The sequence below is a fragment of the Nocardiopsis nanhaiensis genome (assembly GCF_054778635.1).
In genome coordinates, this window is sequence record NZ_BAAGZJ010000017.1 from 1 (window position 1) to 56,951 (window position 56,951).

Consider the following 56,951-nt stretch of genomic DNA (forward strand, 5'->3'; position numbering starts at 1 on the left):
GCCACGCCACGAAGGTTACCTACGAGCAGGTTCTTAGTGACCCTTTCACCCCACCGCGAACGGCATACCGCCAGGTCAGCGCGCTACCGATACGAAAATCTCCCACCCTTGGGTGAACTCAGGTCTGGGTGTGGCGGGGCGGGCTGCCGGTGACCCGCCCCAGGTGGTCTCAGCCCTTCCACGAAGTTGCCGCCTGCACGGAGTGGGTGGTCAGGTTCTCGGCGTTGGCACCGCAGACCTGATGGCGCTGGGTCTGCACGGTGGCGCTGGCCACCACCACGGCTTGCCGCTTGGCTTCGGCCTCCGATGCGGTACTCAGACCAGCGATGACCGGGCGCACGTGGTGGCATTGGGCACCGTTGACTGTGTGGCACAGGTCCACGATGAATGTGCGTTCGCGGCGGCGCAGAGCCAACGACAGGGGAAGTCGCATGCGGTAGCGGCACTGTTCACAGGTACCGTTCCCAGCCCGTGAGGTGGCGGCAGGGTGATGGTTTCCCAGGTCTCATCCACTACCTGCATGCGCGTGCGGTGCGCACGCGCCCACTGGTCCAACTCGTTGAGCGAACCGACATAACGAGGGGTCATTGTCACCACCGGCCGATCCCCATGGAAACCGCCACACGGACCAGATCCGCCAGTTCTCCCCACTCCCCGAGGTGCTGCGGCTGCTGGCGCTCCCAGTTCTGGTAGGACGGCCGGATAAGCCGGTATCGACGGGAGTCCGCGCCGTCCATCAGGATGGGTGCGGTGGGGGGTGTCAGCGCGATCGGGGCACGTCGGGCCCGGGGCCGAATGGGGTGCGGTGTGCACGTTGGGACCGGGTCGGCCAGAGCAAGTAGGACTGTGAGTCCGGCGCATTGCTGTGCTGCGGACAGGGACGTGGAGGGTCGTGTCCGGCGTCGGTGACGGCCTCCCCGTGGAGGTGCGGTGGGTGTGCTCCGGTTGAGGAATCCGGCGATATGGTCGCTCATGTCAGCGCTCCAAGTCAGCGTTGGCCACGCCCCGGGGGTGCCCGCCAGCACTCGCCGGGGTCTGTCGTAGAACCACTGTTGTTTGCGCCAACTGATTCGGAATCTGCCTACCTGTAGGCCAATTTGTAGGCCACCATGGAGACATGGCTTCCGAGACCTTCCCCCAGATGCTCAAACGGCATCGCAAGGCGCGAGGCTGGTCCCAACAGCGGCTTGCCGAAGCGCTGTGCGAGGTATCCGGCCGAGCCACGGTGACCCGACAAGAGGTCTACCGCTGGGAGCGCGGGCTCCGCGCGCCGAAGTTCTGGCTGCCCTACATCGCGGCAGTGTTCGCCGTGGACCGGGAAGACCTTGAACGCGCGATCGCCAAAGTCGACACGCCGTCACCAACCCTCGCTGAGCTTTTGCCCGGAGAGCGACCCGAAGTGGAGCTATCAGCGAATCAAGGGCGCCACGTTGGCACGGCAGCGGCGGAACGCCTGCACGCCCGTGTCCACGCGCTCAGGCTGGCCGACGACGTCATAGCGGGACAAGACCTGATCGTTCCCGCGTTCCGTGAACTGGACTCCGCCGTGCTGCTCCTGCGCGAGAGCACGCACACAGAAGCCGTAGGCAGGTCTCTGCGAACGGCCGTGGGTGAGTTCGCTCAGATCGCCGGGTGGATTGCTTCCGACGCTGGCCAGCACGACAAAGCAGAGCGGACTTACCGACTTGGACTATCGGCCGCACGTGAGGCGGGGGATGGCACTCTAGCCGGGCAACTTGCCGGTTGCTTGGCGTACCAATGGTCGAACATCGGGCGGGAATCCGACGGTGTGGCACTCGCCGAAGCTGCTCTAACAGAAGCGGGCGCTGAGGCGCCGCCCCGCGCCCGCGCGCTGTTCTGGGATCGGGTGGCATGGGCCCGCACTAAGGCAGGCGATGCACGCGCCACCATGCGCGCGCTCGGTGAGGCAGAGGAAGCCTTTTCCCAGCACGCCGACGAGGACGAACCCACGTGGCTCTACTGGGTGGACGCCGGGGAACTACAGGTCATGGAGGCCCGCGCCTACACCGAGCTTAGGCGCCCACTACGGGCAGTCCCACTGCTCAACGACGTGTTGTCACGCTACGACGCCACGCATACGCGAGAGATGGCGCTCTACCTGTCGTGGTTGGCTGTGGCCTACGCCGACGCCAACGAGCCTGAGCAAGCGGCGAACGTGGCACGGCGGATGCTGGAGATGTCGGCGGACCTTGGCAGCGACCGCACGGATGAGCGGGCACGGGTCGTGCGGGCATCCTTGAAACCGTTTGGAGACGTGCCCGAAGTCCGGGAAATCTTGGACGCGGCGTAGATCAGCAGAGGTCAACAGGGTTTCAGGTTCGCACCTAACAATCACGTCACAAACCGCATATGGACTTCCCCGCTCCGTTCGGCCCCATCGGCGGCTTGACAACTTCATCGAGACTCCTCACCGGCTTCGTTTCGCTCCGGGACGGATCCGGCGCCGTCGCGCACTGTCGTGCCGAGGGGAGCGGACACCATGCCGCCTATCGTTCGGTAGACGTCGAGCGCGGCCGCCCCGATCCGCGGTGAGGGGGCCGGTCCGTCGGGGCCGAGGTCCATCACGCGCGTGAGCTGGTAGTGCAGGAGGGTGGTGCCAGGCTCATTGCGACCATGGTCGCCGCCGCGTCCCGAGCTCGGTCCGACCCCTTCGGGTACCCCTCGGGGTCGTACTCGGTGAAGGAGTCGGCGGTGCCCGCGGTGATGGCGTCGCGAACATCGCCGCTCCCTGTTCGTCGGAGTCCAGGGCGGCACGCGCGGCGTAGGGAAGGACCGGAGCGGCCCGCTCGTACAGCGACCGGAACAGGTCCAGGTCGGGTGCGCCGCCCTCTTGCCGGGCCAGGTCGACCTTGGCGCGTACCAGCGCCAGCACCCGTTCGCTGCACGCCTCACGTAGTCGATGCGGGTGTGGCAAGGAACGACTGCGCGAAGGAGCCGAAGGAAGCGGAAGGGGTCAGCGGCGGCTGCGGGGTTCGGCCTCGGCCAAAGCCTCGGCGAGCTCCTCCAGGAAACCCGGCAGCTCAGGCAGGACCCGGACGTGGTCGTTCCACTCCTGGGCGATCTCGGTGGCCCGCTGCTCGACGGACTTCTCGTCGGCCCGGCGAACCGACCGGAGCAGGGCCCAAGCGGCGACCGCCACCAAGGGACGGGCCGCTCCCCGGCCCCGGAGCTCGAGGTCGCCGACGACCGACCAGAGGCCGTCCCGGCCGGGGGCGGGCGCCACGCGGCCCTCGGCCCGCGCCAGCCTGTGCTCCACCTCCAGCGTCACCGGGGGTTCGGGAGACCCGCCGGCGGCCGCCGCGAACCAGGCGCGCAGGTCCACCCGGGCGGTCACCTGAGCCCTGAGCAGGCTCGAACCGCGCTTGACCAGCGCACTCTCCACCGGGAAACCCAAGTCCGCGTAGGCGGTGACGGTCTGCTCGGCGCGGTCATGGCACACGCTGCCCGTGGTGACCGGGATCTGGCCGTCCTCTGCGCCGTCCCGCATGGCGAAGTCCACCGAACACACCCCCGACTCGTCCCAGGCGGTCACCGTCAGGTCGGTGCCCACCCAGCCCTCGCTGCCCTCCCCGAAGACCGGAGCGCCCTCGGCGTCGACCTCGGTCAGCAGATACCGGCTGCCGGGGGCCAGGTGTTCCCCCGAAAGCAGCCTCAGCGAGAGGGATGCCTCGCGCACCGCGGCCTCGTCCGCCCGGTCCTCAGGAGAGGACAGGTCGGCCAGGCTTTCGTCGCGCTCGCACTCGCGGTCCCGTTCCGCGCGTTCGGCGGCGCTGGGGACCAACCCGAGCCCCTCGGCGCGCCGTTCCAGGCGCTCCCGGTCCCGCTCCTCGGGCAGGAGGAGCTCGCCCGAGTCGTCGAAGCGCGCACTGCGCAGGACCTCCTGTACCGCGGACACTGTGCGGGTGACGTCCCCTCGGTCCACCGGGTCCAGGTCCAGGGTGTGGCTCAGGCGGGGCATGCGCCCTCCGCTTCGGCTCTCGGGTCTTTGTGTGTGGCCAGGCCATTGTGTTCCCTGCGGGCAAGGGCGGACAAGCGCCGATAAGGCACGGGCGGGGCACGTGTGACTGTCGTATGGCTCGGGCATCGTGAGACGCATGACCAGACACATCGTGCTGCTGCGCGGTATCAACGTCGGAAAGCACCGCCGTGTGGCCATGGCCGACTTCCGGTCCCTGTTGAGCGGACTCGGGTACAGCGGTGTCGCCACCTACATCCAGAGCGGTAACGCCGTTCTCACCGCGGACGAGACCGACCCGGAAAAGGTGGCCGGGGCCGTCCGTGAGGCGTTGCACGGCGGACTCGGCCTGGACGTGCCCGTATTGGTACGCACACTGGACCGGTTCCGAGACGTGGTGGCCGCCAACCCCCTCCCGGTCCCCGACCCCGCGGTGTTCTTGGTGCTGTTCTGTTCCGAACCGGTGGACACGGCCGCTCTGGCCGCGACCGACGAGTCCGCCTACCCGCGTGAGCGGATCGCCGTCACCCCGACCGAGGTGTTCACGCACCACGAGGCGAATTCGCGCGAGGCGCGGCTGCCCGCCGTGGTCGCCCGCCACTGCCCGGGGGAGATCACCGCGCGAAACTGGCGGACCGTCCTGCGGCTTCTGGAGATGGCGGAGAGCGCCTGAGCGCCCGGGTGGCGCACAGGCGCTCGGGACTGTCCGAGAGAAGTTATCGGTGAACTGAGTACGGCGGGGCTCCGGGGCCCGAGGCGGGGCCGCCGTCGCCGCGATCACGTGAAGGGTGGTGGTGTCCGTGCCCCAACGGTGGACCGTGATCCTGCGGGACCGGGCGGACACGGCGCGGCCGATCCGGCCGGAGGACTGTCACGGACTACTCAACCGCTGGTGGCCGCAGCCGGCCTCGGAGCACACCGCGGCCAAACGCTGGACGATGAACGGGTGGCCGCGGCCGTTGGGCGACCGGCTCCACCACTGGACGCTCACCTGGCTGGACGACAGTTCCCCGGTGCCCCTGGACCCCGGGGAACTGGTCGGTTCCGTGCAGCGCATCGGTGACCACGTCCTCGAGCCGCTCTCGGTCACACGTACCTTCGACCGCACCTACACCGAGATGCTGACCTCGTCGCGCGGGCCGTCGTCGGTGCGCGCCGCGGAGGTGCGCACCCAGACGCCCGTCGTGACGACCACCCGGGACACCACCGGCGAGCGCATCCCGCACATCTGGCCCAATCCCCGTCGCCTCTTCGGCGCCGTGCACCGCTCCGGCGGCGGGATCGTCGGGGGAAGCGGCGCTGTGGGCGCGGTGGCCCGGTTCGCGCCTCCCGCTCTCGCGGCGCCCTGGCTGGAGGAGGCCCTGTCCGGACTGGGGCAGGTCCGCCGTTCGGCCCTGCCCGGGCAGGACGTGCGCCTGGCCGAACACCACCATGCCGAGAGCCGGACCGTGCTGGGCTGGCGCGGCGGTCTGCGCCTGGAGGTGTTCGGCGCAGGGCACCGCAATACCGACTGCTTCACCACCTTGTTGGAGCTCTTGGAGCTGGCGGGGATCGGCAAGTACACGGCGCAGGGCTTCGGTTCGGTGCGGGTGGACACGGTCACCCGCGGCCGCCTCGCCGCCGAGGTCCCGGCCCCTCGTTCCGGCCGGGCGTCCCACCGCCTGCGCCGTACTCCGCACCGAGTGGGGGACCAGCGGGCGCATGCTGTGGCCGAGGCCGAGGAGTTCGGGGGAACGCTGTTCGACTGACCCCGAGCCTGATCCGCCAAGACCGTGATCCAGCGGCCGTTGCCTGGAGGTAGCGGCCCACAGACCGCCGGTTCCCGCCCGAGGACGGAGGGCGGGGACCGGTGCCCACCCGGTGGCCGGGCGGTCACCGTCGGATCGGCTCCCACCCGGTGGACGGGGTGGGAGCCGATCTTTGTCGTGTGCCCACGTCAGAGCGGGTTCCGGTGGGAGCGGCGACCCGGTGCCGCGCCCCCTCCGCACTCCCGGTGGACGTTGTTCTCTCGCAGGGACCGGGCCAGACCGCGCAGGTGGGGTAGGAGGTCCTCGGGGGCCAGGGCAGCCCCCGTTCGCTTGCTGAAGGAGGGACGCTCCGGCTCTGAACGGGAGAGCCGCTCGTGTCCGTAGGGGGTCGGCATCGTCGTGGACCTTTCTGGGAGCGGAACGGGGAAGGGTCCGTGCACCCAGCTCTCTCGGACAGAGACGCGGTACTGTCCGAGAGAGGTCTGCAGACCCCGAATCCCCTTCGGCGCCCGCGCCGTGCCCGCCGTCCCCGGCCACGAGGAGTCCGTCGCGGTGACCCAGGCCCCCGAGCACCGACCGACCGAGCACACCGCCCCCCGGCCCCCCGCCGCAGGTGTGCTCGTCGGGGTGGACCTTCGGGGCATCCAGGCCTACGTGTACAGCGGGCGGCGCATCCTGGACGCGGTCGGCCGGGCCGCGCTGGTCGCCGAACTCACCGACACCTCAGACCCCGTTTACGGGGTGGCCGACCTCGTGCCCGAGGACTGTGTGGTCCTGCGGGACGCGGGCGGTGCCCTGACCGTCGTCCTGCCCGACCTCGCGGAAGCCAGGCTCTTCACGGCCCGCTACACCCGAAGGCTCCGGGACCGCGCGGGTGACCTCACCCCGGTGGTCGCGTTCGTCACCTACGGCCCGGGGGCCGTGCCTGTCGCCGGGGCGCACCCGGTCCCCGACGTGGACACCGCCCTGGCCGAACTCCCGGTCCGCCTGCGCCGCGCCCGCCGCCACATGTCCGCGCTGCACACGCCCGCGCACGGTTACGGGATCACTGCGGCGTGCTCGGTGAGCGGCGCCCCGGCGGAGTCGGTGGACAGCAGCAGGTCCTTGGACGACCACGCCCGCGTGTACGAACGGGTGGCGGCCGACGTCGCCCGGGCCCGGGGGATCGGCCGCCGCTGGCACCGCTCGCACAGTGACGCCTGGCTGGCGGGGGCGGGCACCGCCAGCGGACCAGTCGAGCTGGCCCTGCCCATGGAGGTGGACCGCCTCGGCCGCGACCACGGGGACGTGAGCCGGGTCGCGGTGGTGCACGTGGACGTCAACGGCCTGGGCGAGATCCTCGGCGAGTACCGGGAAAGGGCCGGTGACCCCGGGGTGCCCGGCTCCGGCGCCCAGGCGCAGCGCGCCCTGTCCACCCGGATCGCCGGGCTCACCGAAGGGCTGGCCCGTGCTTTGGTACGCGCGGTGGCGGCCGCGGTCCGGGTGGAGCCCGGGCGGCGGCCGGTGATTCCGGGGACCGGTGCGGGCGGGGCCGTCACCTTGGACCACGAACCGCCCGGACCCGTCCGGTTACCCGTGCGCCCGATCGTGGTCGCCGGCGACGACCTCACCGTGCTGTGCGACGCCCGTCTGGCCCTGAGCATGGTGCGGTACGCGCTGGACTGGCTGGACACCGACCCCGAGCGGATCGGCGACACCGAAGACCCCCGTGTGGCCCTGCACCGCGCCCTCACCTCCGTCCACGGTGAAGGGGGTCGGACGGTGGTCGGGCCGGACGGTGGCCGGCACACCACGTTCGTGCCCACGGTCGGTGTGGGGATCGCGGTACTGCCGGTGGGCGCACCGCTCTCGCTCGGATACGAGCTGTGCGAGGCCATGTGCCGTCTGGCCAAGGCACAGCGGGTAGCGGACACGGACGCGGACCCGACCGCCGCCGAGGAGCACACCGTGGCCTGGACGGCGCGGTTCGACGGGGTCGACCGGGTCCTGCGCCGCTTGGAACGCGCGCGCCGGGCGGGGCCGCCCCGCACCGCCCTGCCGATGACGGGCACGGCCTTCGCCGGTTTCCTGGACCGCTACCTGTCAGCGGAGGGCGGTCTGCTCGCCGACGGTGACGCCCGCCAGCGCGGCTGGTTGGTCTCGGCCCTGGTACCCCTGCTGGTGTCGGGGGCCGACCCCGGACCCGAACTGGTCCGCCGCGCCCACGTGACCGGGCGCCCCGTGGTCCTGCCCGAGGGCTGGACACCCGGGGAGCTGCTGGACGCGGTCGGAGTGATGGACCTCTTCGTGGACCCGGGCCTGGCCGAGGAACCTGCGCCCCCGTCCCCCCTGCACGGGCCGCACGGGGGTGGGCAGCGGTGAGCACACCGGATCGGATCGTGGTGCGCCTGGCCTCCCCGGCCCTCTTCGTCGGGTCGAGCGAGGACGGTACGGGAGCCGACACGGACGTGGTCACCGACGGGCAGGGGCTGCCCCAGCTGCCCCGGCACCGGCTCGTGGCCCGGCTGCGTGTGGGGGCGATCAGTGCGCTGACGGTCGCGCCCGGCCTATCGGCGGCGGTGGAGCGGGTGTTCGGCCGGGAACGTTCGCACGGCGCCGACCGGATCCTGCGGGTGGGGCACGCGGTCCCGGGTGACCCGGTGCGCGCCGCCGTCGCCCACGCGCTCGCCGGCCGGACCGAACCCGCGCGCTCCACCTTGCGCAGGGCCGTCACCGACGCGCACACGACCCTGGAGTCGGGGGTCGAGATCGGCCCGAACGGGGCACCGGAGCCGGGCCGTCTGCGCACCAACCGGGTGCTCCTGCCCGGACTGACGCTGACCGCGCCCCTCACCTGGTCGGTCCCCCCGGAGGAGGAGCACTGGCGCTGCTTGGCGCGGGCCTGCCTGGCCACCGACCAGATCGGGTTGAAGGCCACCCGCGGCCGGGGCCGGGTGGACGTACGCCTGGCCCGGTCCGACGACCCCGACCCGCACGCCACCACGCTGGACCTGGCCGGTCCGCAGCGGACAAGGACGGAACGCGAGGGCGGTCCGCCGCCATGAGTTCCACCGACCGGGGCGACCCGGGCGCCTTCGCCGTGTGCGCGTACCTGCCCCTGCGCTACGTGCTCACCGACTCCCTGGCCGTACGCACCTCCTTCGACCCCCTGCGCGTGGACTCCGAGACCACGGTGAGCGGGCGCGCCCAGCGCGGCATGCTCGCCGCTGTCCTCCAACGCGGCGGCCTGGAGCGCGAACTGGTCGAGTGGGTGGCGCGCGGCGACCGGGTCCGCTTCGCCCCGGCCCACCCGAGGTTGGAACAGCACGCCTGGGACGGCGTCCAAGTGGTCGCCTACCCCCCGCCCGCGCACCAGTACACCCCCGGCAAGGAGGGCGACACGCTCGTCGACGTCTTCGCCGAAGGCGCCGACGACCCGGGCACCCCCTACCGGGCGGTCCGGGACCCGCTCACACCTGACCGGTCACTGCGCGCCACCGTGCGGTCCACCGCTGAGCGCTACCTCGGGCGGGCGCGGACCGGTGTGCCGGGCCAGGGGGTGCCGTTCTTCACCACGAGCCTGGACCCGGGCCAGGTGTTCGAAGCCCGTTGGCAGCTGCGCGGCCCTGATCACGCCGACCTCCGGGAGCTCGCGGCACGGATCGTCGCCGTCCTGGCCGACGCCGAAGGCACCCTCACGCTCGGATCCGGCGGCACCCGGGCCCACGGCGGGGTCTCGGTGGGCCCGGTGCACCCCGAACGGCTGCTGTCCCCGGACCGGGTGGAGTGGTCGGGGGCGGACCGCTTGCGGAGGGCGGGTGAGACCGTGGACCTGCTGTTGCTCTCCCCGGCACTGGTGGTGGGAGAACAGGGCCAGGCGCGCCCGCACGCCCTCGTGCCGGAGGTCCGGGCACTCCTCGCCCGGTGCCTGCCCCGAACCCCCGTGTCAGTGGAGGCCGCGCACGTCGAACCCGTCCTGCTCGGTGCCTACCACCGGAGCTACCGCGGTCCCATGGCCCAGCGCTGGGCGGCCGCCCCCGGCTCCGTGGTGCGGCTGCGCTCCGGCGTCGACCTCTCCACAGCGCGGATCCGGGAGCTGGAGGCGCACACGCTGGGGGAGCGCGCCGTGGACGGGTACGGCCAGTTCGTCCTGCTCCGCCCGCCACCGCCCCGCCCCGAACCGCTCCCCCCGCTGTCCGAACCCGTGCCCGCCCGGCGGGAGGGCACCGCCACCCTGCCGGACGGCCGCGTGCTCGAGGCCCCCAACCCGTTGCGGCCCGAACGCGACGCGGAACTGGGAGCCCTGTACGACGAACTGCTGTGGAACGCCGCGGCGCAGCCGGTCCGCGACCACGCGCGCGCCCTGGCCTCAGCGGGCACGCTCGCCCCGCTCACTCCCAGCCTCTTGGGGCGGCTGCGCGAGGTGGTGGCCCGTACCGACCGCACCCCCGACCAGGCATTGACCGCGCTCGCACAGACCCTCTCCGGGGCGTCCTCGGGCTCCGGGACGCACAAGGTACTCCGGGAACGGGCCGTGCGCGCGCTGCAGCGGGCGCGGCTCGCCCAGCCCGAGGGGCCGGGGCACACCACGGTCCACCGGTGGCTGGGCGGCCTCTCTGGTGGAGAGGCCGCCGTCACCTGGTGGCGGGCCAATCGCCCCCGGCTCGCCCACGAACCGGCCTACGCCCGGGCCCTGGCCGCCGTCGACCTCGCGTCCCCGGACGGCCTGCCGCCCAGCGAGCGGGAGAGCGGACTCTCGGACCAGGCCGAGAGATGGGAACACCACGCCTCCGCGCGGCTCTGCCTGCTGCTGGTCTCCTCCTGGCTGGCGGAGGCGGCGCGGGTCCTGCGCACCGAGCAGGAACGGCCCCGGGGCGGGGGTGCGGCGCGGTGACCACGGGACCCGTAGACGCGCACGGCCCTCGGCCGGACGCCGTAGTGTGGGAGCTCACGGCCCGGCTGCTCCTGCTCACCGACGCCCACGTGGGCGCCGCACGGGCGACGCCCCGGCACGCCGCGGAGAGCGACGTGGACCTCTCACTCGACCGCGACCCGCGCACCGGCGTGCCCCGGCTGCGTGCCACCACGCTCGCGGGCCTGCTCCGCCACGAACTCGTCGCTCGCACCGCGGACACCGCCGGCGTCGCCACCCTCCTGGGTTCGGACGACGCGCGCGCAGCCACCGGAACGGGCGTCTCGGCCCCGTCACCCAGCGCCCTGGACGTCGACGACGCCCACGCCACCCTGCCGGAGTCCGCCCCGGTCACGGTGCGGGTGGGCACCCGGGTCGACCCCGCTACCGGCGCAGTGCGACCCGGGCGGATGTGGCAGTGGGAGGTCCTGCCCGCCGGGACGGTGTTCACCGCCCACCTGCGGCTGCACGTGGCAGCCCCCGCCGACGAGGCCCGGCTCCTCACCCAGTTCGTCCTGGCGGCACGGGGGTTCGGCGGCGACGGCCCGGGCATCCGGATCGGCGGGAGTTCGGGCCGCGGCCACGGGGCGGTGCGGGCCACCCGCTGGGCCGCGGTCCGCCACGATCTCACCGACGAGCCCGAGTGGTTCGGCTACCATTCCCGTGACTGGGAGAGCCGCTGGCGGGAGGGGCGTGAGGCGTTGGCGGCCTCCGGCGCCACTGACCTGGCCGCCCTCTTGGACACCGGGCTGCGCGAGCACGGACGCACCGCGATCGCCGCCCACCTGGCCGCGAGGGCCCTGAGCGTGGACCGCCGGCAGCGGGCAGAGCTGCACCTGGAACTGAACGTGGCGGAACGCGCCGAACCCGCCCCCGAGACACCACCGCCCTCCGACCCCTCCTCGTTGCGTCCGGGCCTGCTCCTGATCGGGGACGTCCCCGAGGCCGGGCGGCTGGCCGAGGTCGACCGCGCGCACCGGCGGCGGCCGACCGTCTCCGGTAACGATGACGACCAGGTGGAGGTCCGCCCGGTCCTTGGAGACGCCGCGCTGTTCGCGCTTCTCAAGCGGTTGGGCGGCCGACTGGTCCGCGACGCCGCCGAGCACCTGCGGGGAGCGGGTGCGTCGCGGGAAGCCGGGGCGCAGAGGGGTTCCGAGAGGGACGGGGAGTGCGGGCACTGGCGGGCGTGGCACGATCACTGGTGGGGCGCTGACACCGTGCACCGGCCGGGCGCCCCTCCGGTCCCGCCCGTCCCCGCGCGGATCCGCCTGCGTGCCACACCCGTGCTGACCGGCGGGGCGCCCCTGACGACCACCCGCCTGACGGTGGACGCCCTGTTCGGGGACGCCGTGAGCGGCCGCCTGTTCACCAAGGACCTGCACTGCGGGGGGTCGGCCGAGGCCGTCCTGGACATCACCGAACCCGATGACGCGATCCGGGGCCTGCTCGCCTTGGTCGTGCGCGAACTGGCCACCGTTCCGCTCGACACGCTCGGCGCGGGAGCCGGGAGCGGCAACGGCAGGCTCTCCGCCACCGGGGCCGTCTTGGTCACCTACAAGGGAACCGGGGAGGAACCGGAGCGGGTGGACCTCCTGTCCGCCCTGCGCGCTCCGGACGGCGAGGCGGCAAGGACAGTGCGCGGGTGGCTCGCCGCCCTGCACACCCGGCTCACCGAAGCGGACCACGGGCACGGCGTCGAGCCCGAGACGGGGAGTAGCGAGGGATACGCGGCGGAACCCCGGGCAGGCGGGAAAGCCCGGGCAGAGGAGGATCAGACGTGAGTGTCGAGGCCCATGAGCCGCCGGCCCCGGCCGGTGTGACGGTCCGGCCGCTCCCGCCCGAGCGGATCGACGAGGTACTGGCCGACGTGTTCGTCCGGGGCGACCGCTGCCGTGCCCTGGAGGCGGCTGGACCTTCCGGAGTCTCTGGCGGCCCACAGTGGCTGCTGGCCGAACTCGGTGACGGCCGGATCACCGGATCCTGCCCCGACGGCCGGTGGCGCAGATCGGACAGCCCGCCCACCGAACACCTCTCCGCGCCCTCCCTCGACCCCGCGACGGACCGCTGGCGGGTCCTGGAGGTGCTCGTGTTCGGCCCGCATGCGCAGATCCGCCTCGGTGAGGGAGCGGTTTCGGGGTGGCTCAGCGCCGACGCGCCCGGTCCCCTGCCCGCGTGGTTGCGCCCCCGTGACCGGTCTTTCCTGCTCCAGGGGTGGACCGGCACCGCCCACAGCCGCACTCTGGAGGGTGACGTGCCCCTGTCGGTGACCCGAGAGCCTTCGGGGGCCGAGGCGGTACTGCCGGTGGCGTGGGTCGACTTCTCCGGGCGTCCGCGCCCGCTGCCGGAACGGGGGCGTTCCGCTTTGGAGAGCACCGGCACCTGGTTGACCGTTCGGGAGTACTGGGCGGAGGATCCCGTCACGGGCACGGTCGGGGTGGTGTTCCACCGGCTTACGGGATTGTGCGCCGGAGCCAAACCCACCGGGCCGGAGTTCGAGGTGGGTACCGGGGACCGGACCGAGGAGTACTGATGGTGGGCCCGCGGCACGTGGCCGACCGGGTGGGCCCGGGCAGACGTCCCGGCGGTTACCGGGCCATAGCCCCTTACGGCCTGGTCCGGCTGGCCGAGGCCCCGCTGCCCGCCGCCGCTCTGCACTCCGTGCACCACATCGACGACCTGCTCCGCTCGCATGACCGCACCGTCCCCGGTACGCATTCGGGCTGGATCGATCTCACCCTGACCACGCTCACCCCGACCTTCGTCGGCCAGACCCTGGGCCGGGGGCGGGTGTCCGCCTCCACCCGCTTCCCGCACGGCGGCCGGTCACTGCCCGCCGTGCCCGGTTCCACCCTGCGCGGCCTGGTCCGCAACACGCTCCGCATGCTCACCAGCGGGGAGAGCGGCCCGGTGAACACGCCCATGCTGTTCTTCCGAGCCCCGGTGCGTATCGATCCGTACAGCTCCGACAGCTCCCTGTCCACGCGGGCCCGCAAAGTCATGGCGCAACAACACGGCCACTACCGCAAACGCCGCGCGGGCCTGAGCACCAAGCAGGGGTTCCTGTACCGAGCACCCCGGGGCGAGGGGTGGTTCGTCGTCGAGGTCCCCGCCACCGCCCTGGAACCCGAACCCGGCCGGGCCCTCAAGGTGTCCTTCAACGTGCTCCGGAAGAGCCTGCGCACCTGGGACTTCGGGGTCACCGACTTTCCCGACCCGCCTCGGGGCAACACCTACGTCCCCGCCGCCCACGCACAGCACGGCCGTCTGCAGCACCGCTGGGTGTACGCGGTGCACCTGCCCGGGGAGCGCAAGGTCGCCGCCGTCGCGCCCACCGAGGAAGAGGCCCGCGCCCACCTGGCCGACCACACCGGACCTGCCGGAGGCGGTGTGGTCCCGGCCCTGGTGGTCCTGACCGGGGCCGCCGCGGGGAACCGGCGCAACGCCTACCTGTTCCCCCGACCCCGCGACCTGCGCACCGGACGCCTCCCCGTCCCTGACGCCATGGTGGAGCTGTTCGAATCGGCGGAGCAGGTCACCGGCTACCAGCGGGCCGCCTTTCCCGACACTCTGGGGGCCGGGGGCAACGACCCCGAACGGCCGCCCGTCGCCGGGGCCGGAGGGGGAGGACTGCCGAGGAGCAGCCTGGAACCCGTATGGTTCGACGTCGACCTCCCGGGCCGGGTGGTCTCCTTCGGGCGTTCCGGCGGATACCGGATCGCGGTCAGCGACGACAACCCGATCCGCCGCGCCGTCCCGAAGGAGGTGCTCAGCCCGCAGCACGGCGACGCGAACCGATCCGACCGGGCCGGGCGCACCGTGGACGTGTGCCGTGCGCTGTTCGGCGACACCGACGTGTTCGCGGGCGAAGCCGGGGCGCTCAAGGGCAGGGTGTCCTTCGGCAACGCGCTGAGCACCGACCCCGACCCCGACTACCCGGACGGTGCCGCCCTGCGCGTGCGGCTGCTCTCGCCCCAGCGCGGCTGCTTCGCGAACTACCTCGTCCAGGGGCCTGACGCGGCCTCGGGTGACCGCCCCGACATCGTCACATGGTCGCACGAGGGCCGGGTCAGGCTGGGTGGTTACAAGGCCTACCTGCACCGGCACGACGCGCGGCTGGGCAACCCCGTCCGCTACGACGAGCGCGCCCAAGACGACCTAGGCATCGCCGTCCTGCCACCGGACACGGCCGCGGGCCCGCCCCGCGACACCCAGCGCGACATCGTCCCGCTCCGGGACGGCCTCACCCTGCGGTCCCGAATCACCTTCACCAACCTCACCGACGCCGAACTCGGCGCCTTGCTGCGCGCCCTCCTGCTCGCCAACCCGGTCGGCGGCGGCGACCCCACCGACCCCGAGCACGCCCACAAGATCGGGATGGGAAAGTCCCTCGGCATGGGCAGCGTGCACCTGAGCCCCGAGCTCTACCTCGTGGACCGCCATGCCCGCGCCGCCGACCTCTCCCTGCGCCCCGACGCCGGAATCAGCCGAGCCCGCCCCGACCTGGTCCAAACCTTCCTGGACGCCTTCTCCACGGCCCTCGTCGCCCACCGCCTCCCCGGATCCGCCGACCCGGATCGCTGGCCGGAGGTCGACCAAGCCACCGACGTGTGCCTGGCTACCCGCTGGCGCCACCGCCTGCCCTGGACCGATACCGCGGTGATGTCCCTGCGCCAGTTCGCCGAGTACCCGGTCCTGCCCCCGCTCACCGAACGCTTCCGGGACAGCTGAGCGAGCTGAGCGAAAGGACTGGCGGAAGAGGCGCGACAGGCTTGCAAGCCACCTGCGGGTGTTGGAGTTGGGGGCGCGCCTGACAGCCCCCGTGGGTGGGGCTGATGGGTGGGCGCTCAGTGGGTGGGGGTCTGTTGGGTGGGGTTTGCCCGTGGGGGTGTTGGTCTTGTGCGGGTGGTTTCCCCCTTTTCCTGCCGCTTGATGGTGGCCGTCTCCGCTGCGCGCGTCAAGGTCGTCGCCGTCGAAGCGCTGGCGCGCTATCGAAGGGCGCTCCACCTTGACCCGCTTCGCTGCGACGGCGGGTGGGCGGCTATCAGGAAACGGGGGAGGTGTGGTCGGGGAGGCGATGGGCCCCAAGGGGCCCGGAGGGCCGGGCCTCAACGGCACAAGCACGGCCTGGCGGCCGTCAACTGCCCCGGCCTCCGGCCGGGTGCGCCACTCCGCCGGAGCGTTGACGCCTGGGGGTGTCGCGGCCGGTCATGGTGTGCGGCGAACCCCGGCCGGTGTGGGGGCTGGTGTCTGGGGGCGGCCGGTGCCGGGGCGTGGGTGAGGCCCCCTGTTAGAAGCAAAAAGCAGGGGTGAGTGTGCTTCTAGGGCGAGGTCTCACCCCCGGCCTCGGGGGCCGGGAAGGTCGGGGGCCGGGTCGGGTTCTGGCCATGCGGGGATAGAGACCCGGCGCAGGCAGGGGTGATTGTGGTTGGGGGTGGTCGGTTACGGGTTCGGGGGTGGGGCTGGATCCCCATCCGGGTCCCCCTCCTGGTTTCCGGTGCGGCCTCGGTTGCGGCCCGACCACATCCGGCGGTCCTGGCGTACCGACCACCGGTGCTTGACCTGGTTATGGGTCGCACACAACGGCTGGATATTGGCGGCGCTGGTGGTGCCGCCCTGCCAGAACTCCACGATGTGATCGGCCTGAGTCCAGGGCAGGGGCACCTCGCACCCGTACTGCCACGCGCAGCTGGTGTGGCCGTGGAAGGCGGCCGCCCGGATCTTGGGCGGCGCCAACCGGCACGAGCGACCCACGTCCAGGACCTGCCCGCTCTTCTGCTCCACCACCAGGCGGCGGATCCAGCTTTGGCCGATCAATTCGCGCACCACCGAGATGGGCACGACCTGCCCGGTCTCCGTGGTGGCCGGACCAGCGTCCTCGGCTTCCTCGTCCCCGGCCAGGGAGGTGGCGGGCACGGTGATGTTGATCAACGCCGTGGCCGTGGTCGGGGTTTCGCACCCCTGGTGGGACTGGGCGAAGCCCAACGCGGCCATCAGGGCGTCGTAGGTGCGCTCGTACTTGGACAGCCCGTCCTCGGGGTGGAAGGGCACCTGGTAGTTGTCCAACGCGACCTGGATCCGCAGGGCATCGGCGGGCGAGCCCCACATCTGGAGGAGGAACGTGCGGTCGAAGGTGGTGACCAGTTGGGCGCCCCGGGCGGCGTGGGCGGCGGCGTGGTCCTTTTCCACCTTGTTCGGGTTGAGTCGCATGCACAGCTGGTGGGCGAAGTGGGTGATCTGGCCCACCGACATGTTCGGGCGGGACTCCTTGAAGTCCAGGATTCCGCATTCCATTTTCGCGCGGAACAGCTCCGGGTCGGGGTGGTCACCCTTCTCCCTTTTCTCCACCCCGGCATCGGCGCCCTTGATCACCGCGGCGGCCTCACCCACCGACAGAACCCCGGAGTGCAACGCCTCCAGAGTGGGGGCCATTTCCTGACGGAATTCGGCGCGCCCGATCAGGGCCAGGTCGTTGGCCTGCCCAGCAGGAATTCCGAAGGCGTGGCGCAGCCACGCCTCCAGGCTTTTCTGTCCGCCCTGTTCCAGCAGCTGCCCGGTGGCCTCAAGCTGGGCCAGTCGGGCGGCCATGCTGACTTTGATCTGGTCGAGGTGTTCCCACACCCGGGTGGCCTGGTCCAGCACCTCACCCGCCGCGCCCAGGGGCACGTCGCGGTCGAAGAACGCGGTGGTCTCGTCCCGGGCAGCGACCACCGCGGCATCCACCGGGGTGTGCCCGGTGGGGGTGGGTGCTTCAGGAGAGATCGTCATTCTTCCATTGTAAGCGAAACGCCCGAAAATGGGGAGTGTTACCGGCGGTAACTTCGAAACTGATTTCCCCATGGTGGCCCGCAGACACCCTTTTCGGGCGCCCTTTTCTCGCCACCCGGAATGGTCTTTATCTACCCACTCGCCTTGGTGTTTGTCCGCACCTGGAATTCCAGGTCGCTAATAGGGGATGATCTTGCCTCTGTCTCCACTCTCGACGGTCGAGGGTGGAGACAGAGGCAAGATCATCGGGGAAAAGGCACCCGAAAGGGGTTCGCCGCACACATGGACCAGCCGCGACACCGCCAACCGCTCCGCTCCGGCGCAGGGGCAGGAACCGGCCCCCAGGCCGAGGGGTTCGCAGCAGAGCATGACCGGCCGCGACACCCCCAGGCGTCAACGCTCCGGCGGAGTGGCGCACCCGGCCGGAGGCCGGGGCAGTTGACGGCCGCCAGGCCGTGCTTGTGCCGTTGAGGCCCGGCCCTCCGGGCCCCTTGGGGCCCATCGCCTCCCCGACCACACCTCCCCCGTTTCCTGATAGCCGCCCACCCGCCGTCGCAGCGAAGCGGGTCAAGGTGGAGCGCCCTTCGATAGCGCGCCAGCGCTTCGACGGCGACGACCTTGACGCGCGCAGCGGAGACGGCCACCATCAAGCGGCAGGAAAAGGGGGAAACCACCCGCACAAGACCAACACCCCCACGGGCAAACCCCACCCAACAGACCCCCACCCACCCATGCCTGACCCCATCCACCCATACCTGACCCCACCCACCCGTACCTGACCCCACCCACCCAACAAACCCCACACCCCTGTCCGGTCAGTGCACCTAGGCCACGTTTCAACAGGATGCGGCGGGGCCGGGGTCGGGGCGGGGGCGTGCGGCAGGACGCGGTGGGGCACGCGGCCGGGCACGAAGTCCGGACGCGCTCAGTTCTGGTGCTCGACCATCTGGTGCTCGACCACCGGTGTCCGTGTGGATTCCTCGCCCTGCTTGGGCAGCCAGCGCAGGGCGAGCAGCGCGACGGCGAACGACGCGGCGCTCGCGACGGCCGCGGCGACGTGCATCCCGCTCAGGAAGGCTGTTCGGGCGCCCTCGGCCATGGCAGCGGACAACCCTGGGGCGTCCAGCGTCTCGGTCAGGGTTTCCGCCACGTCGGGCCCCTGTAGGCGAAAGACCAGTGCGGCGGCTGACCCGAGGAGGGAGACACCCAGCGCGTTGCCGAGTTCGTTACTGGTCTCGGCGATGGCGCCGGCCGATCCCGCGCGTTCCTTGGGTACGGCAGAGACCGCTGTCTCGGCGACCACGCTGAACGAGATGCCGTAGCCGACGCCCGCGATGACGGTGGAGGCGATGAACCAGGCGACTCCGGCCTCGGTGGTGGCCGGGAGTAGCAGGGCGAGCCCGGTACCGACCAGCAGGTGCGAAGCGGCGAGCGCGGTCCGCTTTCCGAACCGGTGGAAGAACTTGGGCGTCGCGATGCAGGTCACGGTGAGTGTGAGGGCGCCCGGAACCGCCAGCATCGCCGCGGTGAGGACGTCGAGGCCGAGGACTGACTGGAGGTAGATGCCGGTGAGGTAGCTTGCCGCGGACCACACGAAGAGGGACAGCAGCCCGGTGGCGATTGCGAGGGAGAAGACGCGCTCCCGGAACAGGGAGAGGTCGAGCAGGGGGTGTTCGAGCCCGCGCTGCCTGCGGAGGAACCACCACAGGAGGCCGACTCCGACCACCGCCGTGGCGCCTTGGGACCAGGCGAGCCCGTGTCCGGCGGCGTCCTTGACGGTGTGCACGGTCAGCAGCAGGCCTGCGGTCGACAGGACCACGCTCAGCGCGTCCACCCGCCCGGGCCGGACGCCGCGCACCTCCCGCAGGACGAGGGGCGCGAGCACGAGGAAGGCCAGGACGACGGGGATGTTGATCAGGAAGACCGATCCCCAGGCGAACGTGCTCAAGAGCAGTCCTCCCGTGGCCGGGCCGATCGCGATACCCGCGGCGAACGTCGCCGCGAAGAGCCCGATCGCCTGGGCCCGCTGTCTGGGGTCGCGGAAGAGTTCGCTGATCACCGCGAGCCCCGAGGGCAGGAGGGTGGCTCCGCCCAGTCCCATCAGCGCGCGGAAGGCGATGAGTGCCTCCGGGGAGGGTGACAGCGCCGCCCCGACCGACCCCGCGCCGAATACGGTCGCGCCGATCATCATCAGTCTGAGGCGTCCGTAGCGGTCCCCGATGCTGCCGAAGGTGATGAGCAGCGAAGCGACGACGAACCCGTAGATGTCGAGGATCCACAGGGACTGGTCAGCTGTGGGGGAGAGGGCGTCGGTGATGCGGGGCATCGCGAGGAAGAGGATGGAGTTGTCCATCGCGACCAGGAGGACCGGGCCCAGGACGACGGCCAGGCCCAGCCAGGAGCGGCGGCTCGTCCGGTTCCCCGGAGAGCGGGACGTGAGTTGTTCATTCATGGATCCGACAGTGGCCGCCGCTCCGAGAACCAGCCAGAGCCGTGCCGTGGGTATCCCTGACAGGTGCAGGCGCCACCGAGCCGTCCGGACCTACGATCGGGGTATGGAACTCGAGAGCCTCGGTACCTACCTCAGAAGCCGACGGGACCGTGTCACCCCCGACGACGTAGGCCTGCGCGTGTACGGTTCGCCGCGCCGCGTTCCCGGGCTGCGGCGTGAGGAACTGGCCCAGCTCGCGGGGGTCAGCGCCGGGTATTACACGAGGTTGGAGCAGGACCAGGCGGGCACGGCCTCAGTGCAGGTGCTCGACTCCCTGGCCCGTGTGTTGCGGCTCGACGAGGTCGAGGTGGTCCACCTGCACAACCTGGCGGGCCGCCCGCCGGTGGCGCGCCTGGTCCGGCCGCGGCCCGAGGAGCCGCACCCGCGGGTCCTGGCACTGCTGGAATCCCTCGGGGAGGGGGCACCGACGGTCCTGCTGGGCCGCCGAGGCGACATCCTGGCCTGGAACCGCGCCGGGCACGCCCTGACCGCCGAACACTTGGACTTCGACGCGCCGACCGATCCCGAGAACCGTCCGTCGGCGCCTCGGATGTTCTTCCTCGACCCGCTCACCCGCGACCTGCACCGCAACTGGGACGAGCTCGCCGTGGTGCACGTGGCCTACCTTCGCCTGACCGCCGGTCGGCACCCCACCGACGGGCGTCTGGCCGAGCTCATCGGGGAGCTGATCATGCGCAGCCCCGAGTTCGCGGCACTGTGGTCCGAGGTGGACGTGCGCGACTGCACTGTCGGGACCATGCGCCTCCAGCACCCCACCGTGGGCGCGTTGGACGTCGACTACCAGTGCTGGCTCCAGCCCGACAGCCCGGACCACCGGCTCGAGGTCTACACCGCCCGCTCCGTCTCCGACCGCGACGCCTTGCGGCTCCTGCCGATCCACCGCTCCGGGGAGTCGAAGCCGGCGCGTTCCGGCGGCACACACTTCAGCCGCTGATGTTCTCGGCGAGGGCGTCCAGGAGGTCGGCGCGGCGGTCCGGGTCGTTCTGGGCGTCCCGCCAGCGTTCGGGTACCGGTGGACCCTCCTCCAGGAGACGGCACAGGAGCGTGTCGAGTGCGCCGGGTGGATCGGCGTCGAAGGCCGCCCGGTGGGCCTGGGCCCGGGCGGTGAGCTCGTGGGCCAACCAGCTCAGCCACCGTTGTTCACTCTCCTGGAGGACCTCGGTCCGAGGGGCGTCCTCACCGTAGGTGCTGTCGGCACCGGGAGGCTGGGCGGGGACCGGGGTGTAGGGCGCGCTCCGGGACCGGCCTCGGGCGCGTTGCACCAGGGCGAAATGGTCGGGCATGCGCAGGGCCATTCTGCTGAGTACCCCGGTCAGGCGGCGGGCCACGTCCTCGCCGCTCAGGTTGGGCAGCAGCTGGCGCAGGAGCAGTCGGCGGCGCTGGTCGGCGGTGCGGCCGGGGTCGGCGTCACGCCCGGAGGCCAGTTCGGCGAGCTTGCGCAGCAGGTAGTCGCCGGTGGCGGTGGAGACCATCGGTGGTTCCTTGACCGTGGTGAGAGACCGGCCGTGCAGGTCGGCGACGGGCACGGCGCTGCCGTCCTCAGTGAAGGAGACGGACTCACCGGGGTGGATGTCCTCGGGTAGGTCGGCGGCCGGGTTGCCCCATCCCGCGGTGAGTACCAGCAGGGCCAAGGCTTCCTGCTCGATCACGTCGGTGGCGATCCGGGCGACGTCGCGCCTTTGGGCCCAGCGGCGGGGGCGTTCGGAGAAGATGCAGCGGAGCTGGCCGCCCTGGCCGCGGTGCGGGTAGACGTGGCGCAGGTTCTTGTAGGAGCGGTCGCGGCGCACGTCGTCCAAGGCGTCGCGGAGCCGGTGCGCGGCGCCGCGGTCCACGCCCCTGTCGTCGGGCAGGGCGCGGGCCATGCGCATGGCGACGACGCTGTGCGGGTCACCGGCGTGCTCTGGGCACGGGCAGTGTTCGACACACAGCTCGACGTAGTCGCAGAACTGTTCGGAGTGCCCGGCGCAGTCCTGTGCGGTTCCGTCCGCGGAACATGCTCCGCAACCCAGTGCACGCGTGAAGACGTGCAGGAAGGCGGTGGAACGGAACAGCCCCCAGGCGGAGCATTGGTGTTCACTCACGAACTCTTCTCCCCGAGTGATTCGGGGCGGGGACGTTCCCCAGCCCTTCCGGGGAGACGCGCTGACGAGCTGTGAGTCCTTCGGTGACACTCCTGCGTTAACGGGAGGTCATACAACAAAATAGGTCCGTTGGTGCTGAACTGTCAATTGGCGACCATGATCCTGAAAAAGACCGCGAGTGTAATTATTGGATTAAACGGTCATAGGCCACAGGTGTCTCAGAATGAACAGGGGTTTTCGCTCCGAAGAGATCCCCGTGCCCGATCCCGACCCCGCCCCCCGCCCCCTGGCCCCCGGCCTCCGGGGCCGGTGTCCGATCCGGTGTCCGAGAGACTGCGGTGAGGGCCTCGGAACGGGGGGGCGGCGCGGAGGGCCGGACAGCGTGGCCGAGCGCCATGGATCGAGAAGAACGGGAGACCGAGCGGATGCCCGTGGTCAATCTGACGCCGCATGAGGTGAGAATCGTCGACGAGCAGGCGCGCGTGATCCGGAGCTGGCGCAAAGCACCGGATCCGGCCCGGGTCGAGGCGGTGCGCACCCCCCTGAACCCGGTGGAGGGTCTGCCCCTCCTGGCCGAGAGGCGCAGCCGCGCGGTCCTGCCCGAGCCGAGGGAGGGGGTGTGGTACATCGTCTCCTCCGTCGTGAGCTCGGCCCATCCGGAGCGGGACGACCTACTGGTGCCCTCCGATTTCGTGCGGGACGACAGGGGGATGGTCACCGGCTGCCGTTCATTTGTGCTCACGTCACCGAAGGGGCGTCCACCAGCGCGCGAACCGGAGAAAGCACTCACTTGATCCATTCCGGGCGTGGTTGAGTAATCTGGCCCCTGCTCCTGTCGCCCGGAAACGGCCGGAAAACGGCTCGTTCCCACCCGTGTGGGAAAGGAAACCGTGGACGAACCCCGAGTCGCCGTCGTCCTCGTGGGGCAGAACCCCACCCCGGCCCTGCTGGCAGCGCTGACCCTGCCCGTCGACCAGCTCATCCTGGTCTCCAGTGACGGCACCCTGATGGTCGCACGCCGGGTCGCCGACGCTGTCGAACGCCTCGCCCCCCGCCTCTCCGTGCGTGTGCTCAGCGTGGGCCCGGACCCGCACGACCCCCGTCCGGTCACCGCGCTCCTGGATTCCGTCCGCCGCGCGCTCTCCGGGCGGCCCTGGTACCTCGACTACACCGGCGGAACCAAGGTCATGAGCGTGGCCGCCGCCCTGCACCACGAGAACGCGCTTCCGCCCGTGGCCCGCCGCTGGCGCCACTACCTGGACCCCCGCGTCGATGTGCTGCGCACAGCGGACACCACCCGCTCCGGGCGCCCGGTGCACGGCCGAGGCGTGGACTTGCGCACGCTGGCCGCGATCCACGGGGCCCACTGGTTGGACGACCGCGACCCCGAACCCGTCCGAAGGTTCCTCGAAGGCGGTACGGGCGCCCTGGCCGACGCGTTCCCCCGCCTGCCCGAAGGCGAGCGGAACGGGATCGCGGCCGAGGGGCGCGTTCTCGCCCATCTGAGGCGCCTGCTGAGCGGACGGTCCGACACGGAGGTCCTCGGCGCCCGACGCGTCGCCGACCCCTTCCGCCGTGGCGGTTCGATCGCGGACTTCGACGTCCTGGTCCGCTACCGGCACCGCGTGCTCTGCGTGGAGGCCAAGACGCGTGCCGAGGACGTGGTCGCCCGCGCCGGGTGGACCGTGGCCAAGGCCCGCCGGGTCTTCGGCAGCGCCACCCAGGTCCTTTTCGTCTACGCGGGCCCCGTCGTCTCCGAGCTGCGCGAGGAGATCACCTCCTACAACCCGGCGCTGTCGGCCCGCCACGTCCACACGTGGAACCTGGACATCCTGCTGGAGCGGGTGACCTCCTTCGACGAGGTGCGCGACAGGTTCTTCCCGGTCCGGGCCGCCGCGCCCCCACCCGGGCCCCGCGGCGCGGCCGCCACGTCCGAACCCGCAACCCGTGTGCCCGCACGGCCCTCCCGCCACCCGGGCCCGGACGACGGGCCTTTGCTCGTCACACCGCTCGGTGGAAGCAGACTGGGCACGCTCGCAGCCGTGCACGCGCACCGCCCGGCCCGCACCCTCGTGCTGCCCTCCAACCAGAGCCTGCGCGCCAAGGTGCGCGACGCGGTCGCCCGCACGCTGCATGCGGCTGAACACCCGGACGGCCCTCCGGCCGACCCCGACACCCTGCGTTCCGAGGGCTACCGGAACCGGGTCCGGCTGGCCGCCGACCCCGTGGACGGTTACGACGCCGACGCCGTCGCGGCGGTCGCCCTCGAGTGGATCGAGCGGGAGCGCGGGGAAGGCCAGCCGGTGGCCGTCGACATCACCACCGGCACCAAGGCCATGAGTCTGGGACTGGCCAAGGCCGCCCGCCTCAGCGGAGCCTGTGCCACCTACCAGCGGGCCCGCGACCGGTCGGTGGTCTGCCTGAGGCACGGCCGGAGCGAACTCGAGGGACGCGCCAGCATCGACTGGCCGCTGGTGCTGTCCGGTTACGAACCCTTGCCGTCCGAGGGGGCCGCGCCGCCGGATGCCGGGGCCCTGTCGGGTCTGGTCACCGGCCCCGCGCGCGACCAGGTGGACGTGGCACTGCTCGACCTGGCCGCCGACGAGCTCCGCACCGCGGCCACGGGCCGGTGCCGGGTGTGGTGGGACGCCTCCCTGGCCGACCCGGACTCCTTCCTGACCGCGCAGGAGCGGCCCAGTCTGGTGCTGACCTTCGACGACCGCGCGGTGGGCCTGACCGCTCCGGCCCGGAGCCGGAGACGCACCTTCGACGGACCGCTGCGGGACGTACGTCCGGGCGCGTGGGCCCAGAGCGTGTTCGCTGCGACACTGCACCTGAACGTGCGCTGTGATGTGGCCGGTACGGTCCTGGGCCTGACCAGGCCGGGAGGCGACGTGTCGCGCGCGGGGGAACTGGTGGACTGGATTGCCCAGGTCGACGCGGGCGATCGGACCGACCCGGCCGAACACGCTCCCGGCCTCTGCTTCGGTGAACCCCTGCGTCCCCTGGTCTTGGCGGTGGACCCGAACCGCCCCCCGGAGCTGCTGCGTACGGACGCCTCCAAGCTCTGACCCCGGGGCGATCCGTCCGCCCGACCCACACCCCGCCAATCCGCGCCCCGCCCCCGTGCCCCGCACCGGCCGGTGCGCCAAGATGGGGGCGGGGCGCGGCGGCCTGGCCGCGCGGGATCGAAGACGGCGGAATATGCGGTACACGGGCGGTTGGGTCCTGGCAAGCGCGGCGGTGTTCTTCCTCTCCGGCTGCGTTCCGGGGGCGGAGGAACCCGAGCCCCCACCCGTGGACAGCGTCGACTGGACACCCTGCTTCTCCGACTCGGAACTGGACGAAGCGCCCGAATGGGGCGGCGACCCGGACTGGCTGGAGACCCTGGAGTGCGGGACCGTCGCAGTCCCGCTCGACCACGGCGATCCCGAAGGCGCCACCGTCGGGCTGGCCTTGGCCCGGCAGCCCGCCAGCGGCCGCGCGGACGAGCAGATCGGTTCGCTGGTCCTCAATCCGGGCGGACCCGGCGAGCCCGGTGTGGAGATGCTCGACTTCCCCTTCCTGGACGACGACGTGCACGCCGCCTTCGACGTGGTCTCCTTCGACCCGCGCGGGGTCGGCGAGAGCGAGGGCTTCGCCTGCGGCGACTGGTACGCCATGGACGAGGCCCGCCGGGGCGTCGCCGACCCCGAGAACGTCACCGACACCGACCTCGCCGCTCTGGAGGACACCGCCAGGGACTACGCGGACAGCTGCGCGGAAACGGTGGGGGAGGAGTTCCTCGCCAACATGGGCACCGTCAACGTGGTCCGCGACCTCGACCTGGTCCGCGAGGCCCTGGGCGATGAACAGCTCACCTACGCCGGCTTCTCGTACGGCACCCATATCGGCGCCCTGTACGCGGAGATGTTCCCCGAGAACACCCGGGCCCTGGTCCTGGACGGCGCGGTGGAGACCGAACGCCCCAACGTCGAGATCGCCGCGGAGCAGGCCGACGCCTTCCAGGGCACTTGGGACCAGTTCGTCGCCGGTTGCGTACGGCGCGGTGACTGCCTCTTCAGCGGCGAGGACGCGGCGGACGCCGAGATGGGCGGGCTCCTGGATCGGCTCGACGACGACCCGCCCGAAGCCCGGGGCATGCCGGTGGACGGGTCCGCCCTGTTGGGGATGGTCAGCATGGAGCTCTACTACGAGGCGGCCTGGGACGAACTGGCCGACACCCTCGCCGCCTTGGACGAGGATCCGGAGGGTGCGGGGCCCCAGCTGGACCGCCTCTACGACAACACCTTCGGCCAGTACGAGGAACGCGACGCGGACGAGGGCGAGCGGGACCCCGTTCCGGGCTCCGGGGAGTTGGACTCCGAGGCCGCCCTCACCGCCGTGAACTGTGCGGACCGCTCCGACCCGACCGACCCCGAGGTGTACCGGGACACGGCCGAGCGGGTCGCCGGGGAAGCGCCGTTCTTCGGTACTGACCTGGTGTGGGAACAGCTGCCCTGCGCCTACTGGGCCGATACCGAGGAGGCGCCGACCGGGTTCACCGCCCCCGACGCGCCGCCGATCCTCGTGGTGGGCACGGTCGGTGACCCGGCCACCCCCTACGCGTGGGCCGAGGAGCTCAGCGACCAGCTGGCGACCGCGGCCCTGCTCACGTATGAGGGTTCGGGGCACACGGTCTACGGCTACGGCAATCCCTGCGTCGACGAGGCGGTCGACGCCTACCTCCTGGAGGGGGACGTCCCGGAGGCCGGGCACTCCTGCCCGCCGTGGTGACACCCCTGGGAGGCCCGCGGCTGGTAAAGAGCAGAGGAACGCACTGTTTACCCGTGCGCCGGAATGTGCACCACAGCTACACGCATGATCACTCAGAGTATTGAAGCCTCGGTGTTTCCTTGCTGTGAAGGAGGGTGTGCGGGTGCGCTGCACGGGCGGACGGGCTCTCGCTGCCGCGGTTCTGACGGCGGTCATGGTCGCGACCACGGGGCTGGCCCCGGCCGACCAGAAGGACGGCGAACTGCCCTTCTACGGACAGGAGATCGACTGGGAACCCTGCTTCACCGCGGAGGAACTCGCTGGGGCCGACCCCACCGAGGGTGATCCCGACTGGACGTCCCGCCTGGAGTGCGGAACCCTCACCGTGCCCGTGAACCATGGAGACACCGACGGGGAGACCCTCGACCTGGCCGTCATCCGGCACCCGGCCCAGGGCCCCGCCGAGGTCCGCCAGGGCTCCTTGGTGTTCAACTTCGGCGGCCCCGGAGGTCCGGGCGTCGAACCGATGCGCTCCGGTCCGCTGTCCGTCGGCAAGGAGGTGCGCGACTCCTTCGACCTGGTCTCCTTCGACCCGCGCGGCGTCGGAGGGAGCGAGGGGTTCATCTGCCCCGGCTGGCGGTCCATGGAAGGGCCGCTGGCGGACGTCCGAGGCGTCGAGCCGGCGGACGTCACCGACGCCCAGCTGCGCGCCCTGGCGGAGGGCGCCCGCGACCACGCCCGCAGCTGTGTGGAGGAGGTGGGGGAGGAGTTCCTCGCCAACATGGGCACCGTCAACGTGGTCCGCGACCTCGACCTGCTCCGCGACGGGCTGGGGGACGCTGAGCTCAGCTACGTCGGATTCTCGTACGGCACCTACATCGGGGCCCTGTACGCGGAGATGTTCGCCGACCGCACCCGGGCCATGGTCCTCGACGGGGCTGTCCAGGTGGAGCGGGACGCCGTCGCCGACGGGGTGGAACAGGCCGAGGGGGCCCAGACGGCCTGGGAGGTTTTCGTCGGCTACTGCCTGGACGGGGCTCCCGAATGCCCGTTCACCAGCGCCGACGCGGCCACCGCCGAAATGGAGGAGATCCTGGCCGCCCTCGACGCGGAGCCGTTCGCCATCGCGGGGCAGAAGGTTGACCGGGACGCGCTGCTCAGTCTGCTCCGGCAGTCGCTGCAGGGCGAACAGAACTGGCCGAACGACGCGCGCTTGCTTGCCCGGATGGCCGAAGGGGAGTCCGATGACGAGTTCGTCCGGAACTACCTGAAAGGCCCTATCACCAGGGAAGAGGCACGCCCGGGAGCCGAGGAGTCCGCGTTCGCCGCCGTGCAGTGCGCCGACCACGCCAACCCCGACGACCCCGGCGCCTACAGGGACGGTGCCCAGCGGGCCGCGGAGGGCTCCCCGCTCTTCGGCGGCGACGGGGTGTGGCCGTTCCTGCCCTGCGCTTACTGGCCCGACACCGAGATCGCCCCCACCGGGCTGACAGCCCCGATGGCGCCGCCGCTCTTGGTCGTGGGTACCCGGGGCGATCCGGCCACCCCGTACGTGTGGTCCGAGGAGCTGGCCGGTCAGCTCACCTCCGCGACCCTGTTCACCTACGAGGGCGGCGGACATACCGCTTACGCGGGCGGGCGCTCCTGCGTGGACGGCGTGGTGGACGCCTACCTGCTGCGCGGTGAGATCCCCGCGGAGGATGCTTCCTGCCCCAGCGAGCTCTGAGCCGCCGCACCCAGCTCCCTCGCCGGGGTGAGCACACTCCCTCCCAAGGGGGAAGCGGAGCCGTTCCGGACCGGGAAGACTCGGAGGCGAGCGGAGACAGCGGGGGAGAGGACCGGCGATGAGCCAGAGTGAACGGGACGCCACGGGGGACGGCCCGGTAGGCGGTCCCACGGGGACACCACCCGGTTGGCTCGCCCGGTCCGCGGCCGCGGCGGGGCTACTCCTCGGGGCCGGACACCTGGGGGTCACCGGCGGGCCCGTGGTCACGGGGCTACAAGACCCCTCACCAGGCTTCCTGGCCTGGGTGTTCGTGCCGGTGGCCATCGCCCTGGCCTGCACGGTCGCGGCAGTGGAGCTCGGGCGTTCCGGGGCGGGACGGCGCCCCGGGATGCTGTGGGCCTGCGGGGCGGCGGCGGTCCTCATGCTTGTGCTCACCGTCGTCGGGTTCGCGCCGCTGGCCTTCGGCGCGAGCCCGGCGTCCCTCTTCCTCGGGCCCGGCCCCTATGCCCTGCCCGGCGCGGTGCTGTTCACGGCACTCACGGTCAGTGCCCTGCGGACGCGGGGCCGAACGCCTCTTCCGGCGGGTCCAGCCGCGCCCTCTCCCGGCAGCGCCCCGGGGGGCGGTCGAACCCGCGCTTGAACGCGTTGGCGAAAGCGGACTTCGAGGTGTACCCGACCCGCGGGGCGATCGCGCTCAGCGGGGCGTCCGTCTCGCGCAGAAGCCGCGCTGCGGTGGTCATCCGCCACCAGGTCACATAGGCCAGCGGCGGCAGTCCCACCAGCGCGCTGAACCGCCGGGAGAAGGCGGCCCGGGACAGTCCGGCCCGCTCCGCCAGCAGCGCCACCGTCCACGGGCGGACCGGATCGTGGTGCACGGCCTGGATCGCCGCGTACACCGCCGGGTCGCGCATGGCGCCCGCGAAACCGCAACCCACGCCCTCGCCCTCGCCCGTGGAACGCGCCTCTTCCAGGAAAGTGCGCAGGATGTAGACGAGCAGCATGTCCAGCAGGTGCGGGACCAGTGTGTCGCTCCCGGGGCGGTTCGTTCCCAGTTCGCGGCCGAGCAGTCCGACCGCCAGCGGCAGCTCCGACTTCTGCCCCACCCGAGCGGGCAGGTGCACCACGGAGGGGAGCCCGGTGAGCAGGGGATGCGGTCGGGTGGAGCCCACGTGGTAGAAGCCGCCCACCGTGACACAGGCCGGTTCCCCCGCCCCCACGTTCCCGGCGGCGGTCGCGCCGAACCGTTGGAAGGGCGACGCGAACCCGTCCGAACTCTTCAGGTTCGGTATCGGCTCACCCGCTTCGGGCCGCAGGAGATCGCCCCGCTCCCGTAGGAAGTCGACACAGTTCAGGTCGAGAGGCGCAACAGTGGGGTCGCTGGCGAGGGCGTGTGTGCGGCCACGAGGCAGGAAGAGCACGTCACCTGCGCCCAGCTGGACCGGAGCCCGGTCGTCCAGCAGCAGCCAGCACGAACCCTGCAGCACCACCTGGAACCCGGCTCCGCTCGATGCCTCAGCCGCATCCGAGAATCGCATGCCCCAGGGTGCGTACCACTCGACCCGGGCCGAACGGGGCCGGCCGGTGCGCAGGGTCGAGACGACGTCACTGAGAACATCCATACCGCCACAGTATCCAAGCTCACCCGACTCGTGGACTTCCGCGTATACAGCAGAGCCAATGACGCATAGGAAGTCTCGTCAAAGATTCGTACGGTCATCCTTGTACCTGCGTCAAAAGGGGAAAGAACCATGACCGAGTCGCGCATCGGAACCAGCACCGCCCGCAGCACCCCGGCCTCTTGGCGGCCGCGCCTGGCCGCGGTGGCCGCCGCCACGGCCGCCAACATCGTCCTCGCCCTCCTCGCACCGCTGTTCGGCGCGGATCTGGAGGTCGCACCGCCCGGCCAGGACCGGATGCCCCTGTCGTTCGTCGACTTCGCACTCTTCAGCGCCGCGTTCGGCCTGATCGGCTGGGGCGCCCTGGCCGTGGCCGAACGCCTCTTCAGCGCCGGTCGCGGGCGCCTGGTGTGGACCGCCGCGGCGGTGCTCTTCACGGTGGTGTCCTTCGTGCCGTCCCTGAACGCCGGGGCAACGCCCGCGACCGCCGCCGTGCTCGTGTTCTCGCACGTCGTGGTCGCCGCGATCGTCATCCCCGTGTTCTGGCGCAGCTCCCGGGCCGCCTGAGCCCGGGGCCGTGCGCGTATACTCCGGGCATGGCCGACACACACGCAGTGGAGCGGGCCCCCTTCAGGGCCGCCCCCGGGCTGTGCCGGTCTGCTACAGCCGCGACGGCCCCCGCGACCGGACCCTCCAAGGTCACCTGGTCGACCTCCACCCTGCGCGAGGCGCCCGAGACCGGCCTTCGCGCCCTGCACGGCCACGGTTAGCGACCTCACTTCCGACGCGCCGGGGCCCAGGCGCCCCCGTCCGCGTCACACCGTTGTTTCTCCGGCTCCACCCCATGTCCCCACAATCCGGCGGCCTGCGGCACCCCGCGGCCGTACCACCGGTGCCGGTCGTGTTCCACGTCCGCGCCACCTTCGAAGGGACACCCCCTGAAACTGAGCGCGCTGCTCAACGGCCATGACCACCGGGTACTCCGCGGCACCCCCGACATCCCCGTCTCTGCGGCGCCCTGCGTCGACCTCGACCGGGTAGCCCCGGGATCCCTCTACCTCGCCCTTCCCGGACACCGCGCGGGCGGCCTCGACGGTCTGGCCACCGCGTTCTCCCGCGGTGCCGTCGCCGCCGTCGTCGAGGAACCCCTGCCCGAAGGCGCACCGGCCGTGCCACCCGGCGCCTGCGTGGTGCGGGTGGAGGACGCCCGGATCACGGCTGCCCTCGTCTCCGCCCGCCACCACGACGAGCCCGGAAGCTCGATGGACGTGGTCGCGGTCACCGGCACCAACGGCAAGACCTCGGTGTCGTCCATGTACGAATCCCTGCTAAGGATCGCCAACGGCGCGCGGATCGGGGTCATCGGCACCTCCGGTGCCCGGACCGGCGGCGACCAGATCCCCATGCCCAGGACGCTGCTGAGCACGCCCGAGGCCCCGGACCTGCAGTACCTGCTGGCCCGTATGCGCAGTCGGGGAACCCTCAGCGTCGTACTGGAGGCGACCTCCATGGGTCTGCTCGAACACCGCGTCGACGGCGCCCACATCGATGTCGGCATCTTCACCAACCTCACTCAGGACCACCTGGACGACCACGGCACGATGGAGTACTACCGGGAGGCCAAACTGCGGTTGTTCCGGGGTATGTGCGGCCGCGCCGTGGTGAACGCGGACGACGCCGTGGGCGCCGCGATCCCGGAGTTGATGCCCGGATCCGTGACCACGTACTCCGTCGAGCGCCCGGCCGACTACCGAGCAACCGACTTGGCCGTCGACGCCTCGGGCACCCGGTTCGTCCTGCACCACGACGGCCGAAAGTACCCGGCGGCGATCCCCATGCCGGGGCGCTTCTCGGTGTCCAACGCGCTCGCCGCGCTGGCCGCCTGCCACGTGCAGGGGCACCACCTGGAGGGCCTGGTAGCGGCCCTGGAACGCATGCCGCAGATCCCGGGCCGCTTCGAGCACTTCGCCGCTCCGCGCGGGGTCTCGGTGATCGTGGACTACGCCCATTCACCGGACTCGCTCGACCAGGTCCTGAGTACGGTGCGCGGATTCGCCCCCGGCCGGGTGTACACGGTCTTCGGCTGCGGGGGTGACCGCGACACCACCAAGCGCGCCCGGATGGGCGAGATCGCCGGTACCCACTCGGACCGCTGCGTGCTCACCTCCGACAACCCCCGTCACGAGGACCCGGAAGCGATCATGGACCAGGTCGCCCCGGGTATCGAGGCCACCGGAACCCCCTTCTCCCGGATCGGTGACCGGCGCGCCGCCATCGACCGGGCCCTCTCAGTGGCCCGTTCCGGCGACACCGTGGTCATCGCGGGCAAGGGCAGCGAGCCGTACCAGATCGTCGGCGACGAGATGCTGCCCTTCGACGACATGACCACCGTGCGCGCACTGACCGAAGGTCACTGACCGCCCCCTTCGGCGGTCTTCTCGAAACGGGAGGGGAACGGGAAACGGGACTGCAAGAAATCGTGGATCATGTGGTTCACCGCCTCCTGAGCCTCGGGTGGGGTATCGAAGTCGTTGAGGCAGAAGAAGTCCACCTCGTCCGAGGTCTCCAAACCCGCCAGCCGGTCGGCGGCGTCGGCGGCCGCGATGTCCACGTAGCGCAGGTTGTACTCGCCGGGAACGGCGCGCCCGGTGAACAGCGCGTAGTGGTGGTGCATGGTGGCCGCGAAACCCACATCGTCCAGGGACCGGAACCGGGACCGGGTCGTCTGCTCCACTTCCTCGCGGTACCGCTCCTCCAGTTCCTGCGCCACCTGGCGGATCTGCGGGTGGGGCGTGTGCTTGAACTTGTGCGTGATGTGGCGGCCGAAGGCCTCGAGGAACAGGGCGCGCACGTTCTTTCCCGCTGAGTTGGGTGCGGGCTCGCCCTCCACCGGCTTCCCGGTCCCGAACTGGTACGGGGAGAAGGGCACCCGCGCGATGCCGTTGGCGTGGAAAAAGTGGGATGCCTCGACGGGGCGGGCCAGGAACACGTCGTCGTTGAAGTACAGGTAGCGGTCGGTCAGCTCGGGGATGTGGTGCAGCCGGGCGCCGATGGCGTGCGAGTTGAAGGTCGGCAGGGCCTCGGGGTCGAAGATCTCGCGGTGGTCCACCACGCTGATCCCCGGCGCGTCGGTGTCCAACCAGGCGGGGACCTGGTCGTCGGTGACCAGGTGGACGTGGCGCACGAACGGTGCGAACGTCTCCAGGGACCGCAGGGAGTAGCGCAGCTCTTCGCGGTCGGTGAAGCGTGAGGCGTTGCCGGCCAGCGGGTTCGTCTGAGGGGTTTGGCCCTTGTGGCGGGCGCGTTTGGCCGCGTGCTCGGGGTCGTCGCCGTCCACCCACGTGTAGACCACGTCGACGGGGAAGTCCACGTCCTCGGCGAGCTTCCAGGTGAAGGGCTCGTACGTGGGGTGCCGGCGCTCGTTCACCGTCAGGGTGGCGGGCTTGCGCTCCTCGCGGGGCAGCACGTCGGCCACCTTGTTGCGGGTGGGCGCCACCAGGGAATCGGCCAGGACGGCGGGCGGCGTCTGGGTGCGCAGCTTCTTCAGGATCTCGGCCGAGTCCTCGCGCTCCAGGATGGCGGCGCCGTCCCGCCAGAACTGCACGTCGCAGCCGTACTCGAGGCTGGCTAGCACCCGTCCCTCGGGGGAGAGCAGCGGTTCGGCGAACCGGATGATCAGCCCCGACTTGATGGACTCGTCCAGCGCGCCGTCCACGTAGGCGGAGCGGGCGGTGACGACACCGCCGGGGCCGGGCTTGACCGCGTGCAGCGCGCTCTGTGCGTAGAGCTCGCGCATGGCGTCCAGGAACTTCTTGCGTTCGGTGCGGTGCACACCGACCACGTGGCGGAGCGGGGAGCGGCCGCGGACGAGGAAGTAGTCGACCCCGGCGTGTTCCAGCGCGGCGGTGACCAGTTCGAGGTTGTGCGCACTGGCGCCGGCGGCGGTGAAGTGCTCCACGGTCCGGCCCAGGGTCTTGGCCCCGTCCAGGTCGCAGGCGCGTACGGCCGGGTCGCTCTCCATGACCGACGTACGCCGTCGGGCGATCTTCTCCTGTCGGCGTGCCTCAGCGGCCCGGTCGGCGGCCTCTTGGCGTTCGGCTGCCAGCCGTGCCTGGGTCGAGGGGGGAAGGAGCTTTTCGCCAGCTCGTTTGACTCGTGAGGCCAGGGGCACGGGCGGGGACCTTTCTGCATGGCTGGACGGGTGCGTGGCGCCGCCGGAACCCTGGACGCTGGTAGCGGGACACCACTGACGTGACGGGTGATCCTAAGTCCAAGTTGGCACGATTTGGCATAACGAGACTGTTTTGTCGCCTACGTTCGGTCATGGCGTATTGGCCAGGTGTGCATGCGCTGTATGTTCCGAGGACCTCAGGTGTAGTCCACCGTGGCCGGAACCGGACACTCGGGCCGTCCGAGTGCGTGGCGGCGCACCGGTGCTGTATCTATCACTTAGCAGGTCGTTGGGGTGCCCCGCGCCTTGTGGCGCGGTTTGTCGTTCGTGTGGGTTCCTCAACGGACTGCGGCGGTGACCGGTTGCTGCGCGGTCCCCTCGTCTGGCTCTGACCCCCAACACCCCCGAACACGACAGCGCCCCGACCGGAATCCGGCCGGGGCGCCCTCGATCCTGGGGCTACAGCTTCGAGGCCGCGGCCTCGTCCACCCAGAACACCGTCTTCTCCCGGCCGCGCGCACCGGCCACCGGGGCCTCGTCCACGCTGCCGCCAGCCACGCCCAGGCGCACCGCCTCGGCCTTGGACCCGCCCGAGGCCAGCACCCAGACCTGCTCGGCGCTCCGGATCGACGGCAGCGCCAGGCTGATCCTCGTCGGCGGCGGCTTGGGGGAGTCGTGCACCGCGATCGCCGCCGCCTCGTCCTCGTGCACGCCCGGCAGCCCCGGGAACAGCGACGCCACGTGGGCATCCGGGCCCAGGCCCAGCAGGCACACGTCGAACTGCGGGACCGGTCCCTTGCCCCGGGCCGCTACGGACAGCGCCTGCGAGTAGTTGGTCGCCGCCCGCTCCACCTCACTGTGGTCGGTGCCGTCAGAGGACGGCATCGGGTGCACGTTGTCCGCGGGGATGTCGATGTCGTCGATCAGCGCCTCGCAGGCCTGCGTCTCGTTGCGCTCGGCGTCGCCCTCGGGCAGGAAGCGCTCGTCGCCCCACCACAGGTGGACGTGCGACCACTTCATGCCGCTGCCCTTGGCCTCGTCCCGCAAGGCGGCCAGTGTCTGGATACCGACACCGCCACCGGTCAGGACCAGGTGGAACTCGCGATCGGCCGCTTCGGCGCTCACGATCAGCTTCGCCAACCGCGACGCCGCGCTCTGGGCGAGCTGCTTCGCGTCGGTGTTGCGGACGATCTCCGGTTCGCTCATCCTCATGCTCCGCTTCCAGCGAGCAGCGGCCCCAGATGGCGGGCCGCGCTCGCGTAGGTCTCGTCGGCGTCCAGGCGGCGCAGCTCCTCGGCGAGCGCCAGAGCGGCGCCGCGCCGGGCCAGCGCCACCGTCTGGTCCGGCTGCCCGGTCCTCGACAGCGTGGCCACCCGGCCGTCCACCCGGGAGACCGTCACGTCCCCCTGGTCGGTGGTCAGCCGCACCTCGGTCAGGCCGGGGCCGTCCGAGGTGCCGCGTTCCACCGGCACCTCCAGGCGCTCCGACAGCCACGCCGCCAACAGTTCGGCGCTCGGGTAGTCCGGCTCGGCCGTCACCTCGGCCGAGGTCACCCAGCCGCTCGGCTGGTCCATGGCGCTGGCCAGCAGCGATCGCCATGGAGTGAGCCGCGTCCAGGTCAGGTCCGTATCACCCGGACGGTAGTGGGCTACCCGCTCGACCAGGTCTCGTACCGGATCCGGGGCGCGCAAAGCGTCGGTGATCCGCCGCTGGGCCAAGCGGCCCACCGGGTCGGAGGACGGGTCCGCGGGACCCCGGCCCGGCCACCACACCACCACGGGCGCGTCCGGGACCAGCAGCGGCGTCACCACCGAGTCGGGGTGCTCGCCCAGCGGGCCGTACAGGCGCAGCAGCACGGCCTCGCCCGGCCCCGAGGTTCCGGGGCGGCGGATCTCCGCGTCGATGGCCGGTTCGGCCTTCGGGTCGCGGCGGATCAGCGCCACCACCCTGGAAGGGTGCTCGCGGCCCGCCTCGGTGGCGGCGCGGACGGCGTCGTAGTGGTCGGCCTCGTCGGTGACGATGACCAGGGTGAGCACCATGTTCATGGCGCCCCCGCCGACACTGAGCCGCTCGGCCATGAGCGTCTCGGTGATCTGCGAGGTCGTGGTACGCGGCAGGTAGAGCGTCATCTGTTCCTCCCCGCGGGGACTCCGGCGGTCACGGGCGGCGCCACTGGCGGCCGTCCCTTGCGAGTAGCTCGTGGGCGGACTCCGGGCCCCAGGTACCCGAACCGTACTGTTCGGGCTGGCCCGCCTTGGCCCAGTACTCCTCGACCGGGTCCAGGATCCGCCAGGACAGTTCGACCTCCTCCTGGCGCGGGAAGAGCGGCGGGTCGCCGATCAGCACGTCCAGGATGAGCCGCTCATAGGCCTCGGGGCTGGCCTCGGTGAAGGACTGCCCGTACGTGAAGTCCATGCTCACGTCGCGCACCTCCATTGAGGCGCCCGGCACCTTGGACCCGAACCTGAGGGTGACCCCCTCGTCGGGCTGGATGCGCAGCACCAGGGCGTTCTGCCCCAGCTCGCTGATGTCGGAGCGGGCGAACATCTGCTGCGGCGCGGCCTGGAACACCAGCGCCACCTCGGTCACCCGGCGGCCCAGCCGCTTGCCGGTGCGCAGGTAGAACGGCACACCCGACCAGCGCCGGGTACCCACGCCCAGCCGCAGGGCGGCGTAGGTCTCGGTCGCCGAGTCGGCCGGGATGCCGTCCTCGTCCAGGTACCCGGCGACGGCCGCGCCGCCCTGCCACCCGGCCGCGTACTGGCCGCGCGCGGTGCCCTTGGCCAGATCGTCGGGGAGGGAAACCGCGGAAAGGACCTTCTCCTTCTCGGCGCGGATAGCGTCGGCGCTGTAGGAGACGGGCTCCTCCATGGCGACGAGCGCGAGCAGCTGCAGGAGGTGGTTCTGGATGACGTCGCGGGCCGCGCCGATGCCGTCGTAGTAGCCCGCGCGGCCGCCCACACCGATGTCCTCGGCCATGGTGATCTGCACGTGGTCCACGTAGCTGCGGTTCCACAACGGTTCGAACAGCGTGTTGGCGAAGCGCAGCGCCAGGATGTTCTGGACCGTCTCCTTGCCGAGGTAGTGGTCGATGCGGAACACCGACGACGGCGGGAACACGTCGTCCACCACCGCGTTGAGATCCCGGGCGCTCTCCAGGTCGTGCCCGAACGGCTTCTCGATCACCACCCGGCGCCAGGGAGTAGCCTCCCCTGGCCCTTCTCCCTCTTCCGGCTGCGCCAGGCCGCAGCGCTTCAGCTGGGTGACCACCGTCGGGAACAGTTTGGGCGGCAGCGACAGGTAGAACGCGTAGTTGCCGCCGGTGCCGCGGCCGGCGTCCAGTTCGCGCACGGTCCGGGCCAGTTCGTCGAAGGCCGCGTCGTCGTCCAGGTCGCCCTGCACGAACCGCACACCCTCGCTCAGCTGCTTCCACACGTCCTCGCGGAACGGGGTGCGCGCGTACTTGCGCACCGCCTCGTGGGCTTCGGCCGCGAAGTCCTGGTCCTCCCAGTCACGGCGCGCGAACCCGACCAGGCCGAAGCCTGGTGGCAGCATGCCCCGGTTGGCGAGGTCGTAGATGGCGGGCAGGAGCTTCTTGCGGGCCAGGTCACCCGTGACACCGAACAGCACCAGCACGCTGGGCCCGGCGATACGGGGAAGCCTTCGGTCCAGGGCGTTGCGGAGCGGGTTGGGTACCGCTCCCGGCATCACCGGTTCTTTCACTGGTTTCCGCGCTTCCTGTCGAGAGTGGCCGGTGGTTCGGTGGCTGGCAGTACCCGCGTCCGCGCGGATCACGCGCGGACGCGGGTCAGTACTCGAGAACGGGCTTCCGGCTCAGGAGAGTTCGTCGAGCTTCATGGTGAGCTGGCCGAGCAGGCTCTCCCAAGAGTCGACGAACTTGACCACGCCGTCCTCCTCCAGGTGGCGCGTCACGTCGTCCAGGTCCACGCCGACCTCGCCCAGGGCGTCCAGGTCGGCCTGCGCCGCGACGTACTTGGTGCGCACCGTGTCCCCGGTGACCTCGCCGTGGTCGGCGGTGGCGTCCAGGGTGGCCTGCGGCATGGTGTTGACGGTGCCCGGGGCCACCAGCTCGGTGACGTAGCGCGTGTCCGAGTAGGCCGGGTCCTTCACACCGGTGGAGGCCCACAGCGGGCGCTGCGGGGTGGCGCCCTCCGCGGCCAGGGCCTTCCAGCGCTCGGTGGAGAACACCTCCTCGTAGTCCCGGTAGGCCAGGCGCGCGTTGGCGATGGCTGCGCGGCCGAGCAGCTCCTCGGCGCGGGGGCTGCCGACCGCCTTCAGCCGCTTGTCCGTCTCGGCGTCCACGCGGCTGACGAAGAACGACGCCACGGACTGGATGCGGGACAGGTCGTGGCCGTTCTGCCGGGCCAGCTCCAGCCCGGCCTGGAAGGCTTCCATGACCTCGCGGTAGCGCTCCAGCGAGAAGATCAGGGTGACGTTGACGCTGATGCCGTCCCCGAGCACCTTCGTGATCGCGGGCAGGCCCTCGACCGTCGCCGGGATCTTGATCATCAGGTTGGGCCGGTCGACCAGCCACCACAGCGACCGCGCCTCGGCGACGGTGCGCTCGGTCTCCCGGGCCAGCCGCGGGTCGACCTCGAGAGAGACTCGCCCGTCCACGCGGTCGGTGGATTCGTACACCGGGCGCAGGGTGTCCGCGGCCCAGCGGATGTCGTAGGCGGTCAGCAGCCGGACCGCCTCGCCCACCGAGACCCCGCGCACACCGAGCTCGTGGATCTGGAGGTCGTAGGCGTCGCCCTCGGCGAGCGCCTTGTCGAAGATCGACGGGTTCGAGGTGACTCCGGTGACGTGGTGCGTCGACATCAGTTCGGCCAGGTTGCCGGTGCGCAGCCGGTCGCGGCTGATGTCGTCCAGCCAGACGGACTGACCTGCCTCGGACAGGTCCTTCAGGGCGGTGCTCATTTGGTTCTCACGCCTTCCTCGCGGGGCTTGGCAGCCCTTGTCGCACACACGGGACGCGGGCCCGCCGGGGGTCGTCCCGGCGAGCCCGAGCCGTCAGCTTCCGGCCTTGGCCTGGCTGTCGCGGACCGCCGCGACGACGGCCTCGGAGGTGATGCCGAACTTCTCGTAGAGGGTCTGGTAGGGCGCGGAGGCACCGAAGTGCTCCAGGCTCACCGAGACGCCGGCGTCACCGACGTAGGAGCGCCAGCCCATGGCGATACCGGCCTCGACCGACACCCGGGCGCGGACGGAGGACGGCAGCACCTGCTCGCGGTACTCCTCGCTCTGCGCGTCGAACCACTCGACACACGGCATGGAGACCACGCGGGTGGGCGTACCGGCCTGCTCCAGCTCGGTGCGGGCCTCCAGGGCGAGCTGCACCTCGCTGCCGGTGGCGATGATGATCGCCTCGGGGGTGCCGCCGGCGGCCTCGGCCAGCACGTAACCGCCCTGGGCGGCGCCCTCGGCCGCGGCGTACTCCTCGCGGTCCAGGACGGGCACGTTCTGGCGGGTGAGCGCCAGCGCGGAGGGGCCGTCGGCGTTCTCCACGGCCTTGCGCCAGACCACGACGGTCTCGTTGGCGTCGGCCGGACGGATCACGTCCAGGCCGGGGATGGCGCGCAGCGCCCACAGGTGCTCGATCGGCTGGTGGGTCGGGCCGTCCTCACCCAGGCCGATGGAGTCGTGCGTCCACACGTAGGTGACGGGCAGCTTCATCAGCGACGCGAGCCGCACGGCCGGGCGCATGTAGTCGCTGAACACCAGGAACGTGCCGCCGTAGGGGCGGGTGGGGCCGTGCAGCGCGATGCCGTTGAGGATCGAGCCCATGCCGTGCTCGCGGACGCCGAAGTGCAGCACGCGCCCGTACGGGTTGCCCGGGAACATGCTGCTGGCGCGGTCGAACGGCAGAAAGGAGGGCTCGCCCTTGGGAGTGGTGTTGTTGGACCCGGCGAGGTCGGCGGAACCGCCCCACAGCTCCGGCAGGACCGGGGCGACGGCGCTGAGCACCTCACCGCTGGCCTTGCGGGTGGCCATGCCCTTCTCGCTGGCCTCGAAGGACGGCAGGGACTCCTCCCAGCCCTCGGGCAGCTTGCCCGACTGCAGGCGGTCGAAGAGCTCGCCTTGCTCACCGGCGCCCTTGCGCCAGGCGTGTAGGGCCTCGTCCCAGGCGGCGTGCTCCTCGCGGCCCCGGTCGAGTGCCTTGCGGGTGTGCTCGATCACGGCGTCCTCGACGGCGAAGGGCTCGTCGGGCAGGCCGAGGATCTCCTTGGTGGCGGAGATCTCCTCGGCGCCGATCGCAGCACCGTGGATGGCGCCCGTGTTCTGCTTGTTGGGAGCGGGCCAGCCGATAACGGTGCGCAGGCGGATGAAGGTCGGGCGGCCGGTCTCGGCCTTGCCGCGCAGGATCGCCTGGTAGAGGGCGTCGATGTCCTCGACGTACTCGCCGGTGGCGGTCCAGTCAACCTCTTCGACGTGCCAGCCGTAGGCGGCGTAGCGCTTGACGACGTCCTCGCTGTGCGCGATGCGGGTGTCGTCCTCGATGGAGATCTGGTTGTCGTCCCAGATCATGATGAGGTTGCCCAGGTCCTGAGTCCCGGCCAGGGCGCTGGCCTCGTGGCTGACACCCTCCTGGACGTCGCCGTCGGAGCAGAAGGCGAAGACGTGGTGGTCGAAGGGGCTGGCGCCCGGTCCGGCCTCGGGGTTGAACAGGCCGCGCTCGCGGCGGGCGGCCATGGCCATGCCGACGGCATTGCCGAGCCCCTGGCCCAGCGGGCCGGTCGTGGTCTCCACACCGGCGGTGTGGCCGACCTCGGGGTGGCCCGGGGTGAGGCTGTCCCACTGGCGCAGGGCCTTGAGCTCTTCGAGAGGGAGGTCGTAGCCGGCCAGGTAGAGCTGGATGTACAGCGTGAGGCTGGAGTGGCCGACTGACAGCACGAAACGGTCCCGGCCCACCCAGTCGGGCGCGGCGGGGTCGTGCCGCATGACCTTCTGGAAGAGGAGGTAGGCGGCGGGCGCGAGGCTCATCGCGGTGCCGGGGTGTCCGTTACCCGACTTCTCTACCGCGTCCATGGCCAGCGCCCGAACCGTGTTGACGGCGCGGAGGTCGAGGTCCGACCACTCCAGGTTTTTCGGGGTGTGGGCGTTCACGGACTTTGGTCTCCTTCTCGGGCGCCCGCGCACCCGGTTCCGGGGCGGGCGTGGGTTGTGTGTGCAAGGTTGGCGCGGGGCACCCCGGTGGCGACCCGCCGGGTGGGCGGGCCGCGGGGGAGCGCTGGAGGGCGGGGTCGCCTTCGGCTGCGGACCGGGCACGGCCCCGTGTCGCTGAGGGGCCGGGCCGTGACGCTTGGGCCACAGCACCTGGGCCAGGCTTGCCGGAGCGCGGTTCCCATGGTGGGGGACCACGAACGGGGCCGAATCCGAGCCTATCGTCCGCGGCCGGGGATGTCGTTGCCCGACACCTCCCCTTACCGGCGGGTAGCGCGGCAGGTGTGCGGGTTCGTTCCCTCTTCTTGGGCTCCCCTTGGGGCGCGTGGCACGTTGGAAGCACGGCGGGGCCTGTGCGAACCTTTTCCTGCATCCGCGGGGGCGGCGGGTGTCAGGGCCGGAGGTCAGGGGCCACCCGGGCCGGAGGCCATCTCTTCGCAGGGGGGTGGTCACCGGGTCGCGCGAGCAAGTACTACAGTATGTCGTTGACGGGGTTTCCGCTGATCCTGACGCTTTGTCGGTTCGATCGACCCCGCGTGGCGAGCAGTGTCGAAATCCCTAAGAGTTGTCGAGGTATCCGCGTGTCTGCAACCGAGCTGGCCCCCCAGGGGACACGAGAGCGTCCGGACGTGGGGACTCGGCACTGATGGCTCTCACCAACCGCGCCCACAGCGACAAGACCCCCGCGAACGCCCCTGGGGCCCCCCGCAAGGCCTCCGTGGGCGACTACGTCCGCGCCTACGTCGCCCTGTCCAAGCCCCGCGTGATCGAGCTGCTGCTCATCACCACCATTCCGGTGATGTTCGTCGCCGCCGGGGGAGTGCCACCGCTGTGGATCGCGGTCGCCACCCTGCTCTTCGGAACCATGTCGGCCGCCAGCGCGAACGCGATGAACTGCTACATCGACCGCGACATCGACCGTGAGATGCGTCGCACCCGCCAGCGGCCGGGCGCGATGGACCTGGTCACCCCGCGCGGCGCCCTCGTGTACGGCCTGATCCTGGCGATCGGCTCGACCGTCGGCTTCCTCGTGTTCGTCAACGTGCTCTCGGCCGTGCTGTCGGTCTTCGCGATCGCGTTCTACATCTTCGTCTACACGATCCTGCTCAAGCGGCGCACCGCGCAGAACGTCGTGTGGGGCGGTATCGCCGGGTGCATGCCGGTCCTCATCGGTTGGGCGGCCGTGACCAACAGCCTCGACTGGGCGCCGTTCGTGCTCTTCCTGGTCGTGTTCTTCTGGACGCCGCCGCACACCTGGACGCTGGCCATGCGCTACCGCGAGGACTACGCGGCCGCCGGTGTGCCGATGCTGCCCGTGGTCGCCAGCGACCGCCGGGTCCTGCTCGAGTCGGTCCTGTACAGCTGGGCGACCGTGGTGGTCTCCCTCATCTTCTGGCCGGTCGCGGGAACCACCTGGTTCTACGGTGCGGTCGCCCTCATCCTGGGTGCCCTGCTGGTGTTCCAGGCGCACCGGCTGCTCAGCCGTTCGAAGGCGGGGGTGACCGGGGCCAAGCTGAAGACGATGGGCTTCTTCCACCTCTCCAACGCCTACCTGGCGCTGCTGTTCGCGGCCGTCACCATCGACCCGCTGATCGCGCGCCTGGTCGCCTAGGACGAGGCCCCCGAAACGCGCAAGGCGGCGCTCCCGGAGCAGGGAGCGCCGCCGCCGTCGTTCACGGGGTGTGGCGGCCGACCCTGGTGTCAGCCGGCCGCGGAGCGGTGGCGGAAGGCCAGGACGGCGGCCCACACGGTGAGGGACGCCAGGAGCAGCGCCAACGGTACGTGGAGCTGCAACGGGCCGTAGGTGCCGGTGGCGGCCTGGGGGAAACCCGTCACGAAGGCGCCGAGGCTCACGACGAGGAGGGTCTGCTCCGGTGACCGGGTTCCCTTCGTCCGGGCCCTGAGCCACACCATGAGCGCCGCGAGGGCGAGCAGGCCGGTGGCCGCGTGCACCGCGAAGGCCCCGCCGTAGTGCAGCGGCAGGAAGTCCATGTTGTACGTGATCAGCTGCCCGGCCGTGACGAACTCCCACAGGAGCGCCGCCAGGCTTGTCACGGCCCCGATACGCAGCAACTGGCCCCAGAGTCCGGTGCCGTGCTGGGCGGTGAGCTTGTTCTGGTCCATGGTCGGCCTCCCGGGTGGCGAACAGTGGGGTCCGATTCTGCCGTACTCGTGCCGTGCGGGCGGCAGGAAACCGGCGGGGTGCGTGGCGCGGCTGGAGTACGCGCCCGCCGCGCCAGCCCTCCCGGCACCTCCGACGGGACCGTTGACCCGCTACGATCTGTGCTCATGCCCCGTCTCGACAGCAAGGCCATCCTCCAGGGTCGCCGCTCCCGTTACTCGATGACCCTCATCCTGGGCACCACCGTCAGCGTGGTGTGCATGATCGGTATGTTCGTGTACCTGTGGCTGCTGGCGATGGCCGGGGGAGCGGCCGCAGGAATCGACGGTGGGACCGGCTTCCTCGTCAGCGTGACCACCGCGATCATCCCGGTCACCATCCTCATCCCGCTGATCCTCATGCTCGACCGGCTCGAACCGGAACCCGGCTGGGTGCTGTTCTTCGCCTTCGCTTGGGGCGCGGGGGTGGCCGTCGTCGCGTCGTTCGTGCTCAACAGCTGGGGCATGGCCTACTTCGCGGTGCCGCTGTTCGGCGAGGGTGCGGCGGACTTCCTCACCACGTCGGTGGTGGCCCCCGTCGTGGAGGAGAGCGCCAAGGGCCTGGTCCTGCTCATCCTGCTGTGGAGGCGTCGGCACGAGATCGACACCTTCACCGACGGGGTGGTCTACGCGGGGATGGTGGCGACCGGCTTCGCCTTCACGGAGAACATCCTCTACTTCCTCAGCGCCTTCTTCGACGGCACGCTCGTCGCCACCTTCGCCCTCCGCGGGCTCATCGCCCCTTTCGGGCACCCGCTCTACACCGCGATGATCGGCCTCGGCGTGGCGTACGCGGCCATGCGTACCGGCGGGTTCCGTTTCCTGGCGCCGATCGCCGGGTGGGTGGCGGCCGTGCTGCTGCACGCCCTGTGGAACAGCTCGACCTTCTTCGGCTGGACCGGTCTGGGCCTGGCCTACCTGGTGCTGTTCGCGGTGCTCATGGGCATCCTGGGGGTCGCCGCCCGCGACCGCCGAAGCCAGGTAGCGGCGATCGACCGCTACCTCCCGCCCTACATCTCCACGGGACTGGTCACCTTGGCCGACCTCAGCATGCTCAGCTCGATGGCGGGGCGGCGACAGGCGAGGGAATGGGCCGCACGCAACGCCGGCCCGCGGGGCCGCAAGGCGATGAAGGAGTACCAGCTGGCCGCCACGGAGCTCGCCCTCCTGCACCAGAAGCTGGACGCCGGCCTGCCCCGTGAGGACTGGAAGGTCAGGCGGGACTCGTTCCTGGCGCTGATGCACGTGGCCCGGGACACCTTCCTCGGGCGCCTACCGCAGCCGGTGACCCCGGGATGGGCGGAGAACCCGACGGACTCGGGCTTCATGCGCCGTGCCGACTTCGCGCACGTTATCGCTCAGACGCAGGCTCAGCAGGACTACGTTCCCCGTCACGGCCAGCCTCCTCGCCGTTGAGGCTCCCGCCCTCGGGAACCAGCCGAGTGGTGGAGAAGTACAGGCGGACGATCGCGATCCAGGTGAGCCCGGACCCGAGCACGTGCAGCACCACGAGCGTCTCGGGCAGTTCCAACGCGTACTGGGTGTAGCCCAGCACGCCCTGCAGGATGACCAGGACGAGCAGCAGGGAGCTGCTCAAGCGGACCGGTCGGGCCGCCCCGGTGCGGAAGGCGATCACCGCGGCCGTGATGCTCCCTACCAGGCTGAGCCAGGCCAGCACGGCGTGCACCTGGGTGACTGAGGGCAGGTCCAGGTTCCAGCGCGGGGCCGCTGCGTCCCCGCCGTGCGGCCCGGTCCCGGTGACCACGGTCCCGGCGATCAGCAGCAGGAAGCCGACCACCACCAGGCCGATGCTCACCGCGTGCAGCATGGGCCCCACGGAGACCTGGGGCTTGCCCGCGGGCTCCTGGCAGCGCACGTACAGCGCCACGGTGATGAAGACCATGACCATGGACAACAGGAAGTGCGTGGCCACGGCGGCCGGGTGCAGGTTGCTCCAGACGGTGATGCCGCCGACCAGGGCCTGTCCCATGACGCCGAACGGGATGATCGCGGCCATGACGAACAGGTCCCGGCGGCGCGGGACCATGCGGGCGACGGCGACGAGCGTGATCACGCCGACCGCCAGGACCAGGAACGTCAGCGTGCGGTTGCCGAACTCGATGGCGGCGTTGAACGCGGCGTGCCCGGTGTCGATCGGCACGAAGCTGTCGGGGGTGCACTGCGGCCACTCGGAGCATCCCAGGCCCGAGGAGGTGACCCGCACGGTGGCTCCGGTGACGGCGATCCCGGCGTTCACGACGATGTTGCCGAACGCCCAGGCGCGGACCGACTTCACGGTCGGGTTCCAGATGGTGCGGGCGAGCAGGATCAGCGCGAGGACGCCGACGGCGGCGAGGGCGATCTGCCAGCCCCACAGGGGGACACCGAGGAGGACGATGTCGTCCAGGTCCTCCGCCGCGAGCGGGGCGATCGTGTTCGTGGCCGTCGTCGCGGAGGCCGGGGATGCAAGCATACGACACAGCGTAGTACACGGGTCGGCGCTGCCGGACGCGCCCCCGCCGACCGTCGCGACCAGGGGTGACGGGCGGGGTGCGTCCGTGGAGTATGCCCTTGGTCCCGGACGCACTGAGGGCCCCGGAACGCGTTCCGGGGCCCTCAGCGGGGTCGAACGGACCCTTAGTTGTTGAACTGCGCGATGCAGGAGTTCAACAGGTTCAGGTTGAGGTTGATCACCCCGACGGACTGCTGCTGATTGGCGCAGTACTGCCACGCGTCGGTACCGGCGGACGCGGCGCCGGCACCGAACCCGAGCAGGCTGGCGGTGAAGAGCAGGGTCAGGGTGAGCTTGGCGGCGATGCGCATGGATTCCCCTTCGAGTGCGAGTCAGGAACGGGTCCGTTTCCCAGCCGCATGAATAGCCCGCGGAGCGCTGGAGAAAACGCACTCGGTGCGAAGTTTGCCGGATTCGTGGTGGTGTGCTGCCGTTCCAGTGCCTCAGCAGCGCTGACCCGTGGTCTCTAGTTGTCCGGGTCCGCACCCGTATTGGTCTGGTCCCGTCCCCGCCCCTCGTGATCCCGTTCTTCCCGCGCCCGGCGTTCCCGCTCCTCGCGCTTGGCTGCACTGCGTGTCGCGCCCGCGCTCGCGGCGATCACGCAGGCCACCGCCAGCCACTGCCACACGGTCAACAGCTCCCCCAGCAGTACCAGCCCCACCAGGGCCGCGGCCGCGGGCTGGAGGCTCATCAGTACCCCGAACACCCTCGGCGGCATGCGGCGCAGGGCGGTCAGCTCCAGCGTGTAGGGCACCACGGAGGAGAGCACCCCGACAGCCAGGCCGAACAGCAGCAGGCGCCAGTCCAGCAGGGCCGCGCCCCCCTCGGCGATCCCGGCGGGCGCCATCACGACCACGCCCACCACGCTCGCGATGGCCAGCCCGGAGGCCCCGCTGAAGCGCTGCCCCGTGGCCGCGCTCAGCAGGATGTACCCGGCCCAGGCGGTCGCGGCCAGCACCGCGAACAGCACGCCCAGCGGGTCCAGTTCACCGAACTCGATGCCCAGTGCGGCCACGCCGAGCCCGGCCAGGCCCGCCCAGAGCAGGTCGATGCGGCGGCGCGAACCGAGGATCGCGATCACCAGGGGCCCCAGGTACTCGATGGTCACCGCGATGCCCAGCGGGATGCGGGCGAAGGCCTGGTAGATGAAGTAGTTCATCGACGCCAGGGCCACGCCGTAGCCGGCCACCACCATCCAGTCGGTGCGGCTCCGGGCGCGCAGCGCCGGGCGCACCAGCAGGACGAGGAGTACCGCTGAGGTCAGCAGTCGCAGCCACACCACCGCGGCGGGGGGCAGGACGTCGAACAGGTTCTTGGCCACGCCCGCGCCGGTCTGCACGGAGATGATGCTGACCATCACCAGCCAGACCGGGGGAAGCGAACCCAGCGCCGCGCTGGGGGAGAAGGGGCTGGTCGAACCGGTCCGGGAACTCATGTTGAGTCATCCTACGTTTTCGGTCTCCCGGGCCGCCTCCTCGGCTCCGTCTCCGAGCCCCTCTCCATCCGGTGCCGACTCCGCGGCCCGCGGCCGCCACACCAGCGCCAGCAGGAGCAGGATCCAGGCCAGGCACACCACGGCAGGCTGCAACAGGGTCATGACCAGGCCGATCACCGTCAGGTCCCCTTGCCCGGTGAGACTCTGCACACCGATCCACAGGAACGGCAGCGCCGCCCCCAGCAGGTTCACCGCGAGAGCCGTCCACGCCAGGCCAGCCCGCTCCGGCCGTCGCCACAGCAGCAGGGCACCGCCCACCACGAGGAGGAACAGGGGCGGCCCCAAGTAGCGGACAACGATGAACCAGGGCACTCCGAAGGCTTCCATGGGCGAACACCCTACCGAGCGGTCACGGTGAACCCGGGGCCGGACGGACGCGCGGGAAGCACGCGGTGTGAGATGGTGCGGTTCCGATATGACCCCTATCGTCCCGCCCCCGCAGGAGAGCCCCGCCATGTCCCACCGCAGAGCAACGCGAGCCGACGCCTCGGATGGGCACGTGCCCAGGTGGCCGATGGCCGCCGGCGCCCTCGCGCTGGTCCTGGTCGTTGCTCTCGGTGGATACCTCGCGGGAGTGTTCGTCGCCGAGACAGAGGCGGACCCCGACGAGATGTCCGTGGTGTCGGGCATCCTCGTGGAGCCCTCGGGCGCTCCTGACGAGGCCCCAGAGCCCGAGGAGGAAGAGGAAGAAGAGCAGGAGGCCAACCCCGCAGGGCTCGACCCCGACGCGAGTTATGTGATCCAGAACGTGCACGGGGACCGCGTCGCCGACGTCGCGGGCGCCTCCGAGGAGAACGGGGCCCACGTGCACCTGTGGGACCAGCACGACGAGGGGAACCAGCAGTGGCGGTTCGTTCCCCTGGACGACGGCTTCTACGAAGTCGTCGGGGTGGGCAGTGACAAGCTGCTGGAGATCCCCGCCGACGAGGAGGCCCAGCCCGTTGCCGCGATCCTCACCCGGACCGGGGCGCACAACCAGCACTGGACCGTGGCCGAAGCCGGGGACGGAACGGTCAGCCTGGTCAACCGGGCCACCGGGCAGGCCCTCGAAGGGGAGGGCGGCGGCCACGACAACGGCACCATGGTCGCCCAAGCGGAGAACGGGGGCCACGCCCACCAGCAGTGGCGGCTGGTACCCCTGGGCTGATCCGCACCCGCCTGCTAACCTCTCCCGCATGTTCTCCACCCGTGCGTAGACCGGCGCCCCACCGCGGTCGGCCCCCAACGGCCCCGCGGTCCTTTGGCGTCCACGCACATCCACGGCGCTGACCACACGCGCCGTCCTCCCTGCGGAGAACACTCATGTCCTCGCCCCACCGGGCGCCGACCTACCGTGCCGTCCTGCGCGTCACGGGGGTCCCCCGTTTCCTCGCCCCCGCCCTCCTGGGCCGACTGTCCTACGGCATCGTCTCGCTGGCCCTGGTCCTGTCAGTCGTCCACTCCACCGGCTCCTACGCCCACGTCGGGTTGGTGCTGGGCCTGTTCGGCCTCAGCGTCACGGTCCTGTCGCCGCTGCGTGCCTCACTCATCGACCTCCACGGTCCGCGCCGCGCCCTGCTCCCGATGGCCGGGATCCACGCCCTGGCCCTGGCGGGGTTGGCCGCCACCGCCTGGAACCCCGGTGCGCACATCGGGGTGCTGTCCGCCCTCACCGCGGTGGCGGGTGCCTGCGCGCCGCCGCTCGGCCCCGTGACCCGGACCGTGTGGCGCCACCTGTGCGCCGACCGGGCCCTGCTCCAGCGGGCCTACAGCCTGGACACCGTGGTCGAGGAGCTCATCATCTTCACCGGCCCCCTGTTCCTGGGCGCCCTGCTGTGGGTGTGGCCGCCCGCGGCCGGGCTGGCGCTCTGCGCCGCCCTGGTGGTGTCCGGGGCCGCGGGCCTGGTGACCTCGTCCGCGTCTCGTGGCATGGAGGCCGCGCGCCGCGCCGACGGCGATCCGCCCCAACAGTGCAAGGCCCAGTACGAGACCCGGGACGAGGGCCGACACGGGGCCGGGCCAACGAGGCGGCGCCCGAATGGCCCGCACCTCACCGACCGGGGCGGGTTCCTCTCCGCGGTCGCGATCTCCGCGGCGGCGGGCCTGACGCTGGGGTCGGCGGTACTGCTCAACGTCGCCTTCGCCGAACAGCGGGGCGCCATCGAGGCCGTGGTCTTGGTGGAGTCCGCGCAGGCCGCGGGCAGCGCTCTCGGCGGTCTGGCCTACGGGGCCGTCGCCTGGCGGACCCGAACCCGAACCCGGCTGGCCCTGATCGCGCTGGCGATGGGCGGCGGCGTGGCCGCGGCCGCCCTGGTTCCCGGTGTCCCCGCCCTGGTCGCGCTTCTGTTCGTGGTCGGGATCTTCGGGGCGCCCCTGATCACGACGACCTTCCTGCTCGCCGACGAGTCGGTGACCAGCGGTTACCGGACCAGGGCCGGGAACTGGGTGAACACCGCCTACAACGCGGGTTCGTCGCTGGGCGGCGCGGCGGTCGGCCTCTTCCTCGGGGTGGCCTCCCCGAACGAGGGCTATCCGCTGGTCGGCGCGGCGCTCCTCGCGGTGGCGGTCGTGGTTCTCCTGGTTCGAGCGCGCCCTGGCCCGGGCCGACGACGGCAGCCCTCAGGCCAGCAGGAGCGACCCCACGGTTCGCCAGGTCCGCTCGTCGGCGGCGTTGAGTAGGCCCAGCCGGTTGTCGTCGGGCCGGTAGGGGTCGCCCTCGGGACGGAGGGCGACCCCGCCCGCCTCGGTCAGCAGAAGTGCGCCGGGCGCGTGGTCCCAGGGCAGGGTCCGCTGGAACAGCACGAAGTCGAGCTCCCCCTCGGCCAACCGGGGGTAGTCCACACCCGCGCAGTGGGCGCCCGCATCCACCTCGGCGAAAGCGGACGCGGCGACGGTCACGCGCTCGCGGGCGGACGCCGAGAGGAACCGGGACAGGACGGCCCCGCGCAGCTCGGCCGGGGCGGGGGGCGCGGGCTCGCGGCGCAGCCGGACCCCGTCCCGCCAGGCACCGGAGCCGAGTTCGGCGGTGTACACGCGGTTCTCCACCGGCTGGAGGATCCAGGAGGCGACGGTCCGGCCCTCCCGGACCAGCGCGGCCATGACGGCGAACTCGGTGTCGCCCCGGACGAAGTTGCGCGTGCCGTCGACCGGGTCCACCAGCCAGGCGGCCGGCTCCCGTCGCAGTGCTAGGAGGAGGTCAGGGTCGGCGGAGGCGGCCTCCTCGCCCACGACCGGGACGTCGAGGAGCTCACGCAGCCGCGGGCTGATCAGCTCCTCGGCCTCGCGGTCGGCGACGGTGACGACCTCGCCGGGTGCCTTCTCCGACACCTCACCTCCGGAGAGGGACCGGAACCGGGGCAGGACAGCCGTGTCGGCGGCTTCCCGGAGGATCTTGGTCACCGCGTCGATGTCGATCGTCATGCCGACAGCCTAGAGCGGTGCCTTTCGGGCAGGGCCGCTCGGGTCCATCCGGGACGGCAGGGACCGCCCTATTCCCAGCGGAACAGGCGGGAGGCCAGGTAACCGGCGACCGCGGTCCACACGGCCAGCACCGCGAAGGCGCCCAGGCCCGGCAGGCTCCCGTCGGCGAGCACGTCGCGCAGCCCCGAGCTGAGCGCGGTGATCGGCAGGAAACCCACCGCCTGCTCCATCGGTCCGGGGAAACTGCTGGTGGGGAATAGGACGCCGCCCAGGCCGAGCATCAGCACGTACACCAGGTTGGCGCCGGCCAGCGTCGCCTCGGCGCGCAGGGTGCCCGCCATCAGCAGCGCCAGCGAACTGAAGGCCGCGGTGGCCAGGAGCACGAGCCCCACGACGGCGAGCACGCCGACCGGCTCCAGCGACGGCGACCAGCCCAGGAGCAGGGCCACCGCGCACAGCACGGTGATCTGGATGGCCTGCACCACCAGCACGGCCAGGGTCTTGGCGGCCAGGAGCCCGAACCGGGACAGCGGGGTCGCGCCCAAGCGCTTGAGGACGCCGTAGCGGCGCTCGAAACCGGTGCCGATGGCCAGGCCGGTAAAGGATGTGGACATGATGGCCAGCGCCAGCACCCCGGGCGTCAGCGCGTCCACGCGCGACCCCTCACCGACGTCCAGCACGTTGACGAGGCTGAAGCCGACCAGCAGGAGCACCGGAATCACCATGGTGAGGAGGAACTGCTCACCATGGCGGAGCATGACGCGCAGCTCCATCCCGGCCTGGGCCGCGATCATGCGCCGCATCGGGGCGGCGCCGGGGGCCGGGGTGAAGAGGCTGGGTTCGAGGGCGGGCGTCGGGGCTTCGGTGACGGCCGGACCGGCCGTGCCTGAAGTGTGCTCGGTCATTATTTCCGCAGTTCCCGGCCGGTGGTTTCGAGGAAGACGTCTTCGAGGGTACGCCGCCGCATGCGCAGGTCCTCGGCGAGCACACCGGCGGAGGCGCACCAGGCCGTCACCGAGGCCAGGAACTCCGGGTCGAGGGCGTCGGGGTCGTCGGTGGCGATGGCGTACTCGTGCCGACCGCCCGCGGCTGTGGCGGAGACGCGGCTGTCCGCGGGCAGGGCCGCCCTCAGCGCATCCGTGTCGACGGGCCCGGTGGTGGAGAAGCGGACCTCGCGCCGACCTTCGGTGAGTTCGTCGGGGGTGCCCTCGACGACCACCGCGCCGCGGTCGATGATGACCACGTGGTCGGCCAGCCGCTCGGCCTCCTCCATGTAGTGCGTCGTCAGGATCACCGCCACGCCCGCCTCGCGCAGGGCCGAGACCAGGTCCCAGGTGGCCATGCGCGCCTGCGGGTCCAGCCCCGCGGTCGGCTCGTCCAGGAAGACCAGTTCGGGGCGGCCGACCACGGCGCAGGCCAAGGACAGGCGCTGTTGCTGACCTCCGGACAGGCGGCGGAACGGTGTGGCGGCGGCCGCGGTCAGGCCGAGGCGGTCCAGGAGCAGGTCGGGGTCGATCGGTGCGGCGTGGAAGGAGGCCATGAGGTGGAGCCACTCGGCGGTTCGGGCGCCGGTGGGCACCCCGCCGGACTGCGGCATCACGCCCACGCGCGGTTTGAGCTTGGTGGCGTCGGCGACGGGGTCGAGCCCCAGGACCCGCACCTTTCCGCCGTCGGCGCGGCGGAACCCCTCACAGATCTCGACGGTGCTGGTCTTGCCCGCGCCGTTGGGGCCGAGCAGGGCGGTCACCGCGCCGCGGCGCGCGGTGAACGTGAGGCCCGTGACGGCCGTGGTGGCGCCGTAGCGCTTCACCAGGTCGACGACCTCGACGGCGGCTGTGTCCATGGGGCCCGAGTTTACGTGCGCTGCGGGGCTCGGCTTCACCACCCCGCCCCAAGCGGGTTGCCGCAGTTCGGGGCCCGTGGGGTGGTCCAGATTCGGGCATCCGTTATGCGGGCGCACTACCCGTCGCAGAACTGGAAGAATGGCGCAGTGGGCCGCGTTGTACCCATTCGGCGCGTGTTTTCCCCTGGTCGTGCGCTCGCCGAGCACGGTCCCGGTCGCAGTCCGCCCGCGAGTGGGTTCGGATTGTGGGACCCCTGTCTCGCCATGTGAGAGATCGGAAAACTTACGGCGTGCGTGAAGGTGGTTCCCACGTGCCACATCGGGGTGAAATCCCTGCTTAGGCAAGCCTGACCTTCGTGACGAAGTGCATGAATCCGGGTTTGCCACGGCGGACTCAATTAGGCCACACTGATGTTGTCTAAAGTAGGAGCCGATCGATGAGACGGGAGGGGAGCACCGTGCCTGACGTGTCGAGCGCGCCCCGAACCCTGAACGGGCCCGATCATGGGACCCGTGCCCGTGTTGCCCGGCTCATCCTGGAGAAGGGCCCGATCACCGCTTCCTCACTGGGGCAGCGGCTCGGACTCACTCCGGCGGCCATCCGCCGCCACCTCGACAACCTGACCGGTGAGGGCATGGTCGAGGCCCGGGACGCACGGCCCACCCACGGCCGACGCCGCCGGGGCCGCCCCGCCCGTGTCTTCGCCATTACAGAGGCCGGGCGTGACGCCTTCGTTCACGCCTACGACGACCTCGCTTCCAGCGCGCTGCGCTTCCTCGCGCAGACCGCTGGTCCCGAGGCCGTCAGCCAGTTCGCCAAGAGCCAGGTCGCCGACCTGGAGCGGCGCTACAAGCCCATGCTGGACGCGGTTCCCCAGGAACAGCGCGTCCGTCTGCTGGCCGAGGCGCTCTCCAACGACGGCTACGCAGCCAGCGCGGGCCAGGCACCCGCGCCTGGTGGCGGCGACCAGCTGTGCCAACACCACTGCCCCGTCGCGCACGTGGCCGCGGAGTTCCCGCAACTCTGTGAGGCCGAGATCGAGGCCTTCTCGCGGCTGTTGGGCACCCCGGTGCGCAGGTTGGCCACCATCGCCCAAGGCGACGGTGTGTGCACCACGCACGTCACCCCACGGGAGGACGGGGCGAGCGGGGACAACGGCACCCCCGCGTCCAACACGGCCATCCGCCAGCGGGCGGGCGGCTCAGTTCACCAAAAGGACGTCTGAAGTCCAGGAGGAGTCCGCGCATGACTTCCATCGCGCACCCCGAGCTCGAAGGGCTCGGAACATATGAGTACGGCTGGGCCGACTCCGACGACGCCGGCGCCACTGCTCGGCGCGGTCTGAACGAAGAGGTTGTCCGCGACATCTCGGACAAGAAGAGCGAGCCGGAGTGGATGACCAAGCTCCGCCTCAAGTCGCTGAAGCTCTTCGGCAAGAAGCCCATGCCCGACTGGGGCGCGGACCTGTCCAGGATCGACTTCGACAACATCAAGTACTTCGTGCGGTCCACGGAGCAGCAGGCCACGTCCTGGGAGGACCTGCCCGAGGACATCAAGAACACCTACGACAAGCTGGGTATCCCTGAGGCGGAGAAGCAGCGCCTGGTCGCCGGTGTCGCCGCTCAGTACGAGTCCGAGGTCGTCTACCACCAGATCCGCGAGGACCTGGAGGAGCAGGGCGTCCTCTTCCTGGACACGGACACGGCCCTCAAGGAGCACCCGGAGGTCTTCGAGGAGTACTTCGGCTCCGTCATCCCGCCCGGTGACAACAAGTTCTCCGCGCTGAACACCGCCGTGTGGAGCGGTGGGTCGTTCATCTACGTGCCCAAGAACGTGCACGTGGAGATCCCGCTGCAGGCCTACTTCCGGATCAACACCGAGAACATGGGCCAGTTCGAGCGGACGCTGATCATCGTCGATGAGGGCGCCTACGTCCACTACGTCGAGGGCTGCACCGCGCCGATCTACAAGTCGGACTCGCTGCACTCCGCGGTCGTCGAGATCATCGTCAAGAAGAACGCCCGCTGCCGTTACACGACCATCCAGAACTGGTCGAACAACGTCTTCAACCTGGTCACCAAGCGCGCCATCGCCGAAGAGGGCGCGACCATGGAGTGGGTCGACGGCAACATCGGCTCCCAGGTCACCATGAAGTACCCGGCCGTCTACCTGATGGGCGAGCACGCCAAGGGCGAGACCCTGTCGATCGCCTTCGCGAGCGCGGGCCAGCACCAGGACACCGGTGCCAAGATGGTGCACTGCGCACCCAACACCTCGTCCAAGGTCGTCTCCAAGTCGGTGGCGCGCGGCGGCGGCCGCTCCTCCTACCGCGGCCTGATCCAGGTCCAGGAGGGTGCGCACCTCGCCAAGTCCTCGGTCGAGTGCGATGCCCTGCTGATCGACACGATCAGCCGGTCCGACACATACCCCTACAACGACCTGCGCGAGGACGACACCGAGCTCGCGCACGAGGCCACCGTCTCCAAGGTCAGTGAGGACCAGCTCTTCTACCTGATGAGCCGGGGGATGCCGGAAGAAGAGGCCATGGCCATGGTCGTTCGAGGATTTGTGGAGCCCATCGCACGGGAGCTCCCGATGGAGTACGCACTGGAGCTCAACCGCCTGATCGAGCTCCAGATGGAAGGATCGGTGGGATAAGTTGACGACCGCGAACACTGAGCCCAAGGCGCACAGCCACGGGCTGGGGCAGATCCCTGTCTCGAAGCTCGACACGCACGGTTCGCACGACGTGGACGCCTTCCCCGTCCCCAACGGTCGTGAGGAGGAGTGGCGCTTCACGCCGATGCGCCGCCTCAAGAAGCTGCACGACTGGAAGGGGACCGCCGACGGCACCGACGAGACCGTCGTCGACGCGCCCGAGGGTGTCACCGTCGAGCAGGTCGGCCGTGACGACGGGCGTCTGGGCAAGGCGGGCCTTCCGGTGGACCGCGTGGTCGCCCAGGCCTACACTTCCTTCGAGCAGGCGACCGTTGTCACCGTGCCGCGCCAGCTGGTCGGCGACAAGCCGATCACGATCGACCGCAAGGGGCTCGGCGGGACCGCCTTCGAGCAGCTGGTCATCGACGTCCAGCCGCTGGCCGAGGCCACCGTGATCATCACCAGCACCGGAACCGGTGTGCGCGCGGGCAACCTCGACATCCACGTCGGCGACGGCGCCAAGCTCAACCTGGTCAGCCTCCAGGAGTGGGACGACGACGCCGTCGAGGTCAGCCAGCACAACGCGAAGGTCGGCAAGGACGCCTCCTTCAAGTCGGTCATCATCACCCTGGGTGGTGACGTGGTCCGGCTGTCCCCGCGCGTGTCCTACGAGGGCCGGGGCGGCAACGCCGAGCTGTACGGGCTCTACTTCGCCGGTGACAAGCAGCACCACGAGCACCGTTCGCTGATCGACCACAACCTGTCCAACACCCGCTCCCGGGTGGACTACAAGGGTGCGCTGAACGGCAAGGACGCCCATGCGGTCTGGATCGGTGACGTGATCATCGGCGAGGGCACCACGGGCACCGACTCCTACGAGAACAACCGCAACCTGCAGCTCTCCGACGACACCCGCGTGGACTCCGTGCCGAACCTGGAGATCTTCACCGGTGAGGTCGCGGGTGCCGGGCACGCCAGCGCCAGTGGTCGACTGGACGACATCCACCTCTACTACCTGCAGTCGCGCGGGATCCCCGCCGACGAGGCCCGTCGTCTGATCATCCGCGGCTACTTCCTGGACATCGTCAACCGCATTGACGACGAGGAACTGCGTGACCGCGTCATGGAGAAGGTCGAGCAGAAGCTGGCCGCGCATGAGTGAGACGGACGGCTGGATCAAGGTCGCCGAGCTCGACGAGATCCCTGAGGAGGGGGTCCTGGGGATCGAGACCGATGACGAGACCCCCGTCGCGCTGGTGCGCTCCGAGGGCCAGGTCTACGCGATGCGGGACGTGTGCTCGCACGCGGAGGTCCGTCTCTCCGAAGGGGAGGTCGAGGACGGCACCATCGAGTGCTGGCTGCACGGCTCCTGCTTCGACCTGAGTTCGGGGGCGCCGATCAACCCGCCCGCGACCCAGCCGGTTCCCACATACGACGTGAAGATCGACGGCGACGAC

General features: G+C 71.1%; 48 protein-coding genes (1 of these 48 running past the window's edge). 26 read left to right on the top strand and 22 right to left on the bottom strand.

Annotated features, from left to right (window positions below; genetic code table 11):
- Window positions 1–169: 169 nt before the first annotated feature.
- Window positions 170–433 carry a hypothetical protein gene (locus ACYVD1_RS10575; RefSeq protein WP_460770790.1) on the bottom strand — a complete coding sequence of 88 codons (264 nt, stop codon included), beginning with the start codon at window positions 431–433 and terminating at the stop codon, window positions 170–172.
- 684 nt (window positions 434–1,117) lie between these two features.
- Here ACYVD1_RS10575 and ACYVD1_RS10580 point away from each other — a divergent pair.
- Window positions 1,118–2,311, top strand: a complete 1,194-nt coding sequence (locus tag ACYVD1_RS10580; protein WP_460770792.1) for a helix-turn-helix transcriptional regulator — start codon at window positions 1,118–1,120, stop codon at window positions 2,309–2,311.
- A gap of 312 nt (window positions 2,312–2,623) precedes the next feature.
- On the opposite strand, the gene ACYVD1_RS10585 is transcribed toward ACYVD1_RS10580, so the two are convergent.
- Together ACYVD1_RS10585 and ACYVD1_RS10590 are read right to left on the bottom strand one after the other, a co-directional pair.
- Complete coding sequence (locus ACYVD1_RS10585; RefSeq protein WP_460770794.1) at window positions 2,624–2,935, bottom strand: hypothetical protein; 312 nt, start codon at window positions 2,933–2,935, stop codon at window positions 2,624–2,626.
- A 39-nt stretch (window positions 2,936–2,974) separates the two neighbouring features.
- A complete protein-coding gene (locus tag ACYVD1_RS10590) occupies window positions 2,975–3,979 on the bottom strand; it encodes a hypothetical protein (RefSeq protein ID WP_460770796.1) in 1,005 nt (334 codons plus the stop codon).
- Between the two features lie 136 nt (window positions 3,980–4,115).
- Between ACYVD1_RS10590 and ACYVD1_RS10595 the strand changes: the two genes are divergently transcribed.
- Window positions 4,116–4,649, top strand: a complete 534-nt coding sequence (locus ACYVD1_RS10595; protein ID WP_460770798.1) for a DUF1697 domain-containing protein — start codon at window positions 4,116–4,118, stop codon at window positions 4,647–4,649.
- Between the two features lie 127 nt (window positions 4,650–4,776).
- The gene (gene cas6 / locus ACYVD1_RS10600) at window positions 4,777–5,724 is read left to right on the top strand and encodes a CRISPR system precrRNA processing endoribonuclease RAMP protein Cas6 (RefSeq protein WP_460770800.1); all 948 of its coding nucleotides are present in this window, start codon (window positions 4,777–4,779) and stop codon (window positions 5,722–5,724) included.
- A 188-nt stretch (window positions 5,725–5,912) separates the two neighbouring features.
- Here the strand turns inward: cas6 and ACYVD1_RS10605 are convergent, their stop codons facing one another.
- Window positions 5,913–6,119 carry a hypothetical protein gene (locus tag ACYVD1_RS10605; RefSeq protein WP_460758849.1) on the bottom strand — a complete coding sequence of 69 codons (207 nt, stop codon included), beginning with the start codon at window positions 6,117–6,119 and terminating at the stop codon, window positions 5,913–5,915.
- Window positions 6,120–6,276: 157 nt separating this feature from the next.
- Between ACYVD1_RS10605 and ACYVD1_RS10610 the strand changes: the two genes are divergently transcribed.
- From ACYVD1_RS10610 to ACYVD1_RS10635, 6 genes are read left to right on the top strand one after another with little or no spacing between them, the layout of a single operon-like run.
- Window positions 6,277–8,085 (top strand): hypothetical protein, encoded by a 1,809-nt coding sequence (locus tag ACYVD1_RS10610; RefSeq protein WP_460758852.1) that lies wholly within the window; start codon window positions 6,277–6,279, stop codon window positions 8,083–8,085.
- Window positions 8,082–8,768 (top strand): hypothetical protein, encoded by a 687-nt coding sequence (locus tag ACYVD1_RS10615; protein ID WP_460770803.1) that lies wholly within the window; start codon window positions 8,082–8,084, stop codon window positions 8,766–8,768. Before ACYVD1_RS10610 ends, ACYVD1_RS10615 begins: the two co-directional genes overlap by 4 nt.
- The gene (locus ACYVD1_RS10620) at window positions 8,765–10,597 is read left to right on the top strand and encodes a hypothetical protein (protein WP_460770805.1); all 1,833 of its coding nucleotides are present in this window, start codon (window positions 8,765–8,767) and stop codon (window positions 10,595–10,597) included. The genes ACYVD1_RS10615 and ACYVD1_RS10620 overlap by 4 nt, the downstream gene beginning before the upstream one ends.
- Window positions 10,594–12,396, top strand: coding sequence for an RAMP superfamily CRISPR-associated protein (locus tag ACYVD1_RS10625; RefSeq protein WP_460770808.1), 1,803 nt, complete (start codon window positions 10,594–10,596; stop codon window positions 12,394–12,396). Before ACYVD1_RS10620 ends, ACYVD1_RS10625 begins: the two co-directional genes overlap by 4 nt.
- Window positions 12,393–13,145: a hypothetical protein gene (locus ACYVD1_RS10630; RefSeq protein WP_460770810.1), complete on the top strand. Its 753-nt coding sequence runs from the start codon at window positions 12,393–12,395 to the stop codon at window positions 13,143–13,145. Before ACYVD1_RS10625 ends, ACYVD1_RS10630 begins: the two co-directional genes overlap by 4 nt.
- Entirely contained in the window at window positions 13,145–15,343 is a 2,199-nt protein-coding gene (locus ACYVD1_RS10635) for a TIGR03986 family type III CRISPR-associated RAMP protein (RefSeq protein WP_460770813.1), read from the top strand. Before ACYVD1_RS10630 ends, ACYVD1_RS10635 begins: the two co-directional genes overlap by 1 nt.
- A 711-nt stretch (window positions 15,344–16,054) precedes the next feature.
- Here ACYVD1_RS10635 and ACYVD1_RS10640 read toward each other — a convergent pair.
- Window positions 16,055–17,380, bottom strand: a complete 1,326-nt coding sequence (locus tag ACYVD1_RS10640; RefSeq protein WP_460770815.1) for an HNH endonuclease signature motif containing protein — start codon at window positions 17,378–17,380, stop codon at window positions 16,055–16,057.
- A gap of 925 nt (window positions 17,381–18,305) precedes the next feature.
- Window positions 18,306–19,832, bottom strand: a complete 1,527-nt coding sequence (locus tag ACYVD1_RS10645) for an MFS transporter (protein WP_460770817.1) — start codon at window positions 19,830–19,832, stop codon at window positions 18,306–18,308.
- Window positions 19,833–19,935: 103 nt separating this feature from the next.
- On the opposite strand from ACYVD1_RS10645, the gene ACYVD1_RS10650 reads away from it, so the two are divergent.
- Window positions 19,936–20,826, top strand: a complete 891-nt coding sequence (locus ACYVD1_RS10650) for a helix-turn-helix transcriptional regulator (protein ID WP_460770819.1) — start codon at window positions 19,936–19,938, stop codon at window positions 20,824–20,826.
- On the opposite strand, the gene ACYVD1_RS10655 is transcribed toward ACYVD1_RS10650, so the two are convergent.
- Window positions 20,816–21,973 (bottom strand): hypothetical protein, encoded by a 1,158-nt coding sequence (locus ACYVD1_RS10655; protein WP_460770821.1) that lies wholly within the window; start codon window positions 21,971–21,973, stop codon window positions 20,816–20,818. The two genes, ACYVD1_RS10650 and ACYVD1_RS10655, sit on opposite strands and share 11 nt — an antisense overlap.
- 425 nt (window positions 21,974–22,398) lie before the next feature.
- Between ACYVD1_RS10655 and ACYVD1_RS10660 the strand changes: the two genes are divergently transcribed.
- The 5 genes from ACYVD1_RS10660 (at window position 22,399) to ACYVD1_RS10680 (ending at window position 29,094) form a co-directional block, all read left to right on the top strand.
- A complete protein-coding gene (locus tag ACYVD1_RS10660) occupies window positions 22,399–22,767 on the top strand; it encodes a hypothetical protein (RefSeq protein WP_460747124.1) in 369 nt (122 codons plus the stop codon).
- A gap of 96 nt (window positions 22,768–22,863) precedes the next feature.
- Window positions 22,864–25,044, top strand: coding sequence for a CRISPR-associated protein (locus tag ACYVD1_RS10665; RefSeq protein ID WP_460770824.1), 2,181 nt, complete (start codon window positions 22,864–22,866; stop codon window positions 25,042–25,044).
- Window positions 25,045–25,177: 133 nt separating this feature from the next.
- The gene (locus ACYVD1_RS10670; RefSeq protein ID WP_460770826.1) at window positions 25,178–26,749 is read left to right on the top strand and encodes an alpha/beta hydrolase; all 1,572 of its coding nucleotides are present in this window, start codon (window positions 25,178–25,180) and stop codon (window positions 26,747–26,749) included.
- Window positions 26,750–26,942: 193 nt separating this feature from the next.
- On the top strand, window positions 26,943–28,454 hold the full coding sequence (locus tag ACYVD1_RS10675) for an alpha/beta hydrolase (protein ID WP_460770829.1): 1,512 nt from the start codon (window positions 26,943–26,945) through the stop codon (window positions 28,452–28,454).
- Window positions 28,455–28,572: 118 nt separating this feature from the next.
- Window positions 28,573–29,094 (top strand): hypothetical protein, encoded by a 522-nt coding sequence (locus tag ACYVD1_RS10680; RefSeq protein ID WP_460770832.1) that lies wholly within the window; start codon window positions 28,573–28,575, stop codon window positions 29,092–29,094.
- Here the strand turns inward: ACYVD1_RS10680 and ACYVD1_RS10685 are convergent.
- On the bottom strand, window positions 28,997–30,073 hold the full coding sequence (locus ACYVD1_RS10685) for an AraC family transcriptional regulator (RefSeq protein WP_460770835.1): 1,077 nt from the start codon (window positions 30,071–30,073) through the stop codon (window positions 28,997–28,999). The two genes, ACYVD1_RS10680 and ACYVD1_RS10685, sit on opposite strands and share 98 nt — an antisense overlap.
- A gap of 129 nt (window positions 30,074–30,202) precedes the next feature.
- Between ACYVD1_RS10685 and ACYVD1_RS10690 the strand changes: the two genes are divergently transcribed.
- From ACYVD1_RS10690 to ACYVD1_RS10700, 3 genes are all read left to right on the top strand, one after another.
- Window positions 30,203–30,637, top strand: coding sequence for a DUF6069 family protein (locus ACYVD1_RS10690; protein WP_460770837.1), 435 nt, complete (start codon window positions 30,203–30,205; stop codon window positions 30,635–30,637).
- 29 nt (window positions 30,638–30,666) lie between these two features.
- The gene (locus tag ACYVD1_RS10695) at window positions 30,667–30,840 is read left to right on the top strand and encodes a hypothetical protein (protein WP_460770840.1); all 174 of its coding nucleotides are present in this window, start codon (window positions 30,667–30,669) and stop codon (window positions 30,838–30,840) included.
- 228 nt (window positions 30,841–31,068) lie between these two features.
- Window positions 31,069–32,487: a UDP-N-acetylmuramoyl-L-alanyl-D-glutamate--2,6-diaminopimelate ligase gene (locus ACYVD1_RS10700; protein WP_460770963.1), complete on the top strand. Its 1,419-nt coding sequence runs from the start codon at window positions 31,069–31,071 to the stop codon at window positions 32,485–32,487.
- Here the strand turns inward: ACYVD1_RS10700 and ACYVD1_RS10705 are convergent.
- The 6 genes from ACYVD1_RS10705 to tkt all read right to left on the bottom strand — a co-directional run bounded on the left by ACYVD1_RS10705 (window position 32,481) and on the right by tkt (window position 41,369).
- Window positions 32,481–34,241, bottom strand: coding sequence for a stealth family protein (locus ACYVD1_RS10705; RefSeq protein WP_460770842.1), 1,761 nt, complete (start codon window positions 34,239–34,241; stop codon window positions 32,481–32,483). The two genes, ACYVD1_RS10700 and ACYVD1_RS10705, sit on opposite strands and share 7 nt — an antisense overlap.
- A 459-nt stretch (window positions 34,242–34,700) precedes the next feature.
- Complete coding sequence (gene pgl, locus ACYVD1_RS10710; RefSeq protein ID WP_460770844.1) at window positions 34,701–35,447, bottom strand: 6-phosphogluconolactonase; 747 nt, start codon at window positions 35,445–35,447, stop codon at window positions 34,701–34,703.
- Between the two features lie 2 nt (window positions 35,448–35,449).
- Window positions 35,450–36,370: a glucose-6-phosphate dehydrogenase assembly protein OpcA gene (locus tag ACYVD1_RS10715; protein WP_460770846.1), complete on the bottom strand. Its 921-nt coding sequence runs from the start codon at window positions 36,368–36,370 to the stop codon at window positions 35,450–35,452.
- A gap of 28 nt (window positions 36,371–36,398) precedes the next feature.
- Entirely contained in the window at window positions 36,399–37,949 is a 1,551-nt protein-coding gene (gene zwf, locus ACYVD1_RS10720) for a glucose-6-phosphate dehydrogenase (protein WP_460770848.1), read from the bottom strand.
- Window positions 37,950–38,075: 126 nt separating this feature from the next.
- Window positions 38,076–39,182, bottom strand: a complete 1,107-nt coding sequence (gene tal, locus ACYVD1_RS10725; RefSeq protein ID WP_460770850.1) for a transaldolase — start codon at window positions 39,180–39,182, stop codon at window positions 38,076–38,078.
- A 93-nt stretch (window positions 39,183–39,275) separates the two neighbouring features.
- Window positions 39,276–41,369: a transketolase gene (gene tkt / locus ACYVD1_RS10730; protein ID WP_460770852.1), complete on the bottom strand. Its 2,094-nt coding sequence runs from the start codon at window positions 41,367–41,369 to the stop codon at window positions 39,276–39,278.
- A gap of 703 nt (window positions 41,370–42,072) precedes the next feature.
- Between tkt and ACYVD1_RS10735 the strand changes: the two genes are divergently transcribed.
- A complete protein-coding gene (locus ACYVD1_RS10735) occupies window positions 42,073–43,038 on the top strand; it encodes a heme o synthase (RefSeq protein ID WP_460770853.1) in 966 nt (321 codons plus the stop codon).
- Window positions 43,039–43,127: 89 nt separating this feature from the next.
- Here ACYVD1_RS10735 and ACYVD1_RS10740 read toward each other — a convergent pair whose 3' ends face one another.
- Window positions 43,128–43,550: a hypothetical protein gene (locus ACYVD1_RS10740; protein WP_460770855.1), complete on the bottom strand. Its 423-nt coding sequence runs from the start codon at window positions 43,548–43,550 to the stop codon at window positions 43,128–43,130.
- A 165-nt stretch (window positions 43,551–43,715) separates the two neighbouring features.
- On the opposite strand from ACYVD1_RS10740, the gene ACYVD1_RS10745 reads away from it, so the two are divergent.
- Window positions 43,716–45,002 carry a PrsW family intramembrane metalloprotease gene (locus tag ACYVD1_RS10745; protein WP_460770857.1) on the top strand — a complete coding sequence of 429 codons (1,287 nt, stop codon included), beginning with the start codon at window positions 43,716–43,718 and terminating at the stop codon, window positions 45,000–45,002.
- Here ACYVD1_RS10745 and ACYVD1_RS10750 read toward each other — a convergent pair.
- From ACYVD1_RS10750 to ACYVD1_RS10765, 4 genes are all read right to left on the bottom strand, one after another.
- Window positions 44,938–46,059 (bottom strand): COX15/CtaA family protein, encoded by a 1,122-nt coding sequence (locus tag ACYVD1_RS10750; protein ID WP_460770859.1) that lies wholly within the window; start codon window positions 46,057–46,059, stop codon window positions 44,938–44,940. The genes ACYVD1_RS10745 and ACYVD1_RS10750 overlap by 65 nt on opposite strands.
- Before the next feature lie 164 nt (window positions 46,060–46,223).
- Window positions 46,224–46,409: a hypothetical protein gene (locus ACYVD1_RS10755; RefSeq protein WP_460747102.1), complete on the bottom strand. Its 186-nt coding sequence runs from the start codon at window positions 46,407–46,409 to the stop codon at window positions 46,224–46,226.
- 155 nt (window positions 46,410–46,564) lie between these two features.
- Window positions 46,565–47,533 carry an EamA family transporter gene (locus ACYVD1_RS10760; RefSeq protein WP_460770861.1) on the bottom strand — a complete coding sequence of 323 codons (969 nt, stop codon included), beginning with the start codon at window positions 47,531–47,533 and terminating at the stop codon, window positions 46,565–46,567.
- 6 nt (window positions 47,534–47,539) lie between these two features.
- Window positions 47,540–47,920 carry a hypothetical protein gene (locus ACYVD1_RS10765; protein ID WP_460770863.1) on the bottom strand — a complete coding sequence of 127 codons (381 nt, stop codon included), beginning with the start codon at window positions 47,918–47,920 and terminating at the stop codon, window positions 47,540–47,542.
- A gap of 127 nt (window positions 47,921–48,047) precedes the next feature.
- Between ACYVD1_RS10765 and ACYVD1_RS10770 the strand changes: the two genes are divergently transcribed.
- Both ACYVD1_RS10770 and ACYVD1_RS10775 read left to right on the top strand, forming a co-directional pair.
- Entirely contained in the window at window positions 48,048–48,740 is a 693-nt protein-coding gene (locus ACYVD1_RS10770) for an RICIN domain-containing protein (RefSeq protein ID WP_460770966.1), read from the top strand.
- 155 nt (window positions 48,741–48,895) lie between these two features.
- The gene (locus ACYVD1_RS10775) at window positions 48,896–50,251 is read left to right on the top strand and encodes an MFS transporter (protein ID WP_460770865.1); all 1,356 of its coding nucleotides are present in this window, start codon (window positions 48,896–48,898) and stop codon (window positions 50,249–50,251) included.
- Here ACYVD1_RS10775 and ACYVD1_RS10780 read toward each other — a convergent pair.
- The 3 genes from ACYVD1_RS10780 to ACYVD1_RS10790 form a co-directional block, all read right to left on the bottom strand.
- Window positions 50,192–50,992, bottom strand: coding sequence for an inositol monophosphatase family protein (locus ACYVD1_RS10780; RefSeq protein ID WP_460770868.1), 801 nt, complete (start codon window positions 50,990–50,992; stop codon window positions 50,192–50,194). The genes ACYVD1_RS10775 and ACYVD1_RS10780 overlap by 60 nt on opposite strands.
- A gap of 68 nt (window positions 50,993–51,060) precedes the next feature.
- On the bottom strand, window positions 51,061–51,897 hold the full coding sequence (locus ACYVD1_RS10785) for an ABC transporter permease (protein WP_460770870.1): 837 nt from the start codon (window positions 51,895–51,897) through the stop codon (window positions 51,061–51,063).
- On the bottom strand, window positions 51,897–52,835 hold the full coding sequence (locus tag ACYVD1_RS10790) for an ABC transporter ATP-binding protein (RefSeq protein ID WP_460770872.1): 939 nt from the start codon (window positions 52,833–52,835) through the stop codon (window positions 51,897–51,899). Before ACYVD1_RS10790 ends, ACYVD1_RS10785 begins: the two co-directional genes overlap by 1 nt.
- Window positions 52,836–53,272: 437 nt before the next feature.
- On the opposite strand from ACYVD1_RS10790, the gene ACYVD1_RS10795 reads away from it, so the two are divergent.
- The 4 genes in view from ACYVD1_RS10795 to ACYVD1_RS10810 are tightly spaced (at most 20 nt apart) and all read left to right on the top strand, a layout consistent with a single transcriptional unit that may run on beyond the window.
- The gene (locus tag ACYVD1_RS10795) at window positions 53,273–54,061 is read left to right on the top strand and encodes a helix-turn-helix transcriptional regulator (RefSeq protein WP_460770874.1); all 789 of its coding nucleotides are present in this window, start codon (window positions 53,273–53,275) and stop codon (window positions 54,059–54,061) included.
- A gap of 20 nt (window positions 54,062–54,081) precedes the next feature.
- Window positions 54,082–55,494, top strand: coding sequence for a Fe-S cluster assembly protein SufB (gene sufB / locus ACYVD1_RS10800; protein ID WP_460770877.1), 1,413 nt, complete (start codon window positions 54,082–54,084; stop codon window positions 55,492–55,494).
- Between the two features lies 1 nt (window position 55,495).
- Window positions 55,496–56,656 carry a Fe-S cluster assembly protein SufD gene (gene sufD / locus ACYVD1_RS10805; RefSeq protein WP_460770879.1) on the top strand — a complete coding sequence of 387 codons (1,161 nt, stop codon included), beginning with the start codon at window positions 55,496–55,498 and terminating at the stop codon, window positions 56,654–56,656.
- Window positions 56,649–56,951, top strand: the 5' portion of a protein-coding gene (locus ACYVD1_RS10810; RefSeq protein WP_460770881.1) for a non-heme iron oxygenase ferredoxin subunit. It continues 33 nt past the right edge of the window; only the first 303 of its 336 coding nucleotides appear in the window; its start codon is at window positions 56,649–56,651; its stop codon lies beyond the right edge, outside the window. The genes sufD and ACYVD1_RS10810 overlap by 8 nt, the downstream gene beginning before the upstream one ends.

Bases quoted from the DNA above. Each gene is read 5' to 3' on its own strand.
- ACYVD1_RS10575 (WP_460770790.1), bottom strand. From the start codon at position 433: ATGCGACTTCCCCTGTCGTTGGCTCTGCGCCGCCGCGAACGCACATTC.
- ACYVD1_RS10580 (WP_460770792.1), top strand. From the start codon at position 1,118: ATGGCTTCCGAGACCTTCCCCCAGATGCTCAAACGGCATCGCAAGGCG.
- ACYVD1_RS10590 (WP_460770796.1), bottom strand. From the start codon at position 3,979: ATGCCCCGCCTGAGCCACACCCTGGACCTGGACCCGGTGGACCGAGGG.
- ACYVD1_RS10595 (WP_460770798.1), top strand. From the start codon at position 4,116: ATGACCAGACACATCGTGCTGCTGCGCGGTATCAACGTCGGAAAGCAC.
- ACYVD1_RS10605 (WP_460758849.1), bottom strand. From the start codon at position 6,119: ATGCCGACCCCCTACGGACACGAGCGGCTCTCCCGTTCAGAGCCGGAG.
- ACYVD1_RS10620 (WP_460770805.1), top strand. From the start codon at position 8,765: ATGAGTTCCACCGACCGGGGCGACCCGGGCGCCTTCGCCGTGTGCGCG.
- ACYVD1_RS10635 (WP_460770813.1), top strand. From the start codon at position 13,145: ATGGTGGGCCCGCGGCACGTGGCCGACCGGGTGGGCCCGGGCAGACGT.
- ACYVD1_RS10640 (WP_460770815.1), bottom strand. From the start codon at position 17,380: ATGACGATCTCTCCTGAAGCACCCACCCCCACCGGGCACACCCCGGTG.
- ACYVD1_RS10645 (WP_460770817.1), bottom strand. From the start codon at position 19,832: ATGAATGAACAACTCACGTCCCGCTCTCCGGGGAACCGGACGAGCCGC.
- ACYVD1_RS10650 (WP_460770819.1), top strand. From the start codon at position 19,936: ATGGAACTCGAGAGCCTCGGTACCTACCTCAGAAGCCGACGGGACCGT.
- ACYVD1_RS10660 (WP_460747124.1), top strand. From the start codon at position 22,399: ATGCCCGTGGTCAATCTGACGCCGCATGAGGTGAGAATCGTCGACGAG.
- ACYVD1_RS10670 (WP_460770826.1), top strand. From the start codon at position 25,178: ATGCGGTACACGGGCGGTTGGGTCCTGGCAAGCGCGGCGGTGTTCTTC.
- ACYVD1_RS10675 (WP_460770829.1), top strand. From the start codon at position 26,943: ATGGTCGCGACCACGGGGCTGGCCCCGGCCGACCAGAAGGACGGCGAA.
- ACYVD1_RS10680 (WP_460770832.1), top strand. From the start codon at position 28,573: ATGAGCCAGAGTGAACGGGACGCCACGGGGGACGGCCCGGTAGGCGGT.
- ACYVD1_RS10685 (WP_460770835.1), bottom strand. From the start codon at position 30,073: ATGGATGTTCTCAGTGACGTCGTCTCGACCCTGCGCACCGGCCGGCCC.
- ACYVD1_RS10690 (WP_460770837.1), top strand. From the start codon at position 30,203: ATGACCGAGTCGCGCATCGGAACCAGCACCGCCCGCAGCACCCCGGCC.
- ACYVD1_RS10695 (WP_460770840.1), top strand. From the start codon at position 30,667: ATGGCCGACACACACGCAGTGGAGCGGGCCCCCTTCAGGGCCGCCCCC.
- pgl (WP_460770844.1), bottom strand. From the start codon at position 35,447: ATGAGCGAACCGGAGATCGTCCGCAACACCGACGCGAAGCAGCTCGCC.
- ACYVD1_RS10715 (WP_460770846.1), bottom strand. From the start codon at position 36,370: ATGACGCTCTACCTGCCGCGTACCACGACCTCGCAGATCACCGAGACG.
- zwf (WP_460770848.1), bottom strand. From the start codon at position 37,949: ATGCCGGGAGCGGTACCCAACCCGCTCCGCAACGCCCTGGACCGAAGG.
- tal (WP_460770850.1), bottom strand. From the start codon at position 39,182: ATGAGCACCGCCCTGAAGGACCTGTCCGAGGCAGGTCAGTCCGTCTGG.
- ACYVD1_RS10735 (WP_460770853.1), top strand. From the start codon at position 42,073: ATGGCTCTCACCAACCGCGCCCACAGCGACAAGACCCCCGCGAACGCC.
- ACYVD1_RS10740 (WP_460770855.1), bottom strand. From the start codon at position 43,550: ATGGACCAGAACAAGCTCACCGCCCAGCACGGCACCGGACTCTGGGGC.
- ACYVD1_RS10745 (WP_460770857.1), top strand. From the start codon at position 43,716: ATGCCCCGTCTCGACAGCAAGGCCATCCTCCAGGGTCGCCGCTCCCGT.
- ACYVD1_RS10750 (WP_460770859.1), bottom strand. From the start codon at position 46,059: ATGCTTGCATCCCCGGCCTCCGCGACGACGGCCACGAACACGATCGCC.
- ACYVD1_RS10755 (WP_460747102.1), bottom strand. From the start codon at position 46,409: ATGCGCATCGCCGCCAAGCTCACCCTGACCCTGCTCTTCACCGCCAGC.
- ACYVD1_RS10760 (WP_460770861.1), bottom strand. From the start codon at position 47,533: ATGAGTTCCCGGACCGGTTCGACCAGCCCCTTCTCCCCCAGCGCGGCG.
- ACYVD1_RS10765 (WP_460770863.1), bottom strand. From the start codon at position 47,920: ATGGAAGCCTTCGGAGTGCCCTGGTTCATCGTTGTCCGCTACTTGGGG.
- ACYVD1_RS10770 (WP_460770966.1), top strand. From the start codon at position 48,048: ATGTCCCACCGCAGAGCAACGCGAGCCGACGCCTCGGATGGGCACGTG.
- ACYVD1_RS10775 (WP_460770865.1), top strand. From the start codon at position 48,896: ATGTCCTCGCCCCACCGGGCGCCGACCTACCGTGCCGTCCTGCGCGTC.
- ACYVD1_RS10780 (WP_460770868.1), bottom strand. From the start codon at position 50,992: ATGACGATCGACATCGACGCGGTGACCAAGATCCTCCGGGAAGCCGCC.
- ACYVD1_RS10785 (WP_460770870.1), bottom strand. From the start codon at position 51,897: ATGACCGAGCACACTTCAGGCACGGCCGGTCCGGCCGTCACCGAAGCC.
- ACYVD1_RS10790 (WP_460770872.1), bottom strand. From the start codon at position 52,835: ATGGACACAGCCGCCGTCGAGGTCGTCGACCTGGTGAAGCGCTACGGC.
- ACYVD1_RS10795 (WP_460770874.1), top strand. From the start codon at position 53,273: ATGAGACGGGAGGGGAGCACCGTGCCTGACGTGTCGAGCGCGCCCCGA.
- sufB (WP_460770877.1), top strand. From the start codon at position 54,082: ATGACTTCCATCGCGCACCCCGAGCTCGAAGGGCTCGGAACATATGAG.